The sequence below is a fragment of the Actinoallomurus sp. NBC_01490 genome (assembly GCF_036227085.1).
GTDB classification, from domain to species: Bacteria; Actinomycetota; Actinomycetes; order Streptosporangiales; family Streptosporangiaceae; genus Actinoallomurus; species Actinoallomurus oryzae.
On the sequence record NZ_CP109433.1, the window covers coordinates 3,326,500 to 3,384,170 of the forward strand.

A 57,671-nucleotide genomic window follows, 5' to 3' on the forward strand; every position below is an offset into this window, starting at 1 on the left:
CGGCGACGTCCTCCGGGCGGCCGGGACGGCCGTTCGCCGTCTGGTCGATCAGCCAGGACCGGCGTTCGTCCCCCGGGCCGCCGGAGCCGAAGAACTCGGTGTCCTCGATGTAGCCCGGGGCGATGGCGTTCACCGTGACGCCGTGGCCGCCGAGCTCGAAGGCCAGGTCGCCGGTCCAGGCGTGGAGCGCGGCCTTGGCCGCCCCGTACGAGCCGCCGGCGCCGCTGCCGCGCGAGCCCGCGATCGAGCCGATGGAGATGACGCGGCCGCCGCGGGCCAGCCGCGGTGTCAGCGCGCTCGTCACCAGCACCGCGCTGATCAGGTTGGCCTCCAGCTGCGCCTCCCACAGGTCGCGCAGCCCGGCCAGGTCGCCGTCGTCGGGCGCGGGCCGGTGCCGGGCGACGTTGCCGCCCGCGTTGTTGACCAGGACGTCCACCTGGCCGGGCAGGGCGGGCAGGGCGGCCTCGACCGCCGCGACGTCGGAGGCGTCGAAGGCGACCGCGCGGACGCCCAGCTCCTCGGCGGTCTCCTCGAGGACCTGCTTGCGCCGCCCGGTGATCACGACGTCCAGGCCGTCGGCGGCGAGCCGCCGCGCGACCGCGCGGCCGATGCCCGTACCGCCGCCGGTGACGATTGCCGTGCGTGGCATTGCCCCTCCTTGTTTAGGCCTAAACAACGTGCCCTACGCTAGGCGGGCATGACGCCACCACGCAAACCGGACGGAGCGGAGCGGATCCAGCTCGCCTGGACGCGCGAGCGCCCCGGCACGCCGGTCGAGTCGATCGGCGTGATCACCCGCATCTGGCACGCCGGCAAGCTGCTGGCCGACGATCGGCGTCGTACCCTCGCGCGGCTCGGCATCGACGCCGCCACGCTGGACCTGCTGTCCACGCTGCGCCGCCACGGCGCGCCGTACCGGATGACGCCGGCCGAGCTCAGGGAGGCCTGCCTGGTCAGCGCGGGAGCGATCAGCCAGCGCGTCACCCGCGCCGAGGCCGCCGGCCTCGTACGGGCCCACCGCAGCAGCGGAGGACGGACCGGCGCGGTCGAACTGACCGCCGAGGGCCACGCGCTGATCGAGGGGAGCGTCGACGAACTGCTCCGCCACGAGCAGAGCCTGGTCGAACACCTGACGCCCGCCCAGCGTGAGCAACTCGCCGAACTGCTCCGCGCCCTCCTCGACGGACTGGTCGCCCGGCTCGCCGAGCCGGGAACGGCGGAGCGTCCGCCGTCCCCGGAATCCGGCTGACGAGACGTGAGCGGCGTCTGCCGCGGCCGAAGACCGCTACCCGTCGGTGTGGGCGAGGTTGGCGCGGTCGATCTCGGCCATGTGCTCCTCGGCCCAGGCCCTGACGGTGGCGAGCGCGCCCTCCAGCGACAGACCCAGGTCGGTGAGCCGGTAGTGCACCCGTGGCGGCACGGTCGGCTCCACCCGGCGGGAGACCAGACCGTCGCGGGTCAGGCTCTGCAACGTCGCGGACAGCATCTTCTGCGAGACGCCGGGCATCCGCCGCCGGAGCTCGGCGAAGCGCACCTCGTGCGGGGCGGCCTCGGCGAGGACCTTGACGGCCATGGACGTCCACTTCGTGCCGATGCGATCCAGCAGCCGGCGGGTCGGGCACGCGGGGTCGAAAAGGTCGCCCCGCGCCCCCTTCGCCGTACGGGGCCGGGAGGAGGTCACCTGCGGCTCACCACCTGTCGTGAAAGTGCGGTCTTGGCCACGCGCTAGAGGTTACCTAACCTTTCCTGGTCACCATCGGTTACCAGCACAAGGAGACCTCATGCCCGGTACGGCTCCTCCGCCCACCTCCGACCACGCCGAGGCCGGGACATCCCTGCACCGGGTGGCGGCCAACGGCATCGAGAACAACGTCGCGGTCGCCGGGAAGGGACCTGCCGTCCTGCTGCTCCACGGCTTCCCGCACACCTGGCGGCTGTGGGCGAAGGTCATCCCCGGCCTCGCCCGGCATCACCGCGTCATCGCCCCGGACCTGCGCGGACTCGGCGCGACCACGAGAGCCGCGGACGGCTACGACGCCGCGACCCTCGCCACCGACGCCGAGGAACTCCTCACCGCGCTCGGCGAACCGTCGGCGGCAGTGGTCGGCATCGACGCCGGCGCCCCGCCCGCGTTCCTGCTCGCCCTGCGGCGCCCCGGACGCGTACGACGGTTGGTGCTCATGGAGTCGTCGCTGGGCCCGTTGCCCGGCGCCGAGGACTTTTTCGCCGGCGGGCCGCCGTGGTGGTTCGGCTTCCACGCCGTGCCCGGCCTCGCCGAGACGGTGCTGACCGGGCACGAGGCGGAGTATGTCGGCTGGTTCCTCGCCGCCGGCACCCGCGGCCACGGGGTGCCGCGCGAGATCCGGGACGCCTTCGCCGGCGCGTACACCGGAACCGAGGCCCTGCGCTGCGCCTTCTCCTACTATCGGGCCGCTCCCGCGAACGCACGCCAGATCCAGGACGCCACCGGCTCCCACCGGCTCACCATGCCCACGATGGCGATCGGAGCCCACCCCGTCGGCGCCGCCCTCGAACGGCAGCTGCGGCCCGTCACCGACGACCTCACCGGCCATCTCATCGAGGACTGCGGCCACATCATCCCGCTGGACCGCCCCGACGCCCTGCTACCACTGCTGACGTCCTTCCTGGGCACGGACCGGCAGTGACCGTCCGTCCCTGGACGGCGCGGGTGACCCCCGTCAGTGCCGGGTGAGCACCGTCATGACGCCGTCCGCCGGCCCGGTCACGGTCAGGCGTATCCGGGTCCGGCCGGTCAGTCCGTCGCTGATCCGGGGGAACCTGGCCTCCATCTCGGCGGTGGGCGCGGCCTGCTCGGCGTGGGTCGTCGGATGGTCGAGACCGTGCACCGCGTCCAGTACGGCGTCCACGACCTGGTGGACCCCGGCGGCCCGGCAGGTGAACGCCAGCGGCCGCGCGTCTCGTACGTGGGCCAGGTGGAGCTCGATCGCCTCTTCCCGGTACGCGCCCGTGAGGAACTCCTGTACGTCGCCGTGTGCGAGGGTCAGCGGGGTCTCGAAGATCAGCTCGTGCTCGGGCAGCTCCAGCACCGCTCGCACCATCGCGTACCGGCCGAGGCGGTGGCCCTGGAGGAACAGATCGGCGCCCTTGCGCCGGATCAGGTCGTCGAGGCCGTCGAGGTCGGCGCGCATCCGGCCGGACAGGCACAGCAGGATCGCGGGCCGGCCGCTCACCCCCACGTAGAGCGGTGCGTCGTACCGGTCCCGCAGCAGCTCGATGTAGGAGAAGACCTGCGTGTGCGACCAGTGCTCGTCCGCCGGGCGATCGAGGCGCCCACTCTCGGCGTACTGCTCCGTCTTACTGGGCTCGGTGACCGGCGGCATCCGTGCCCCGAGATCGGAACCGGCGGCGCTCGCGGACCTCTTCCTGCCGAACCATGCCATGGGCGGCAGACTACGCCGAAGGCTCGGGACCCCTCCCGGATCCGGCCGCCGGGGCTATTCGTCCTCGCCCAGGCCGGACAGAGCCTCGTACGCGGGGCGGAGCACGTCGGTGAGCTCCCTGCGGCGCACCTTGACCTTCGGCGGGTCGAGGAGCTTCAGCAGCAGGCCCGGCGGCATCGGGGGAGCGGGCGGGCGGTCGCGGACCGCGGCCGGGGTCCAGAAGTCGTCCAGGCGCTCGGCGATCGGCGTCTCATCGACCTCCAGCGGGTCGGCCTCGGCCGCCGCGTCGGCCGAGTCGAGACGGCGCAGGCTCGTCAGCAGGTGTTCTTTGGTGCGGCCGTTCCACGCGAGGATCAGGAAGGGATCGTCGTCGAACGCCTCGGCCAGGAGGTAGAGGACGGCGGCGGCGTGTTTGCAGGGCTCGCCCCAGTCGGGGCAGCTGCACATGATGTGCATGTCACCCGAGGCTCCGGGGAACAGCGGGATGCCGAACGCACCGAAGACGTCCTCGATCTCCGGCGGCATCTCGCCCGCCAGCAGCCGCGCGCGGAAGACCGCCTGCGAGGCCAGCGCCTCCTCGATCGCCGCCCACGTCGGCTCGTCGATCGCGTCGATGCCGATCGCCACGTCGTACGGATCGGCCTCCGAGCCCTGCACCCGGGCGGTGACCTCGTACGCGTCCACCTTCAGGTCGACCACCTGGCCCTTGCGGGCGTACGCGCGTCCCCGGCTCAGGCGGCCCTTGTCGGCGAAGGACTCCAGTACGTCGATGAAGCGGCGCGACCACCACTCCTCGCCGATCGTGCCGCGCTCGCTGCGGGCGCGCAGCCCGCCCTCGACCGGCCGCGGGGAACCGTACATCGGCATCAGGCGCTCACCGCCTCGGACCCGAGGCGTACGACGTCACGCAGCTCGGCGACGGACAGCTCGGTGAGCCAGCCCTCGCCGGTGCCGACGATGCGCTCGGCCAGGGCCTTCTTGCGCTCGATCATCTCGTCGACGCGCTCCTCCATGGTGCCCACGCAGATGAACTTGCGGACCTGGACGTTCTTGGTCTGGCCGATGCGGAACGCCCGGTCGGTGGCCTGGTCCTCGACCGCGGGGTTCCACCAGCGGTCGACGTGGATCACGTGGTTGGCGGCGGTGAGGTTCAGCCCGGTGCCGGCGGCCTTCAGCGACAGCAGGAAGACCGACGGCTCGGCGTCCTGCTGGAACCGGCGGATCAGCTCGTCACGGCGTTTCTTGGTGGTGCCGCCGTGCAGCCACAGCACCGGCCGGTCGAGCCGCGCCTCCAGGTGGGGCTGGAGCATCGCGCCGAACTCCGAGTACTGGGTGAAGACGAGGGCCTTCTCGCCCTGCTCCACGACCTCGGCGCAGATCTCCTCCAGGCGCTCCAGCTTTCCCGAGCGGCCGGGCAGCCGTGAGCCGTCTTTCAGCAGGTGGGCGGGGTGGTTGCAGACCTGCTTGAGCTTGGCCATGGTCGCCAGGACGAGGCCGCGCCGCTCCATGCCCTCGCTGTTCGCGATGCGGTCGAGCATGTCCTCGACCGTCGCCTGGTAGAGCGAGGCCTGCTCGGGCGTGAGGTTGCACCAGACCTTGATCTCCTGCTTCTCCGGCAGGTCGGTGATGATCGACTTGTCGGTCTTCAGGCGCCGCAGGATGAACGGCCCGGTGGCCCGGGCGAGCGCCGCCGCGGCCTCCTGGTCGCCGTGCGCCTCGATCGGCGCGGCGAACCGCTCGCGGAACGCCTGCCGCGGCCCGAGCAGACCCGGGTTGGCGAACTCCATGATCGACCACAGCTCGGTCAGGTGGTTCTCGACGGGCGTGCCGGTGAGCGCGAGCCGGCCGCGCGCGGGAATGCTCCGCACCGCCTGCGCCTGCCGGGTGCCGCTGTTCTTCAGCGCCTGCGCCTCGTCGCAGACCACGCGGTCCCACTCGATCGCCGCCAGCGCCTCACGGTCGCGAGCGGCCGTGCCGTAGGTGGTGAGGACGAGGTCGGCGTCGCGCACGGCCCGCTCCAGATCCTCCCCACGATGCCGCCCACCGCCGTGGTGGACGTACACACGCAGCTTGGGCGTGAACCGCGCCGCCTCCCGCTGCCAGTTGCCGATGAGCGACATCGGCCCGATGAGCAGCGTCGGTCCTCCGGCGGCCGACGTGCGACCGCGCTCCAGCAACGCCAGCGTCTGGGCGGTGTTGTGGCAGAACATCCCCGCCGCGACGTAGTTGTGGTGCTCGGGAACCTCGAAGTCGTAGACCCAGCCCTCGTAGTCGACGTCCGCCACTGACACGACGGTCGTGTAGAACGCCTGCCGGTCCACTCGGTCGTTCAACGTCTCGCGGATGGCGATCAACTTGTCGCGGTCGAGGCGCGCGTACGCGGCGAGTGTCGCGGCGGTCCACTTGCTCTTGGGGCGGGCGGAGTACTCGGCCAGAGCCCGGCCGTCGAGGACGCGGTCCATCGCCGCGACAACAGCCTTCGCCGAGTTCTTGGAGAGTTCCTGGCCGCCGTCGAAGTACACGGGCTTCACGCCGAAATGCCGCATCGGTAGCCCGGTGAGAGTGCGTGCCGCCGACAGCAGATCACTGCCGGGTATGCCCTCGACATTGGTGTTCGCAGGGAGTTCGCAGACCCTGTCGAGCTTTTCCTGTTTTTCTGGGTCGGCGATGCCGATGTGCTCGCGGAAGAGCCGAGCGCTCGACCCGCCGATCAGCCCTACGGTGTACGGCCGTTTGATCCGGGTTCCATTAGCGGCATGCTTCATTTTCGTGGAAAGCCGAAGCCAGATGCCGAACCGTCGAAGCATCGTGGAGAGCTGCTGCATCAAGAACGATGACGCAGAAGAGATCTCGATCGTGCGCATCCTGGCATTCACCGAGGCTTCGGCGGCGAAGTAGTGGCGAAGGAAGAGGCGCACGGTGCGGTCGTCCGCCGTGACGATGAAGTCTGGGATCTTCTTGTGAGCGGATACGCGACCCCAGCGATATCCGCGTTCCTCGAGGAAGCGCGCGTATGCCTCGCTGCAGAGCCGCAGTGTCGAGCAGGAGCGGGGTGGAGTCGGCGCGAGTATGGCCGGCTTGTTGAGCCTGAGAGCGAATCGCTTCCCTATCCCCAGCAGGCGCCGGTGAAGATCTTCAAGGACATCGACCTTCTTCTGTGTGATCCTGAGGCGCCAGTTCTCGTCTTCGTGTCCTTCGCTGATCTGCCAGGCGAGGAGGATCGTCAGGTCGGGATCGACCGGCCGGCCGGTCTGAAGCAGCCGTGCGGGTACGCAGAGCCGGTCGCCGGGGCTGATGTCGTTCGTCCACCCGTTGAGGCCGAGGAACCGATGACGGCGGGTCACCGTGATCGAACTGCCATCGGAAAGAGTGAAGTGGCGTAGCGGCTCGCGGATGTACTGTCGATACAGGCGCGATATCTCGGTCGTGACGACGCGGCCGCTCTGGTCCAGTGAGTTGGTCATCAGGGGCTCGGTGGGACGTGCCCATTCGCCTTCGCCGTCGAATTCCGCGGGGCCGGCGAAGCGGGCCCACACGTCCTTGGCTTTGATCAGCGCACCATCGACCAAAATGGGAGTATCGGGTGAAATGCATTTCCCCAATCCCATATCGTCTGCAAGTACTGCACCTAGCCCCAAACTGTCCAAAAAGGACAGCCAGGCCAGGCCGCGTTCCTGGTACGGGCGCAGGGTGCCCTCGAAGCCGTCCGGGGTCGGGATGGGCTCCAGGCGGCGGTCGGCCTCGCCGGACAGCAGGTCGCCCAAAGCGCCGTCGGCGTCGATCTGGAGCAGCGGCAGTGTGTCGTCGCCCGCGTGGATGGCGGCGCGGACCGCCTGGGCCGCGCTCATCTCTCCCGCGCGGCCCCGGCTGAGGAAGTCCAGCGCCGCCTTGAGCTGTGCGTCGTCCAGCTCCACCCAGCGGCCGCGCAGCCGGACCAGCGGCGCCTTCAGCCGGGCCAGCTCGGCCAGCTCCTCCTCGGTGATGTCCTCGCCCTCGATCGCCAGGTCCCAGCGGAAGTCGACGAGGTCGCCGAGGCCGAACCCGGAGGAGGCGGTGGCGCCGGAGGACTCGGTCTTGGTGCGCGTCGTCAGCTTCGTGCCGAGCCGCGCCCGTCCGGCCCACTGGGGCAGCTGTACGCCGAACCCGGCCGCCGACAGCAGCGGCGCGACCTCGCGCAGGAACGCGAACGCGCCCGCGGCGTCCGTGGTGACGCTCGTCGGCGTGGCCACCCGCAGGGCCTCGGCGATCGACGGATAGAGCCGCAGCGCCCGGCCCAGGCCGGCGAGGAGCGTCTCCTCGGCGTCGGCGACCGAGGTGACCTCGCCGGTCCAGATCGCGGCGGCCGGGACGTAGAGGCTCGGGTCGTCGGTGCCCTGCAGCGCGAACTGCACCGACCACGGCCCGCCGGGATCGTCCTCGGGCGGCTCGGCGAGCCGGAAGCAGACGCGCAGCGGGCCCGACGGACGGCTCGCGGCCGCCGCCCAGTCGTCGAGGGCGTCGGCGAGGGCGGCCGGGTCGTCGCCCGGCTCGCGCGCCACGGCCGGATCCGGGCCGGTCAGCGCCGCCGCCCAGCGTTCGGCGAGCGGCAGCCGGTCGGGCACCCGGCCGGTGCGCTCGGGCAGCAGCGGGTGGGGGACGATGCCGCGCACCGCCGCGTCGGTCAGGCCGGTCAGCGTCTCCAGCAGCAGCTCCGCCGCGGGACGCCCGCCGTCGGCGGCGCGACAGGCGGGTGGCATCGCGCGGGCCAGCTCGCGGAACCGCTCGGCGTCCGCGCCGGTGATCACCGGCCGCCAGCGGGCGGTCAGGTCGCCGTCCTCGCGTACGAGCGCGGGCAGCACCCGGCCGCGCCCGGCGAGGTGCATCGCCTCGTCGGCGACGAGTGCGAAGAACCGCAGGTCGGCGCCGCGTACGACGTCGTCGGCGGTGTCGCCGGAGGACGAGAGCAGGGCCATCGCGGCGAACGGGTCGAGGGCCAGCGCCGGCACGCGCCACAGATGGGCGGCGGGACGCTTGGCGGACGGCTCGCGGGCCAGCTCCGGTGAGGGCAGCGGGCCGCCGGCCGAGCCCGGCAGGAGCAGCGGCAACGTGACCCGCATGGCCCCGGCGGTGAGCCCGGCGTAGGAGGTGCCGGCGAAGTCGGCCGCGGCGAACGGGTGCGGCCGGGGAGTGGCGCGGACACGCGTGGTCGCCGGCAGCGCGGGGTCCTCCGCCCACAGGCACAGCGCACCGCCGTGCCAGGCGGCGTGCGCGACCAGCATCCCCCGTGCCTCCCAACGTGACGGACCCCGGCGAAGCTACCAGCCGCCTCCGACTCTCGCGGCCCGTGACGGCGTACCGGTCAGGTTCCGGACGAGCGGTAGCACTTCTCGTCGCCCGGCACCGGCCGGGACTGGTCGTACGGGTCCCGTACCGATCCGGTCCTGGGCGACCGCTCCGGCGCCGAGTCGTGGTAGCTCGGATGGATGAACCCGTCGCGTACGTCGCACCGGGCCGGGTCGGAGAAGACCTCCCAACGGGAGGTGTGGCTGTGCAGGGTGCCGCCGCGTGAGTAGAAGACGAGTTCGCCGCTGAGCCGCACCACGAGCCGCTCCAGCGTGGCGGGCGCGCCGGGCCGTTGGATCGGATAGACGAACAGGTAGTCGAACCGCACACCCGCGCCGCGCACGCCGGAGACGGCCGACGGGTGCGCCGACATGGTGCCGTGCACCTTGATGACCGGGCCGGAGAGGGCGGCGGTGTTCGGCGCGAACGTCACGGCCCACGAGCGGGTGCGCTTGTCGAGGTCGGGATTGTTGAGGTTGTTGACGAAGTAGGACCGCTCGTCCGGGCCCACCGCGCGGGCGAGGGCGTCGGGGCTGCCGCCGAGCAGTGTCTGCCGGTCCAGCCCCGCCGCGACGAGGCGCTTCCTGGTCCTCGCGTACGCCGCCTCGACGTCGCGCGCGGACAGGCCGCCCGTCGCGATCGCGGGCGGCGGCGCGATGCCGGCGGCGCCGGCGGCGTACGACGCGGCGGGCGAGCTCTCGAACGGGTCGGTCGCGCTCAGCGTCGGAACCGCGCCCCTCCGGACCGGCGTCGTCTCCGGGGACAGCCCCCGGCCACCGCGGACCTTCCAGCCGAGCGCGCCGACCGCGACGCACGCGAGGAGGACCACGAGCACCGTGACGGTCGTTCTCGCCCGCGAGCCGGTGCCGGGCCGCTGCCACCGCGCCGCCCGGCGCCGCCGTCGTTCCGCGCGGGCGAGCCGCCGGCGCTTCCGCCATCCGGGGCGCCTGCCGCGCTCCCGCGCCGAGGGTTCGGTGAACGCTGCGCTGTTGACGAAGTCCTCGTCGAAGGAAAGGTGGTCGGGCTCGCCCGGCATGGCGGTGTTCCATTCAATGATCAAAGATGAGCCGCTGAACAGTAGCGATCCCGGGCGTCTTGACGGAAGAGGTGACTGCGCCGAGTTGACCTGCCGTTACGCCGGAGGGCGTCGCGCGTTAGGCTCGCGGACGCAGCGCAGTCGATCGTTTGGGAGGGGCAGTGGGGGAGTTCGTGCGTCTCGAGGTCTCCGACGCGGTGGCCACGATCCGGCTGGACCGGCCCAAGATGAACGCCATCAACGCGCGGTTGCGCGACGAGCTGGCCGAGGCGGCGCGTGCCGCCGACGCCGACCCGGCCGTGCGCGCGGTGGTCCTCTACGGCGGCGAGCGCGTCTTCGCGGCCGGCGCGGACATCAAGGAGATGGCCGAGCTGTCCTACGTCGAGGCGGCCGAGCACTGCCGTGCCCTCCAGCGGGGGCTGGACGCCGTCGCCGCGATCGGCGCGCCGGTCGTGGCCGCGATCACCGGGTACGCGCTCGGCGGCGGCCTGGAACTCGCGCTGTGCGCCGACTTCCGCGTCGCCGGCGAGTCGGCGAAGGTGGGGCAGCCGGAGATCCTGCTCGGCGTCATCCCCGGCGCCGGCGGCACGCAGCGGCTGCCGCGGCTGATCGGCCCGTCCCGCGCCAAGGACCTGATCTTCACGGGCCGTCACGTCCCGGCGGACGAGGCCCTCGCCCTCGGGCTCGTCGACAAGGTCGTGCCGGACGCCGAGGTGTACGAGGCGGCCAAGGAGATGGCCGCGCGGTACGCCGGCGGCCCCGCCGCGGCGCTGCGCGCCGCCAAGCAGGCCGTCGACGCGGGCCTGGAGGCCGACCTCGCCACCGGTCTGGAGATCGAGCGGCTGCACTTCTCCGGCCTGTTCGCCACCGATGACCAGAAGATCGGGATGCGCGGCTTCGTCGAGGAGGGACCGGGAAAGGCGAAGTTCACCGGCCGCTGAGCGGAACCCGCCTCCCGTCCCGTACGTCACAGCTCGTGGACCCGTACCGAAGACCATGGAGGTGAGCGTGGCCCAGCCGCAGTTGCCGCCGGTCGCCATGGCCCGGCTCGGCCAGGCACGGCAGGCCGGCACGTGGACCTCCAGTCTGAGCGTCGGTGAGTTCGCCGGCCTGCGCTCCATCGGGTTCGAACCGGTCGGCCAGGTGATGGGCAGCACGGTCCACAACCTCGGCTGGTGGTACCGCGCGCGGGCCGACTGCGGCTACCGCGGCGGGCTCTTCGGATCGGGCACCGCCGTGACCATCACGTCGGGCATGCAGGGGGCCTGGAGCGGGTACGGCGCGTACGTCGACACGCTCTACCGCGCCCGGCACGCCGCGATGAGCCGCATGGCCGCGGAGTGCGCGGCGCTCGGCGGCGACGGCGTCGTCGCGGTGGAGCTCACGATCGCGCCGTTCCAGGGGGCCTCACACCACCTGGAGTTCCAGGCGGTCGGCACGGCCGTGCGCGCGGCCGGTCCCGTACGGCCCGGCCGGGTCTTCATGTCGCACCTGAGCGGCCAGGACTTCGCCAAGCTCATCCAGACCGGCTGGGTGCCGGTCGACCTGGTGATGGGCGCCTCGGTGGGCGTACGCCACGACGACTGGCGCACCGGCTGGTCGACCGGGACGTTCGCCCCCGCCCAGGAGGTGATGGGCTGGACCGAGCTGGTCTCGGTCACCCGGCACGAGGCACGCGCGCACTTCATGTCCGACACCGCGCGGACCGGCGCCGACGGCGTCGTGGTGTCCGGCATCGACCTGCGCGTGAGCGGGCGCGAATGCTCCTCCAACGACAAGCAGCACGACCACGTCGTCGAGACGACGGTCATCGGCACCGCCGTCGCCGAGTTCCGCACGTCCCACCACCCGCCCTCCTCGCTGACGATCATGAGGTTGTAGCCCATGACCGAGCGAAGCGAGGGAATCGGCAAGCACAGCACCGTTGGTCATGAGGCCGACGAAGGAGGTCTTATGACCGATCCGGTTTCCCAGGGAGTTCCCGCCGACGCGATGGCACGCCTCGCCGAGCTACGGCCGGGCGCCCCCGGGGCACTGTTCACCAGCGACCTGTCCGTCAACGAGTTCCTGCTGGTCCGCGAGGCGGGCTTCCGGCCGCTCGGCCTGGTGCTGGGCAGCTCGATCTACCACGTCGGCATCCAGGTCGGCCGGTGGAGCAAGAACATGGAGCTCGACCAGCTGTCCGGCGCGATGTACCACGCGCGTGAGCTGGCGATGACCCGTATGGAGGCCGAGGCCGACCAGCTCGGCGCGGACGGCATCGTCGGGGTCCGCCTGCGCGTGGAGTTCCGCGACTTCGGCAGCGACATCGCCGAGTTCATCGCCATCGGCACCGCGGTCAAGGCCGACGACACCTCCCAGAACTGGCGCAACAACAAGAACCAGCCGTTCACCTCCGACCTGAACGGCCAGGACTTCTGGACGCTCATCCAGGCGGGCTACGCCCCGCTGGGCATGGTGATGGGCACGTGCGTGTACCACGTCGCCCACCGGCGGCTCGGGTCGGTGCTCGGCAGCATGGGGCAGAACGTCGAGATCCCGGAGTTCACCCAGGCCCTGTACGACGCGCGGGAGCTGGCGATGAGCCGCATGCAGGCCGAGGGCCAGGCGCTGCACGCCGAGGGCATCGTCGGGGTGTACCTGGACCAGTTCCACCACCAGTGGGGCGGCCACACGATGGAGTTCTTCGCCATCGGCACCGCCGTACGCCCGCTGCGTGCCGATCACGTGATCGCCAAGCCGCAGATGGTACTCGGCCTCGACCGCTGATTCACTTGTCCTCATGGAATTCGACATGGTGGCCGCCGCGCTGCGGCAGGACGCGGCGGACGTCGCCACCTACGCGCGTGTGCTCACGGTGACCCTGGCCGACGCCCTGCCGCCGGGCAGCGTGACGGTCGAGTACGAGCGGAGCCTCGGCGACCGTCTCAAGGGCCGCCAGGGTCACCCCAGCCGGATCGTGGTCCGGCTGGGCGAGCGCACCCTCTCGCTGACGGGCGGTCACCGGCCGGTCGCCGAAATCCATCACGAGGTACGCGGCGTGGTGCTGTCCCGCGACCAGGTGAGCCTGGACGTGTGGGTCCAGACGCTGGCCCGCGAGCTGGTCGCCCAGGCCGAGGCGGACGCCCGCGCCGCCGAGGCCCTGCGCCGCCTGGTCACCGGCGCCTGACCCGCCCGTCTCACGGCCGTCGCGCGTCCACCTCGATCTCGATCCTCATGCGGGGGTCGGCGAGACCGCACACGAGCATCGTGGCGGCCGGCCGTACCTCGCCGAAGCAGCGGCGCAGCACCGGCCAACAGGGCTCGAAGTCGGCCCGGTCGGGCAGCAGATAGCGCACCCGCACTACGTCGGCGAAGGTGCACTTCGCCTCGGCCAGCGCGGCCTCGATGTTGCGCAGGCACTGCTCGGCCTGCTCCACGACGTCGTCGGAGATCGTCATGGTGGTGTAGTCGAACCCGGTCGTCCCGGACACATGGACCCGATCGCCGTCGACCACGGCGCGGGCGTAGCCGATCTGCTCCTCGAAGGTCGAGCCGCTGAGGATCGCGCGTCGCTCTGTCATGCGCCGAACGCTAAGGGGACCAGCACGGACACGTCTAATACGGCCTGGGAACGTCACGCTCACACCGGAGCCGGGCCGACAAGGGGGCTGACCACGGGCGGTCATCAGTCAGTAGGAAACTTGCCGATCAACGGTCGCCTCCCGTAAATGATCTCCTGCTGTGGTTTGTGTGCCATATCGCGGCTTTGAGAACTTCATGGGAGGCGCCGTGCTCGCGGCGAACCGTCTCGGCAGGATCACCCTGGCCGCCGTACTCTCGGCGGCTCTGACGGCCCTCGGGCCACCCGGGCAGGCTCACGCGGCGACGGACGCCGCCGGCTGGCTGCCGAAGACCCCGGACTTCTGGCCGGTCGTGGTCGACCAGAGCCACACCTCGCGAGTGCCGGTCACCCACGGGGTCGACGCCTACTCCGAGACCTACGACGCGGTCGGCGGGCGCCAGCACTCGCAGGTGCTCGACGTCGACCTGGGCGACCCCAACGTACGCGTCGGCGCGGTGGAGGCGGGGAACCAGATCACCTACCCCGCCGACGAGACCGTCACCTCGATGGGCGACCGTACGGGCGCCGTCGCCGGGATCAACGGCGACTACTTCGACATCAACGCCACCGGACGCCCGACCGGCGGCGTCATCGTCGGCGGGCGGCTGCTCAAGAGCCCTCAGCCCGGCTTCAACGCCCAGCTCGGCGTACGGCCGGACGGCAGCATGGTCATCGGCCCGCAGTCCTACACGGGCACCGTCGCCGACGGCGCGGCCACGCACGCCATCACCTCGGTGAACACCGTCACCGACATCGGCAAGGGCGGCGTCGGCAAGGTCACCCCGGACCTGGGCGGGCCCACCGCCGTGGCGGCGTCGACGTTCGTGCTCGGCCACGCGGACGGCGGCACCCTCACCGTCGACAGCGTCACGCCCGGGGTCACGTCGATCCCGCGGCTCACGGCCGGGCAGGAGGGGCTGGCCGGCGCCGGCGCGGGCGGCCAGTGGCTGTCCGCGAACGTGCACCCCGGCGACACGTTGCAGATCAGCGAGAAGACGCCGGACCTGAAAGAGATGATCAGCGGCGCGACCGTGCTGGTCAAGGACGGCAAGGCGTACAAGGACCCGGCCGGAACGCCGCCCGGGGGCGCCAACCCCAGCCGCAACCCCGAGACCGCCATCGGCCTGAGCAAGGACGGCCGGCACGCGACGTTCGTGGTGCTCGACGGGCGCGCCGGGGAGTCGGTCGCCTCGGGCGTCACTCCCGACGAGGCGACCGGATACCTGCTCGCCCACGGTGCCGACAGCGCGATCCTGTTCGACGGGGGAGGCTCCAGCGAACTCGTCGCCCGCAAGCCGGGCGACACGAAGCCGTCCGTGATGAACGCGCCCTCGGACGGCCACGAGCGGCCCGTCGCCAACGGCCTGTTCGTCTACTCGACCGCCAAGGCCGCGGGCCCGGCCCGCAAGGTGGTCATCAACGACGGCACGCCGGTCACGACCGTGCCGGGTGCGACGGCGGACGTCCCCGTCTACGCCACCGACGCCGCGTGGAACCCGGCGACCGGCACGCCCGAGGTACGGGTCGAGCCGTCCTCCCTGGCCACCTGGCAGAACGGCACGCTGACCGCCCGGCGCGCCGGCGACGGCATCATCATCGCCCGCGACGGCCACGTGACGACCACCGAGCCGCTGCACGTGCTGTCGAAGCTGGACTCCCTCGCGATCGGCCCGGACGAGCCCGACGCCGTCAACGGCGCCACCCAGCAGTTCACCCTGACCGGCAACGGCTCGGTCCCGATCCCGGCCGAGACGGCGCGCTGGACGGTCACCCCGGCGAACCTGGGCACGGTCGACGCGCACGGGCTGTTCACCGCGGCGGCCGGCGGGTCCGGCCTCGCCACCGTGACCGCGACGGCGGGCGGCGCCTCGGCGAGCACCACGGTCGCGGTCGGCAGCGTGTCGGCACTCATCGACGAGATGAGCGACCCCGCCGGCTGGAACCTGCGCAACACCACCGGGCAGCCCGCCGACCTGAGCCTCGCGAGCGGCGTCGTACCGCCCGGGTCCACGGCGTCCGGCTCGCTGCGACTCACCTACACGGTGCCCGGCGGCTCCGGCGTCAAGCAGCTCGTCCTCTCGTCGAAGACGACGCTCCAGGCCGAGACCGACTCCGAGGGCAGGAATCCGACCGGCATCGGCCTGTGGGTCAAGGGCGACGGCAGCGGCATCAACCTGGCCGAGTCCTACATCGGCGCCGACGGCCTCACCACCACCCTCTACCCGACGACCGTGACCTGGAAGGACTGGCGGCTCGTCGTCGCCCAGCTCCCGCCCGGCCTGAAGTTCCCGCTGAAGATCAGCTTCATCGACTTCCTCGGCATCAACGCGCCGACGACCATGAGCGGCACCCTCGACGTCAGCGGCCTGCAGGCGCTCTACTCGCCGCGCCCGGTGACCGCGCCGCCGTACACACCGATCCCGAAGAACCCCTCCTGGCTGTCGTACGAGGAGAGCGCGAAGGACTTCGGGCGGGGCGGCACCACGCTGCTGACCGGCGACGACGCCCACATGGTCGCCTCGGACCCCGGCTCGGCCGCCGGTCACGTCATGGACGCGATCGCCGAGCGCGTGCCGGGGCTGAACGTGGACCGCGCGCAGTTCCTCGGTGACATGTCCGACGACGGGCAACCCGCCGACCTGGCGTACGCCGACCAGAAGATGAAGGCTCTCGGTGTGCCGTACCGCGACGTGGTCGGCAACCACGAGATCAGCCAGGGCGTCCTGCCGGAGAACGCGAACTTCGCGCAGGTCTTCGGCGACACGCACTACGCCTACACCGCGGGCGCCGCGAACGTCATCGTCACCGACAACGCCCACGGCGGCCTGCTGTCCTCCGACGCGTACCAGCGGCCGGCCGAGGCGCAGTACCCGTGGCTCGTGAAGCAGCTCACCGCGAACCGGTCGAAGGCGCTCATGGTCATCACGCACGAGCCGGCGTACGACCCGCACCCGGAGGCCAACAGCCAGTTCGGCGACCGCTGGGAGGCCCGGATGTACCTGCGGCTCATCCAGCGGTACCAGCAGACGCACCGCGGCACCCACGTGATCATGCTGTACGGGCACGCGCGTGGCTTCGCCGAGCAGGTGCTGGACCCGCTCGGGCAGCCGTCGGCCGACGGTGTGCCGCAGCTCACCTTCGCCGACCTCGGCATGCCCGCGTACGCCTCGGCGGACAAGGGCGGCTTCTACCATTTCGGCCTGATCCACGTCACGCCGTCGGGCACGTTCCGCTTCACCGTCGAACCGGTGCTCGCCTCGATCGCGGTGACCGGGCCGTCGTCGCTCGCGGCGGGTGCGAAGGCGACGCTCACCGCGACCGGCACGGCCGTCGGCGGTGACAACCTGCCCTCGCTCACCCTGCCGATCGCCGACCCCGCGTCGCACGTGTGGAGTTCCAGCGACCGACGTGTGGTCTCGGTCGACCGGTCCACCGGCGCGCTGACCGCACACCGGCCGGGCACGGCGACGGTTTCGGTCACCAGCGGAGGCGTGACCGGAAAGCGCACCCTGACCGTGACCGGGTGAACCACGCACCCCCTCGCGGTACGGTCGTGTTGCCGTATCGCGAGGGGGTTCTCCACATGAGGGTTTTCGTATCGGTCGACATGGAGGGCGTCTCCGGGCTCACCGATCCGGACGAGATGCGCGCCGGGGGCCGCGGGTACGAACGCGGCTGCGAGCTGATGACCGCGGACGCGAACGCCGCGGTCGCCGGGGCGTACGAGGCCGGGGCGGGTGACGTCGTCGTCACCGACGCGCACGGCAGCACCAAGAACATCCGCGCCGACCTCATCGACGAGCGGTGCACGCTGATCCGCGGGCCGTACCGCCCGCTGCGGATGGGGCAGGGCATCGGCCCGTCGCACGAGGCGGCCATGTTCGTCGGCTACCACGCCCGCGCCGGCGTGCCGCACGGCGTGCTCAACCACACGTGGATGGGCTATGAGATCCAGAACCTCTACCTCAACGGCGAGGTCTGCGGCGAGATCGGGCTGATCGCCGGCCTGGCCGGCTCGATGGGCGTGCCCGTGGTGCTGGTCACCGGCGACGAGGCGGCCTGCGCCGAGGCTCGTGTGCTGCTCGGCGACGTGGAGACGGTCGAGGTGAAGAAGGGCATCGACCGCTACTCCGCCGAGGTGCTGCCGCCCGCGCGGGCCCAGTCGCTGATCCGCGCCGCGGCCGCCCGCGCGCTGCGCGACCTCGACCGGTTCCGCCCCTACGTGGTCGAGGCGCCGTACACCCTCGGCATCGACTGGGCGTCGACGTCGATGGCCGAGTCGTGCGAGATGATCCCCGGCGTCAAGCGCGCGGGCACCCGCTCGGTGGAGTTCACCAGCGACGACTACGGTCAGATCATGTCGGTGCTCGGCATCCTGGCGACCATCGGCGGCAGCGTCGGCTGCACCGGCCAGCACTACGGCTGACGCCCCCCGGCCGCGCCGGGTGCGCGGCCGGCTCCATCGCCATCCTGTGAGAGGGTTCGACACATGTGGGGACTGACACTCGAGCCCGCCCTCGACCGCACCGACCTGCTCGCCGCGCCCGTCGCCGAGGCGCTGCGCGGCTGGAAGGGCGAGGGCTCCTTCCAGGTCGCCGAGATCGATCCCGAGCTCGCCGACACGGCCGCGTTCTGCGAGCGGTACGGCGTGCCGCTCGAAGCATCCGCCAACTGCGTGATCGTCGCGGGCAAACGGGGCGGCGACGTGCGCCTCGCCGGCTGCGTGGTGCTGGCGACGACCCGCGCCGACGTCAACGGCGTGGTCCGCCGGCACCTCGACGCGCGCAAGGCGTCGTTCGCGCCCCAGGACCAGGCGGTGTCGGAGACCGCGATGGAGTACGGCGGGATCACCCCGTTCGGGCTCCCGGCGGCCTGGCCGGTGCTCGTGGACGCGGCGGTCGTCGAGCAGCCGTACGTCGTGGTCGGCAGCGGCGTGCGCCGCTCCAAGCTCGTGGTGCCCGGCGCGTCACTGGCCGAGATCGCGACCGGTGAGGTCCTGCCGGACCTCGCCCGCCCCGTGACCTCCTGACCGCCTCTCACCGGCAGGCCGTGCCGGAGCACTTCTCCAGGCGGTGCAGCATCGACCTCAGCCGGGCCAGACGCTCCGCCGGCACCCGGCTCACGGTGTTGTCCAGCTCGTCCGGGTCCTTGGCGAGGTCGTAGTACTCCCGCTCGCCGTCGGCGTACTCCACATAGACCTCATGGGCCGTGCGGACCGCCTCGTAGCTCGGCGGGTTGCCGCTCGCCCTGGTCGGCCGGTCGGGGTCGTTCACCGCGTTGTCGGGACCGTGGTGCTCGACCAGGACCGCGTCGCGTGTGTCCTTCACCGTGTCGCCCGTGAAGAACGGCGTGAGCGAGCGGCCGTCCACCGCGTCCGGCACCTTGACGCCGCCGAGAGTCTCGAAGGTCGGGCACAGGTCGGTGTTCTGGGCGAGCGCGGAGGTCTGGTGGCCGGCCGCGACGCCGGGCCCGGTCACCACGAGCGGCACGTTGACGTCGGTGTCGAAGGCGGTCATCTTGCCCTGCGTGAGCCGGTGCTCGCCCATGTGGAAGCCGTTGTCGGAGCCGAACACGAGGTAGGTGTCGCGGTCGACGCCGTTCGCCTTCAGGGCCGCCTGGAGGTCGCCGAGCATCTTGTCGACCGCCTGCACGGCCTGGGCCCGCTTGCGGAACGAGGTGTCGATCTTGTTGATCTGCTTCGCGGTGAGCTTCGGATGGTCCTTGATCCACGCAGGCTTGTCGGACATGTCGGCCTCGTTGAACGCGGGTCCGCGCGGAGCCCTGAGCCCGGGGAACCTGGCCGCGTCACGCGGCGCGGGCGTGAACGGGCCGTGTGGGGCGAAGGTCGCCAGCTCCATCATGAACGGCTGCCCGGCCCTGGCCGACCGGGCGATGAAGTCCTGGCCCTTGCGGTTCAGCACGTCGGTCAGGTAGTCGCTCGGCCGATGGCCGTACCTGACGACGCGGCCGTTCTCGTTGAGCGCGTAGTCGAACTCCGGGTAGCCGTCGCCCGCGACGTCCCACTCGCTCCAGCCCGGCGGCACCGGGTCGGCCGGCTGGTAGCCGTTGAGGTACTTGCCCATCATGGCGGTGCGGTAGCCGGCCGACCGCAGCGCGGTCGCGAACGTGTTGCGCTGGTTCCCGTGGGCGTTGAACGCCCGGTAGCCGCCGTCCGCGCCGCTGTTGGTGAAGACGCCGGTGTCGTGCGGGAACTTGCCGGTGAACGTCGTCGACCGCGAGGGACAGCACAGCGAGTCGGTCACGAAGTAGTGCGTGAAGGTCGTTCCCTCCCGCTGCATGCGCTGCAGCTGCGGCATGTAGGGGACGAGGTTGCTCGCGAGGTCGTCGGTCAGCACGAAGACGATGTTGGGCCGCTCCGCCGCGTGCGCCGTCTGTCGCGAGGTCCGCTCGGCGGCGCCCGCCCGGCAGGAGGCGAGCGCCAGGCAGGCTGCGAGGGTCAGTGCCACGAGCCGTTTCATCTCGGGCCTTCCGTCGGTGACATGACAGTCCGTCAGCGTGACCGAGGAGTCTTGGAGAACCGTGGGATCGCCCTTGTCCACGGATGGGAAGCCCGAGGGATCGGTCAGGGAGCCGTAAGGGCGCCGGAGTACGCTCGCGGGTCATGCTCCCGCCCGACTTCGGCCCCGAGGACTCCGAGCACGGCCGCGCGCCGATCCGCCGTGTCCGTACGATCGGCCGGCGCGGCCGGCCTCTCTCCCTGGTCGCCGCCGTGGCCCTCTTCACGGCCTTCTGGCTGTGCTCGGTGGGGATGGCGACCTGGGGCATCGCCCGCGCCCACGAAGGCGGCCACGCGAGCGACATCGCCTACATCGTGTTCTGGACGCTGGCGTTCGCCCTCCTGGCCTGGCGTGCGTGGCGCGGCGGGCGCGTCGCGATCGCCTTCATGTCACGGGCCGGCACGCTGATCGGTGCGCTGTTCCTGGCCGCGATGGTGCCCTTCACCGTGCTGTTCGTCGTCGAGCCCGCGGGCGGGTCGGTGCTGGACTTCGTGCCCTACATGCTGCCGATGCTGTTCTCGGGCGCCGCACTGCTGACGGCGGGCCTGCTCCTGCGCCGCGGCGAGGTCTCCCGCTGGAGCGGCTTTTGAAGAGCGGCACCGCCGGCAGCACCGACGGCGACTCAGCCGACCTTCAGCGCACTGTCGAGAAGGCCCAGCGGCGGTGAGCCGAGCTCGAACAGCGCGCGGTGGAAACGCTGCGGGGAGTACCCGTCGCCCCACTCGCGCCGGGCGCGTTCGCGCAGGCGCAGGATCTCCAGCTTGCCGTGCGTGTACCGGCCGTACGTCGGGTCGAACACGGCACGCGCCGCCTCGGCGTGGGCCGCGGACCCGGCGAGGTGGGTGTCGGCGGCGAAGCGCCGCGCCCCGTCCTCGACCGTCATGGCGCCCGTGTGCACGCCGATCGCGCAGGCGAGCCGGGTGACGCGGACCAGCGCCTCCAGCCACACGCCGATCTCGAACCGCGGGTCGTCGGCCAGGAAGCCCTCCTCGACGCACAGCTCCTCGGCGTAGTGGGCCCAGCCCTCGACGAAGGCCAGGGAGAACAGCGTCCGGCGCACGACGGTCGGCGCGTGGCGCAGCGCGCGGCCGTGCGAGAAGTGACCGGGGGCGACCTCGTGCACCGTCACGCCCGGCAGGGTCGTGGCGCTGAACACCTGGAGCCAGTCCTCGATGTCCTCCTCCGGCCAGGACGGCTCCGGCGGCGTGATGTGGTACCAGGACGGCGCGTCCGGTTCGCCCGGCGCCGCCCACGACATCATCGCCATGCCCCAGCGGCGCGACTCCGGCGCCAGGCCGACCCGGCACTCGCCGTCGTGGTGGGGCACCAGGTCGCGTTCGCGGGTGAACGTCAGCGCCTGCCGGGTCCAGTCGCGTGACGCGTCGATGACGCCGTCGATGTCCGGATGGTCCCGTACGAGCTCGCGGCACAGCTCCAGCGCCGGCCGCGCCGGGTCCAGGCGCGCACAGGCCTCGGTGAGCCGCGCCATCAGCCGGTCGCGTTCGCGGTCGGCGTCGGCGGCCAGGGCCGCGAGGTCGAGGTCGAGCGCCTCCGAGGCGCCCATCAGCCGGGCCAGCGCGGGGCCGCCGAGCGCGGCGTCCGGGTCGCCGTGCTCGGCCAGGTGCTCCAGGTGCGCGACGAGCCGCGCGTGCGCCGTACGGGCCTTGTCGCCGGCCTCGCCGGAGTCGGCCGGGATCCCGGCGGCGAGGCCGCGCACCGGGCCCAGCAGCGCCCGGGCGACCGGCGCCGGCACGCGGTCGAGCGTGCGGACGGCGACGTCGGCCGCCTCCGGCCAGCCCGCCAGGTGTCGCGACCGGGCCGCCTCGCGCTCGGCGGCCGGGGCGTACTCCCGGTCGTAACAGGCCAGGTCGAGGGCGTCGAGATGGTCGAGCGGGTTACGGCGGTGCATCTCCAGCTCGCCGTAGGAGATCCGCAGGAACTCCTCGAACGCTCGCAGGTGCGCCTCGTCGTGCGGATCGTCGAGGGGCTCGCCGGCGCCCACCCGGCTCAGGGCGTCCGCGACGCCGGCGACCGAGTAGTCGGGCAGCCGGCCGTCGTATTCGTGCCGGCCGGCCGCTTCGCGTACCCCGGGCATGAGAAGGTCGCAGACCGCGCGCAGCCGCGGAGGCAGATCGTCCATGTCCCGACATTACTCGGAACCCGCGGGCGTGATCTCACGTCGAACCGGTCATGAACGTCATAGGGGTTCGGCATCTGGGCTCCTACGACCTGCTGGAGCCGGTCGGGGAGGGCGCCACGTCCGTCGTGCACCGCGCGATGGACCCTTATCGACGCGTGGTCGCGGTCAAGGAACCACGGGGGGACCTGGCCGGTGACCCGGCGATCCGCCGCCGGCTGGCCCGGGAGGCGCAGACGATGGCGCGGGTGCGCAGCCCGTACGTCGCGGAGGTGTTCGACGCCTGCCTGGAGGGGGAGAGGCCGTTCATCGTGACCGAGTTCGTCGCGGGTGTGCCGCTGCGCGACCTGGTGGCCAGGTTCGGCCCGATGCGGGGTGAGATGCTGACCGGCTTCGCCGGGCGGCTCGCGACGGGCCTCGCGGCGATCCACGGCGCCGGGGTGCTGCACCGCGACCTCAAGCCGGGCAACGTCATGGTGGCGGCGGGCGCGCCGAAGATCATCGACTTCGGCATCGCGCAGGACGCGAGCGCGGTGCGGCAGACGCAGGCGGGGGTGCTGACCGGCACGCCCGGCTACGTCGGGCCGGAACTCATCGACGGCGGGCGGTCCAGCGAGGCCTCCGACGTCTTCTCGTGGGCGGCCACGGTCGCCTTCGCGGCGACGGGCCGGCCGCCCTTCGGCGCCGGGTCGCTGCACGGCGTGTGCTTCCGCGTGCTGCGCGGCGCGGCCGACCTCGACGGGGTGTCCGAGCCGGTCGTGTCGCTGCTGCGGCTCGCCCTGCGGCGTGACCCGGCCGCGCGGCCTTCGGCTGCGTGGCTGGCCGGCCGCCTTACGGTAGGGGAACCGGGCCTCGTGTTCGCCGCGATGTCCTGATTGGCGCCCGCTTGACCGCACTTGCACGGGTATCGTGGCGGAACTATGGAGGGGGTAGACACGTCCGGGCAGATGATCGGCCGGTACCGCTTGCTCGACAAGATCGGGGAAGGCGGGATGGGCGTCGTGCACCTGGCGACCGACCCCCAGGGGCGGCGGGTCGCCGTCAAGGTGCTGCGTCCGGGGGTCGCCTCCGACCAGACGGCGCTGCGCCGGCTGGCCCGCGAGGTCGACTCGATGCGCCGCGTGCGCAGCCCGCACGTCGCCGAGATCGTCGACGCCGACGTGACGGCCGAGCCGCCTTACGTCGTCACCCAGTACGTCCCCGGGCAGACGCTGGAGCAGGCCGTACGCGACCGCGGCCCGCTGGGGATGCGCGAGCTGCGGCGGCTGGCCACCGGCCTGGCCGAGGCGCTCGCCGCGATCCACGGCGCCGGGATCATCCACCGCGACCTCAAGCCCGGCAACGTCATGTTCGCCGAGAACGGCGAGCCGGTCGTCATCGACTTCGGCATCGCGCAGGGCGTCGACGCGACGCGGCTCACCGCGACCGGCCTGGTCATCGGCACCCCCGGCTACCTCGCGCCCGAGATCATCGAGGGCGAGGACGCCGCGGCGCCGGCCGACATCCACTCCTGGGCCAGCACCATCGCGTTCGCCGCCACCGGCCGCGCGCCCTTCGGCGCCGGCACCTTCGAGTCGATCTTCTACAAGATCATGGAGGGCCGGCCCGACCTCGACGGCGTGCCCGCCGCGCTCCTGCCGCTCATCCGCGCCGCGATGTCCCGCAACCCGGCCGAGCGCCCCACCGCGCAGGCGCTCGTCGGCCTGACATCCCGGCTCGACGTCGAGCGCACGGCGTTCGACGCGCCGGTGCCGCCGCACACCAAGCCGCTGACGGCCGTGGCCGCGCCGCCGCTCGCCAACCCACGCGACTTCCGGGGGCAGCTGCCCCCGGCACCGCCGCCGCAGCCACAGCCGTCGATGTACGGGCGGCAGCCGTACCCCCCGCCCGCGCCGACGCGTGAGCGCCCGCCGGAGCGGCCGCCGCGACCCGACGGGCCCAAGCCGTACGGCCTCTACCGGCTGCTGAGCTTCATGCTCCTCGCCGGCGCGGTCGGCCTCGCGATGATGGTCCCGTCGATCGCGCTGATCGTCGTACTGATCGCCATGCTCCTGCTGCGCACCGCGGACCACGCGTCGCAGACCCTCGCCTCCAAACGCACCCGCCGGGGGCCGCGGCCCGCCGACGTCGCCGGGGTGATCGTCAGATCGCCGTTCTCGGTGGTCCGCTCCGGGCTGGTCATGGCGCTGATCAGCCCGCTCGCCATCCTGGCCGGCGTCGTCGTGCTGTTCATCGCGATGCTGGCCAAGTCGGAGATGACGATCGCGCGCGCCCTGTCGCTCAGCGTCGCCGCCTTCATCCTCGTCACGTGCCTCGGTCCGGGCAGCGAGCCCGCACGCCGCCAGCTCGTGCGGATCTGGGGAGCCGTCGCGCCTCAGCGCGAACGCGCCTGGATCGTCGTGGGCGTCGTCGGCCTGCTCGTCTTCTTCCTCGTGTCCTTCTCGCTGAGCCAGACGCCCGAGCTGCGGCCCTTCAACTTCCCGCAGTTCAACCAGGACCTGAAGGACCTGCGGCACTATCTGCGCGACCTGCGCGGCGGCTGAGCCTCCGCGTAGCGGCGCGGTGCCTCTGCGAAGTCCCTGCCCGCCCGGGCGGGCAGCCCGTTCGCGCCTCACCCCCGAAGGGCCGCCGCGCCGGTAGTGTTGCCTCGCGATGACGTCGGACGAGACACACCCGGTCCCCGCACACCGGCTCGCGGCCGAAGACGCCGCCGACGCCGTGATCGAGGGATGGTCACGCCTCTTCACCTACCTCGTGGTCGCCATCGAGGTCGCCTTCACGGTCGTGCTGCCCTTCTTCGGGCTCCTGCTCGCCCTGGCCGGCGCCTCGTACCTGCGAGCGGCCGACGGGCACTCGCGCCGTCACGGAGGCGGCCTGCTGCGCGCGCTGGCGGGGCCGCTGACGGCACCGCTCGACCTGGTCCGTGGCGTGGCGGGCACGCTCGTCACCGTGCCGTACGCCGGGGCGTTCGCCGTCCTGGTGCCGCTGGCGGTGATGCTGGGCGCGGCGGTCGACGTGGAGGTCTCCCCGCTCGTCGGGGCGGCCTGGGGTGCGGGAGCGGCGGCGTACGTCCTGCTGGCGGCGCCCGGCATCCGTACGCCGCGCCGCCACCTCATGCGCGTGTTCACGGCGTTCGCCGACGACCCGCGGCGCATCGCGGTCGCCGGGGTGCTGCTGTGCGCGCTGGCCCTCGGCGCGGTCGCGGGCGCGATCGTGCTGCAGCCGAGCTTCGGCCCCGTGTACGAGCTGGAGAACTCCATCGTGCAGGAGCTGTCCCACTTCCAGCACTCGGTGCACCGCTACGCCCTGTGAGAGTGGCCGCGGGCCGGGGTTTTGCGCCTACGCTACTCATGGGTAACATCAGGGCGGTACCCCTGCTGTGCCCCCGAAGCCGAATGTCCTTCGGGAGTTTGGCAGGCTTATGGTGCGAAAGCATGACCACCCCGTGCCGGCCCGACCGGGCGGCGCCCGCTCGACGCGGGCGAGGCGGGAGGGAGAGAGGCGCGTCATGGAGTGTGCAGGGAGGGCGTACACGGAATGAACATCGTCGTCTGCGTTAAGCAGGTGCCCGACACGGCGACCGAACGGAAGTTGAAGGCCGACGACAGCACGCTCGATCGTGAGGCCGCCGACGGTGTCATCAACGAGCTCGACGAGTACGCCGTTGAAGAGGCTCTGTCGATCAAGGAGTCCCAGGGCGGTGAGGTGACCGTCCTGACCATGGGTCCGGACAAGGCCGCCGACTCGATCCGCAAGGCCCTCGCGATGGGCGCCGACAAGGCGGTCCACCTGTCGGACGACGCGCTCGTGGGCTCGGACGGCCTGTCGACGTCGTACGCCCTCGCCCAGGTGCTGAAGAAGATCGGGTTCGACCTGGTCATCCTGGGCTCGGAGTCGACCGACGCGCGCACGGGGGTGCTCGCCGCGATGCTGTCCGAGCGCCTCGGCGTCCCCCAGGTGACGCTCGCCAACAAGGTCGAGGTCGACGGCACCTCACTCAAGGCCCAGCGGCTGACCGACTACGGCTTCGACCGGGTCGAGGCCACGCTGCCCGCGGTCGTGAGCGTCGTCGAGAAGATCAACGAGCCGCGTTACCCCTCGTTCAAGGGGATCATGGCGGCCAAGAAGAAGCCCGTCGAGAAGCTCGCCGTCGCCGACGCCGAGATCGACGCCGCCCTGGTCGGGCTCGCCGGAGCCTCCACCGAGGTCGTCGACTTCGCCGACGCGCCACCGCGTGAGAAGGGTCAGATCATCAAGGACGAGGGCGACGGTGGCGTGAAGGCCGCCGACTTCCTCGCGTCGAAGAAGTTCGTCTGAGGGGCGGGGAGATGGCGGAGATTCTCGTCCTCGTCGACCATGTCGACGGGGAGGTCAAGAAGGTCACGTTCGAGCTGCTGACGCTCGCCCGTGCGTACGGCGACGCCGCCGCGGTCTGGGTCGGGCCCGGCTATGAGGGCGCCAAGGACAAGCTGGCCGAGTACGGCGTGAGCAAGGTCTACGTCGCCGCCGACGAGGAGCTGACCTCCTACGTCGTGGCGCCCAAGGTCGAGCTCCTGGCCCAGCTGGTGGCCGACAGGTCGCCCGCCGCGGTGTTCGTCGCCGCGACCGGCGAGGGCAAGGAGATCGCGGGCCGGCTCGCGGTCCGCACCGAGTCGGGCGTCCTCACCGACGTCGTCGGTCTCGCCGACGGCTTCGTGGGCGAGCACTCGATCTTCGGCGGCGCGATCGTGACGCACGCGAAGGTGACCAAGGGCACGCCGATCATCGCCGTACGCCCCAACTCCACGGCGCCCGAGGCGTCCCCCTCCACTCCGGAGGAGGAGCAGGTGTCGGTGACGCTGTCCGACGCCGCCAAGGGCGCTCGGGTGGTCGAGAAGGTCGTCCAGGAGAAGGGCGAGCGGCCGGAGCTGACCGAGGCCGCGATCGTGGTCTCCGGCGGCCGTGGCGTCGGCGGCGCGGACAACTTCAAGCTCATCGAGGAGCTGGCCGACTCGCTCGGCGCGGCGGTGGGCGCCTCGCGCGCCGCCACCGACGCCGGCTGGTACCCCCACACCTTCCAGGTCGGCCAGACCGGCAAGACGGTGTCGCCGCAGCTCTACATCGCGGTCGGCATCTCCGGCGCCATCCAGCACCGGGCCGGCATGCAGACCTCCAAGACGATCGTCGCCATCAACAAGGACTCCGAGGCGCCGATCTTCGAGCTGGTCGACTTCGGCGTGGTGGGCGACCTGTTCCAGGTCGCGCCGCAGCTCACCGAAGAGATCAACAAGCGCAAGTAGCCGTGGTGCGGAACGCCCCGGCGGACTCCTCCAGGAGCCGCCGGGGCGTTCCGCCGTTCGCCGGGCCGTACGGGTGAGGCGGGTCAGGCCGCGAGGGTCACGGTGTCCCGCTCGACCTCGCGTTCGCCGCGGAACGCCACCAGGCGCCGCATCGGCACGTACCGCGCGCCCGCCGCGATCAGCAGGCCCAGGACGGCCGCCACGCCGAGCCCGACGCGCAGCGACGACACGTCGGACAGGAAGCCGATCACGACCGGGCCGAGGACCAGGCCGCCATACCCCATCGCCCCGACCTGCGCGACCGCTCCGGCCGACCGGCCGGGCGCGACGGTGCCGGCCACCGAGATCGTCGTCGGGGTGACCGTGCAGATCGCCAGCCCGGCGAGGAAGAACCCGAGCAGCGCGACCTTCGGCACCGGCGCCAGGACGACGACCATGACCGTCGCGGCCGTGCCCAGCCCGGCGTAGGTCAGCAGCCGGCGGGTGCCGAGACGCCCCCGCAGCCGGTCGCCGACGAGCCGCCCGGTCAGCATGGCGGCCTCGAACAGCGGGTACCCCAGGGCGCCGACCGCCTCGCCGGCCCCGAGCTCGCGGCTCAGGTACAGCCCGCTCCAGTCGGCGATCGAGCCCTCCATCATGAACGCGGCGAACGCCAGCGCGCCGACCAGGTAGACCACGAGCGGCATCCGTACGCGCCGGGACCGTCGTGCGGTCGCCGTGGGGGAGTCCTCGTTCTCCTCCTCGGACGTGTGCTCCGGGATGTACGTGCGGCCGATCGCCAGCGCCGCCGGCAGGGCGAGGAGCCCGCCGCCGCACAGCGTCTGGCCGAACGACATCCCGGCCGAGGCGCTGAAGGCGCCGAGCAGGCCGCCGGAGATGGCGCCCGCGCACCATCCGGCGTGCATGGCGTTCATGACGGGCCGGCCGTAGGAACGTTCCACGGCGCTGCCCTGGGCGTTCATGCCGACGTCGGTCAGCCCGAAGGTCATGCCGAACATCGCGACGCCGGCCAGCAGCAGCGGCCAGGACGGGGCGAGCGCGACGAACACCATGCTCAGGGCGGTCAGCGGCGCCGCGACACGCAGGACGGCGGCGCTGCCGGCGCGGGCCATGACGCCTCGCAGGCCCTGCATCGCGATGATCGCGCCGATACCCCAGACGAGGATCGCGACACCGACGGAGCCGTCGCTCAGCCCGAACCTGTCGGCGAGCGCCGGTGTGCGTGACACCCAGACTCCGCAGAGCATGCCGGCCAGGGCGAACGTGAGAACGGTGCCCAGGCGGGCCCGGCTGAGGACGCGAGACGTCATGATTTCACCTCTTTCGTTGTGCGCACGAAACGACCGGCACCCGTCGGGTGCCGGCTCGTCACTTCGTCATTCGGCCGTTAGAGCAGGTCCAGCAGCCGGGTGCGCAGCTCTTCGAGCTGCGCCTCGTCGTAGAGGCCGGGGTCGTGCATGGCGACCTCCCAGAGCCCCTCGGCGGCGAGCCGCGCCATTCGCGCGGCGACGGGATCGGGATCGTCGGCCGGATCGCGATCGTGCCAGCGATGCATCGCCTCGCGGATCTCGGCGAGCAGCCCCGGGTCGGCGGCCGCCGCGCTCACGGTCGCCCATCGTCGCAGCAGCCGTGACTGGTCGCGGTCCATGACCACGGCCAGGTTGGCCTCGACGAAGGCCCGCGTGTACGCGCCGGGGCCGCCGGTGTCGTAGGACGCGATGAGCGCGTCGAACTCCTCGATCAGCCGTTCGACGAGACCTCTGATCAGCGCTTCCTTGGTGTGGAAGTGGTACAGCAGCCCGCCCTTGCTGACCCCGGCGCGGTCGGCCACCGCGGCGAGGGTGAGCGCCTGCGTGCCCTGCTCGCAGAGCAGGACCTCGGCGGCGTCGAGGAGGGCGTCTCGTTTCATGGCGTTCCTTACTATACCGTCCGGACGGTACAAACGGCCAAACCGGAAGAACGGCTGTTTTCTTCCCGGAAGGGGAAGATCCGGGTGACCTTGTACGGCCAGACCGCGCCGTCGCCCCATCGGAGGCACGCCGATAGGCTGATCTCGCCATGGTGTACCTGGATCACGCGGCGACCACGCCGATGCTGCCCGAGGCGATCGAGGCGATGACCGCGGAGTTCGCGCGGGTCGGGAACCCATCGTCACTGCACGCTTCGGGCCGCCGGGCCCGCCGTATCGTCGAGGAGTCGCGCGAGATCATCGCCGAGGCGATGGGCGCGCGCCCCAGTGAGGTCGTCTTCACCAGCGGCGGCACCGAGGCCGACAACCTGGCCCTCAAAGGCATCTTCTGGGCACGCCGCAGCGCCGACGCGGCCCGCAACCGGGTGCTCATCAGTGCGATCGAGCACCACGCCGTCCTCGACTCCGCCGGCTGGCTGGCCGACCGCGAGGGCGCGACCGTCGAGACCCTCCCGGTCGACGAGCACGGCCGGGTGCTGCCCGAGACGCTGCGCGCCACCATCGAGCGCGACCCGGGCTCGGTCGCCGTCGTCAGCGTGATGTGGGTCAACAACGAGGTCGGCACCGTCCAGCCGATCGACGAGTTGGCCGCGATCGCCCGCGAGCACGGCATCCCGTTCCACACCGACGCGGTCCAGGCCACCGCGCAGCTGCCGGTCCGGTTCACCACGGACGCCATGACGATCACCGGGCACAAGATCGGCGGTCCGGTCGGTGTCGGCGCGCTGCTGCTGGCCAAGGGCCTGGACCCGGTTCCCGTCCTGCACGGCGGCGGTCAGGAGCGCGACGTGCGCTCCGGCACGCTCGACGCCCCGGCGATCGCCGGCTTCGCCGCCGCCGTCAGCGCCGCGGTGTCCCGCCGCGACGCCGAGGCGGTCCGCCTGGCCGCCCTGCGCGACGAACTGATCTCCCGCGTCCGCGCGGAGGTGCCGGACGCGATCCTCAACGGCGACCCGGTCGACCGCCTGCCCGGCAACGCGCACTTCTCCTTCCCGGGCTGCGAGGGCGACGCGCTACTGATGTTGCTGGACGCCCGCGGCATCGAGTGCTCCACGGGCTCGGCCTGCTCGGCCGGCGTCGCCGAACCCAGCCACGTGCTCCTGGCCATGGGCGCCGACCTGGCCCGCGCACGCGGGTCGCTGAGGTTCTCCTTCGGCCACACCTCGACCGAGGCCGACGTGGAGGCCACCGCCAAGGAGATCGCCCCGGTCGTCGAACGCGCCCGCCGCGCCGGCGCCGTCTGACCGCCCGCCGACGCCCGGTTCGGCACCGCCCTGCGCGCCGGCCGCCCGGTGGACACGCCCTGACCTCAGTCGATGATGAACCAGTTGCCGTGCCGGTAGGACAGCGTCATATCGCTCAGGTCGTGTGCGGTGAACCTCACGTCGGCGATCACGGCGCGCGCCGGGATGTCCACGTTCCCGTTGGCCCGTCTCGTCACCTTCGACTTGTCGACGGTGGCGGTCCGCAGCGCCTTCAATTGCGTGGCGGAGAACATGCTCCGCGTGATGGCGAAGGTGGTCCGGCATTTCCCGAATCCCTCGTCCTCGGCCTTCTTGGCCGCCGGCCCGGCAATGACGCACAGGGTCTTCAAGTCGCCTCGGCTCAGCGCGCGCATAGCGGTCAGGTAACGCGCGATCGCGGCGTCGGTGGTTCTGGGCACCACGGTCGAGGAAGGTGACGGAGACGGCGTGCTGGGCGCCGACGGCGTGGAACTCGCCGCCGGCCTGCTGGCCTCCGGGCTGGACTTGGCGTCGTCGGTCTTCGCGTCCTCCGCGCACCCGGACGTGGCGAAGACGGCGGTCAGTGCCAGCACGCTGGCGCCGAGACGTACGGCGTGGTTATTCACGACGATCCTTAGCAGCCGGTATTCGGGCGGACTAAAGATAGCCGGAGATTAAAAGCCCGGTATGTGCCTTCGCTCGATATGACCCGTGATCTCGCCCGAGGAGAAATAGAGGCGTCGTTCTGGTCGAAGACGCGTGAGGCCGGCGGTCAGGGGCGGTACGGGGCGAGGGCGGACCAGGCCGGGTCGGACTGTGACGTGACCTTGGCGCGGCCCTCGGACCAGGCCGCGGCGAGCTGGTCCAGCTCCGCGACCGCGCCGGAGTCCGGGTCGGCGTACAGGTGCAGCACCCGGCGGCCGTCGCCGGTCTCGTGGGCCGCCAGGACCGCCCGCGGGCCCATCGCCTCCACCGCCTCCTCGAAGCGCCGCAGGGCCGTCGCCGACGGCTCGACCGGCAGCCGGTCGGGGTTGGTGTTGGCGTACGGCAGGGTCACCGCGACGTACAGGTCGCACAGCGGATAGTCCTGCCGGTGCAGCGGGAAGCGCACGGCGACGCGCGCCGCGTGTCCCAGCGGCGTGCGGCCTTCGCCGACCAGCCACGCCGGCTCTCTGAACGGCGCGGCGATCTGCTCCACCACCGGCGGCAGCATGCTCGCCGGCAGCGCGTCCATCGGCTCCTCCTCGGCCGTCGTCACCTCGCCGATCCAGCGCGCGACGTCGTCCTCGCCCAGCGCCCAGTCGAGCACCCGGTGGGTGAGCGCGAGCCGGGTCTCCTCCGGCACGAACAGGAAGTCGGGATGGTAGGCGGCCACGTCGACGCGTGCCCGGGAGGAGTCGGCGCGCAGGCCCATGCGTACGTAGTCCAGGTCGAACTCGTGGTCTTCGAGCTGGAGCTTGCCGGTGAGCATCGCCGGGTCGGCGGGCCGTGCGGCGCGATATTTCCAGTTGTCGTCGTCCGGTGCGCCGAGCCGCCAGCGTTCGGCGAGGCCGCGCAGCTCGTCCACGCCGCCACCGCTCACGGTCAGGCTCGGGCCGGGGCCGATCTCCCATTCGAGGTCGGCGTGCATCGCCTCGACGTGCGCGGACATCTCCTCGGCGATGTCCGCCGGCACTCCTTCGTCCAGGCGCCGGCGAGCCTGCGGCCACCATTCCCAGAAGCGCGCGATGGCCTCGACGTACGGCGCGGGCGCGTCGGATGAGCGACGGAAGATTCCCATAGTGCCGCCAATCGTATTCGCGTGAGCCCGCCCCCGCGCGCGGGCGGGCGCGTTTCCCCTCGGCGGCCCCGGGTGCGTACCCTCGATGACGTCATGACTCTTCGCGTACTCGCCGCCATGTCGGGCGGGGTCGACTCCGCCGTGGCCGCCGCACGTGCCGCCGAGGCCGGCCACGAGGTGACCGGCGTCCACCTCGCCCTGTCGGCCAACCCCAAGTCCTACCGTACGGGCGCACGCGGCTGCTGCACCCTCGAGGACGCCCGCGACGCGCGGCGTGCCGCCGACGTGATCGGCATCCCGTTCTACGTCTGGGACATGGCCGAACGCTTCGACCGCGACGTCGTACAGGACTTCGTCAGCGAGTACGCCGCGGGCCGCACGCCCAACCCCTGCCTGCGCTGCAACGAGAAGATCAAGTTCTCCGCGCTGCTGGACCGCGCGCTCGCGCTCGGGTTCGACGCGGTCTGCACCGGGCACCACGCTCGGCTGGAGGACGGCGTGCTGCGGCGCAGCGTCGACCTGGCCAAGGACCAGTCCTACGTCCTGGCGGTCTGCACGAGGGAGCAGCTCGCGCACGCGATGTTCCCGCTGGGCGACACGACCAAGGACGAGGTGCGCCGCGAGGCCGACCGGCGCGGCCTGGCCGTCGCCGACAAGCCCGACAGCCACGACATCTGCTTCATCGCCGACGGCGACACCCGGGGTTTCCTGGCCGAGCGCCTCGGCGCGGAGAAGGGCCCGATCGTCGACACGTCCGGCGAGGTCCTGGGCGAGCACGAGGGCGCGTACGCGTACACGATCGGCCAGCGGCACGGCCTGCGGCTCGGCCGGCCCGCGCCGGACGGGCGGCCACGCTACGTCCTGGACATCTCGCCGGTCACCAACACCGTGACGGTCGGCCCGCGTGAGGCGCTCGACGTCCATGAGATCGTCGCCGAGCGTCCGGTGTGGCTCGCGCCGCCGCCGGAGGAGCCGCTCGCCTGCCGGGTCCAGCTGCGGGCGCACGGCGAGGTGCACGACTGCACCGCCCGGCTCGACGGCGACGCGCTCCGCGTGACCCTCGACCGGCCGGCGCGCGGAGTCGCCGCGGGCCAGGCCGCGGTCCTGTACGCCGAGGACCGGGTGCTGGGCTCGGCCACGATCGCCGTCGCCGAGCACTCTCTGGCGTGATCTGCCCGCCGTGGTGGGTAAGGGCCAGTCGTCCACCACGTTGGGAGCACCATGAGATTCGGCGTGTCGACGTTCGTGACCGATGAGGGCATCGCGCCGTCCGCGCTCGGTCCCGCCCTGGAGGAGCGCGGTTTCGCCTCGCTCTACCTGGCCGAGCACACCCACGTCCCGGTCGCCCGTACGACCGCGTACCCCGGCGGCGGAGACCTGCCGCGCCAGTACTACCGGACGCTGGACCCGTTCGTCGCCCTGACCGCGGCCGGGGTCGTCACCGAGCGCCTGGAGCTGGGTACGGGCATCGCCCTGGTCAACCAGCGCGACCCGATCCTGCTCGCCAAGGAGACCGCCTCCCTCGACCTGGTCACCGGCGGACGCGCCGTCCTGGGCGTCGGTGCGGGCTGGAACCGCGAGGAGATGCTCCACCACGGCGTCGACCCGAAGACCCGGATGGCGCGCATGCGGGAGTACGTCCTCGCGGTGAAGGAGATCTGGGACAACGACGAGGCCGAGTTCCACGGCGAGTTCGTGGACTTCGACCCGATCTTCTCCTGGCCCAAGCCCGTACGCCGGCCGCCCGTCCTCGTCGGCGGCTGGGGCCCGAAGACGCTCGACCGGGTGGTGGAGTACGGGGACGGCTGGATGCCCGTGGTCGGCCGCGATCGCGACGGCGCCCTCGCCAAGGCCATCGCCGACCTGCGCGCCCGCGCCGGACGGCACGTGCCGGTCGTCGCCTACGCCGCCCGCGCCGAACCGGACGCGGTGGAGCAGCTCACCCTGGCGGGCGTGGACGAGATCCTCTTCTTCCTGCCGACCGAGCCGGCCGACGAGACGCTCCGCCGCCTCGACCGGATGGCCGAGCTCACCTGAGAGACCGCACCCACGCCGTGCCGCAGGCCGCTCGCGACGGGTGGTCTCCGCGGCCGCACTAGGCTCATGCTGTGAACTTTCCCTGGGCCCCCGGCGCCGCCACAGGCGTCGGTTCCTACCCTGGCGAGGACCCCGCGGAGACGCTGCGGGTCGTCCTCGGCGAGCTGCCGGACCTGCCACACCTGCCCGAGCTGCCGGCGCGCGGGCCCGGCGCGGACATGATCGGCCGTACCGCCGGGCTGCTCGTGGATCTCGCCGTCGCGGTGCAGCCGTCCGGCTGGCGGTTCACCGACCACCCCGGCCGCGACGCCTCGCGTACGCACGGCCTCCTCGCCCAGGACCTGGACACGCTCGAAGAGCAGGCCGGCGAGTTCGAGGGCCCGGTCAAGATCCAGGTGGCCGGGCCGTGGACGCTGGCCGCGTCGATCGAGGTCAGGAGCGGCGAGCGCGCGCTCGCCGACCCGGGCGCCGTACGCGACCTGGCGGCGTCCCTGGCCGAGGGCGTGGCCGCGCACGTGCGCGACGTACGCCGGCGCCTGCCGCGCGCCGACCTGCTCGTCCAGTTCGACGAGCCGTCGCTGCCGGGCGTCCTGGCGGGCACGGTGCCGACCGCGAGCGGCTTCTCCCGCATCCGCCCGGTCGAGGCGCCGATCGCCGAGGACACGTTGCGCCGCGTCATCGAGCCGGCGGGAGCCTTCCCGATCGTCCACTGCTGCGCCCCCAACGTGCCGTACGGCCTGCTGCGCGCGGCCGGAGCGAAGGCCGTGTCGGTGGACGCGTCCCTGCTCCGCGACGAGGAGGCCATCGGCGAGGCCGTGGAGGCGGGCACCGGCTTCCTGCTGGGCGTGATCCCGGCGACCGACACGAGGCTGCCGAAGCCCGAGCGCTCGGTGGCGCGGGTACGCGAGCTGTGGCGCCGCCTGGGCTTCTCCCCGAAGTCTCTGGCCGAGGCCGCGGTGATCACCCCGTCCTGCGGCCTGGCCGGCGCGACCCCGTCGTACGCCCGCACGGCCCTGAGACACTGCCGTGAGGCCGCCCGCGTCCTCCTGGAGACCTCCGAGGACGGGTAACGCCCCCGTCGCAGGCGTCGATTTCGGAGTGTCGTCGCGAATCGGCGCTCGGGGGCGAAGATGACGGGACTCGAAGTGGCCGCTGCCGCCGCCGGCCGGACGGTCGCCCGACGCGCCGGCCGCGAGTGGCCGGCCGCCCGCGCCGCCACCTCGGACCGCGGCAAGGATCTGACCGAGCTGATCAGGGTGTCGTTTCCGGACCGCTTCGCCGCCGGAAGGTCGAACACCTCGCCCGCACCCTGGACGAGATCGAGCTGTTCGGCCTCCGCGTGGAGCACTACCGCCCCCGTGCCACCCTGAGCGTCGCCTACATCAGCCTCACCGCGACCGCCGAGGACCGCGTACGCGACGACGGCGGTCCGCTGAAGATGGCGGCGCTCACCGGGGACCGCGCGGAGCGGGAGCCGTCGACCACGCCGGCCGAGTCGATGCTCGCCCGCTCGTCCCGTACGCTCCTGCGCGGCCAGGCGGGGTCGGGTAAGAGCACGTCACTGGGCTGGATCGCGGTGACCGCGGCCCGCGGCGCGTTCACCGGGGACCTCAGGGACTGGAACGGGCGCGTCCCGTTTCTGATCAAGCTCCGCAGCTGGAGTGAGGGCCCTCCGCCCCGGCCGGAGGACCTCGTCGCCGGGCCGCTGGCCGGGCTGGCGCCCGCAGGATGGGCGCATCGCGTCCTGGACGCCGGCCGGGGGATCCTGCTGATCGACGGCGTGGACGAGGTGCCGTACGGGCGCCGGGAGACGCTCCGGCGCTGGCTGCGCGAGCTCCTCGACGTCTACCCGAGCGTACGGACGATCATCACGTCCCGTCCGGCGGCGGACAGCCGCTGGCTGACCGCGGAGGGCTTCCGGCCGGTGATGCTGGAGCCGATGACCCCGGACAACCTGGGCGAACTCGTCCGGCAGTGGCACGAGGCGGTCCGCCACGCGGGGAACCTGCCGTGCGCCCCGGAGGACCTGCCCGCGTACGAGGGGAACCTCCTCGCCCGGCTGGAGGGCGGCCCCCACCTGCGCGCGCTGGCGACGACGCCGCTGCTCGCCGCGATGCTGTGGGCCCTCAACCTCGACCGCGTGACCCATCTTCCGCGCGACCGCATGGGCCTGTACCGCGCGGTCCTGGACATGCTGCTGGAGCGCCGCGACGTCGAGCGCGGCATCCGCAGCCATCACGGCATCCTGCTCGAGCGCGAGCAGAAGGAACGGCTGCTCCAGGAGCTGGCCTGGCGGCTCACCGTCCTCGGCCGTGCCGAGCTGTCCCGGACCACGGCCCTGCGAGCTCGACCGCGCCGAGGCGGAACCGAGGTACGGCCACCGAAGCCACTTCGACGGCTGGGAATCTTGTACCTGGGAAGTGCTCGCCTCGGAAACCGGTACTGGCACGATGCCGTTGACCTGCGGATCTCGCTCATGGAAGGGCAGCGGGTCCGGGGAATCGAGAGCCTGCACCGAACAGTGAAGATCGTTCGGCTCTAATCATCGGCCGGACGCGTCGAAGGAGGCCTGGGCGGCGAGGATGTCCCGCGCGTGATCGCGGATCCAGCCGGACAGGGCCTCCAGGGGGTCGGTGATGCCCTTGCCCAGCGTCGTCAGGCCGTAGGTCACCTTCGGCGGCGTGCAGGGCTCGACCGTGCGGGACACCAGGCCGTCCCGCAGCAGCATGCGCAGGGTCTGGGACAGCATCTTCTCGCTGATGCCCTCGATCTTCTGGCGCAGCTCGGAGAAGCGCAGGTCGCCTTCGCGCAGGGCGGTGAGGATCAGCACGCCCCACCGGCTGGTGACGTGGTCGAGCACCATGCGCGCCGGGCAGTCCCTGTGAAACATGTCACTCACGCCCTGCCACCACCCGCTCCATCCTGCGAGCCGTCCCTGACGTGTGGAGCTTACCTCAGGGTATGTACTTACCAAGAGTTAGCGTCTCTCCCTACCGTGAATCCCGCCAGGAACCACACGAGGAGGAGAAGTGTCGAAAGTCGCCCTCATCACCGGCGCCGGCCGGGGGATCGGTGCCGCCACGGCCAGGGAGCTGGGCCGCCGCGGCTTCCACGTCGTCGTCAACTACCGCGGCGACACGGTGAGCGCGGAGAAGGTCGTGGAGGACATCAGGCGAGAGGGCGGAACGGCGGAGCCCGCCCGGGCCGACGTCCGCGACCCGGAGCAGGTCGCCGCCCTCGTCCGGAGCCGCGACACCGTCGACGTGCTCGTCTGCAACGCCAACATCGCCCCGCCGTTCGCGCCGCTCGACGCGATGGCCTGGGAGGACTTCATCGGCAAGGTGGAGGGTGAGATGGCCGCCGTCTTTCACCTGACCAAGCGGGTCCTGGAGGCGATGCGGGGGCAGGGGAGCGGCCGGATCGTCTACGTCTCCAGCCTCAGCGCCGAGCTCACGCGCCCCGGTGCGATCGCGCACGCCACCGCCAAGGCGGCGCTCGACACCTTCGCCCGGCACGTCGCCGCGGAGGCCGGGCCGTACGGGATCGGGGTGAACGTCGTCGCGCCCGGCGCGGTGCGTACCGAAGCCTCGGCGCACCTGACGACGCCGGAGATGGAGAAGGCGCGGGCCGAGCGTTCGGTGCTGCGGCGCATGCTCGAACCCGAGGACGTCGCGAAGGTGATCGCCGCGGTCGTGGGCGGAGACTTCGAGGCGACGACCGGCGTTCGTGTCCCCGTCGACGGCGGTTTCCGCGTGCTCTCGGCGCCCTGAGCCGCATCCGCCGGCGAACGGGCCGGAAGACGGGCGAGCCGCAGGTCAAACTGTCAGTCCGACGCGAGAGACTATCTCTCAGCGGCACCCGCACGGCAGGGAGACAGACGTGGCGACATCCGTACCCGACGAGGCCCGGCAGCGGCACGGCGAGCTGACCCAGGAGCTCGACGAGGCCAACTACCGTTACTACGTCCTCGACTCGCCGACCATCAGCGACGCCGACTACGACCGCCTGATGCGGGAGATCCGCGCGCTGGAGGACGAGCATCCCGACCTGGTCACGCCCGACTCGCCGACCCAGAAGGTCGGGGCGCCGATCACCACCGACTTCGAGACCGTCGAGCATCTCGAGCGGATGCAGAGCCTCGACAACGCCTTCAACACCGACGACCTGAGCGCCTGGGTGACGCGGGCGGAAAAGGAGGTCGGCACGGTCGCCTCCTTCCTGTGCGAGCTCAAGATCGACGGGCTGGCGGTCAACCTGACGTACGAGAACGGCCGGCTGGTGCGGGGTGCCACGCGGGGCGACGGCCGCACCGGCGAGGACATCACCAACAACATCCGCACCATCGACAGCGTGCCGACCCAGCTGAGCGGCGACGACGTGCCCGAGCTGCTCGAGGTGCGCGGCGAGGTCTACCTGCCGGTCGAGGCGTTCGAAAAGCTCAACGAGGGCCTGGTCGAGGCGGGCAAGGCCCCGTTCGCCAACCCGCGCAACGCCGCGGCCGGCTCGCTGCGGCAGAAGGACCCGCGCGTCACCGCGCGGCGTCCGCTCGACATGATCGTGCACGGCTTCGGCACGTGGACCGGCGGAAAGCAGCCGCGGAGCCAGTCCGAGTCGTACGAGCTGATGCGCGGGTTCGGGCTGCCGGTGGGCGACCGCTACACGGTGGTCGACGGGCTCGACCAGGTGCGCGAGTACATCGAGCACTACGGCGAGCACCGGCACGAGCCCGCGTACGAGATCGACGGCGTGGTGGTCAAGGTCGACCAGCTCGCCCTCCAGCGGCGGCTCGGGTCCACGAGCCGGTGGCCGCGCTGGGCGATCGCCTTCAAGTACCCCCCGCAGGAGGTCAACACCCGGCTGCTCGACATCCGGGTCGGCGTCGGCCGCACCGGGCGGGTGACGCCGTACGGCGTGATGGAGCCGATCAAGGTGGCCGGCTCGACCGTCGCGTACGCGACGCTGCACAACGCCGACGAGGTGCGGCGCAAGGGCGTCAAGATCGGCGACATGGTCGTGCTGCGCAAGGCCGGCGACGTCATCCCCGAGATCGTCGGGCCCGTGGTCGACCTGCGCGACGGCACCGAGCGCGAGTTCTCGATGCCGACGCACTGTCCCGAGTGCGGCACCGAGCTGCGGGCGCAGAAGGAGGGCGACGTCGACATCCGCTGCCCGAACGCCCGCACCTGCCCCGCGCAGCTGCGCGAGCGTCTCTACTTCGTCGCCGGGCGCGGTGCCTTCGACATCGAGGCGCTGGGCTACGTGGCCGCGACCGCCCTCACCCAGCCGCTGGAGCCCGACGATCCCCCGGTCAAGAACGAGGGCGACCTGTTCCACCTGACGGTCGAGCAGCTCCTGCCGATCAAGTCCGTCGTACGCGAGCAGCGCACCGGCCTGCCCAAGATCGATCCGAAGACGGGGGAGGAGAAGGTCGTCACCTTCTTCGCCACCAAGGCCGGCGAGCCGAAGAAGACGGTGGAAAAACTCTTCGAGGAGCTGGAGAAGGCCAAGGAGCAGCCGCTGTGGCGGGTCCTGGTCGCGCTGTCGATCCGCCACGTCGGGCCGACGGCGGCGCAGGCCCTGGCGCGGGAGTTCCGGTCGATGGACCGCATCATCGAGGCCTCCGAGGAGGAGCTGACGGCGGTCGAGGACGTCGGCCCGACGATCGCGGCCTCGGTCAAGGACTGGTTCGAGGAGGAGTGGCACCGCGAGATCCTGGACAAGTGGCGCCGGGCCGGGGTCCGCATGGAGGACGAGGGCAGCGCCGGACCACGGCCGCTCGAGGGCGTCAGCGTGGTGATCACCGGCTCGCTCGAGGGCTACAGCCGCGACTCCGCCACCGCCGCCGTGCAGAACCTCGGCGGCAAGGTGTCGAGCTCGGTGTCGAAGAAGACCGGGTTCGTGGTGTTCGGCGACAGTCCAGGGTCCAAATACGACAAAGCGGTCAAACTGGGTGTGCCACTCCTGGATGAGACGGGCTTCGGCGTTCTGCTCGAGAAGGGTCCGGATGCGGCCAGCGAGGCGGCGGTCGTGGCCGAGGAGTGACGGCGGCGGGTTCCCCGCTTTCTGACCTGCAACAACATACCGTACGGTATCGTTCGATTACTGTCGTATCGTTGACCCCTAGATTTCGGACGTAACAGAACGTGCCCAACCGGTTTCGCGAAGTTGCCCGAACGTCGTAGTCTCCCCTCAGCACAACCTGTGTCCGTCCAAACACCACCGCGGATGTGAAAGCGGAGCGTGTGTAACCCCTCGAGGACGTGATGAAGGACCCGAACAACACGCGAGACACGGTCCCACGGCGCGGGTCGCCGTTGTGGATCTACGTCGTCAGTGTCACTTCGGCCGGCATCGTGGCGCTCGTCGCCTCGATCGCCTTCCTTCGCGCCGTCGATCTCCAGGAGCTGGTCCGTAACCCGCTTTTCTGGATCCTCGCCTGCCTGATCGTCCTCGGCGAGCTGAAGCCGATCGTCACGCCGGGCTCCACCGAGACGACCGGCGCCACCATCTCGACCACGTTCACGTTCGCGACCATGCTGTACGCGGGCCTGCCCACGGCCCTGGTGTTCCAGGCGCTCGCGGCCGCGGCCACCGGCGCCCTGCGCCGCCGTGCGCTGCACCGCACCGTCTTCAACGTCGGCCAGTACACCCTGAGCTTCACCGCGGCCGGCCTGACCCTGCTGGCCTTCGGGATCACGGCCTCGCCGAGCCACGTGTGGGTCCCCGACGGCGCCGACCTGCTGCCGATGGCCCTCGCCGGCACGGCGTACTTCCTCGTCAACTCCGGGCTGGTCAACGCGGCGATCGCGTTCCACGAGCGGGGTTCGATGCTGAAGGCGATGCGCTGGAACTTCGGGCTCCAGCTGCTGGTCCACGCCGCGCTGCTCGGGCTGGCGCCCCTGGTGACGGTGGCGATGAGCCGGTCGGCGGCGTTCGTGCCGCTGTTCGTGCTGCCGTTCATCGCGGTCTACCTCAACGCCTCGGTGTCGCTCAGCCGCGAATACCAGGCCATGCACGACGCCCTGACCGGCCTGCCCAACCGCAAGCTGCTGATCGTCCGTACCGAGCAGGCGCTCGCCGAGGCGCGCCACCGGGCCGAGCGGCGGGCCGCCCAGGGCCGGGGGGCCGACGAGGAGCCGCAGCAGCGGGTCGGCCTGTTCCTGCTGGACCTCGACCGGTTCAAAGAGGTCAACGACACGCTCGGGCACCCCACCGGCGACCGTCTCCTGCAGCTGGTCGCGCACCGGCTGACCCACAGCGTCCGGCCCGGCGACCTGGTCGCGCGGCTCGGCGGTGACGAGTTCGCGGTGCTGCTGCCGTCCGTACGCGACGCGCGCGCGGCCCGCGAGGTGGCGGCCCGGCTGCGGGCCGCGCTGGGCGAGCCGGTGCGTCTCGACGGCAACTCCTTCGACCTCGACGGCAGCGTCGGCATCGCCCTGCATCCCGACCATGCGCCCGACTTCGAGCTCCTGATGCAGCGCGCCGACGTGGCGATGTACGTGGCGAAGGAGAATCGCACCGGGGTGGAGATCTATTCACCCGACCGCGACCGCAACTCGCCCGAGCGCCTGGGCCGCCAGGGCGAGCTGCGCCGCGCCATCGACCGCGGCGAGCTCGAGCTCCACTACCAGCCCAAGATCTTCCTCGACGACGACCGCCCGGCCGGCATGGAGGCGCTGCTGCGGTGGCGGCACCCGGCCAAGGGCCTGCTGACACCCGACCAGTTCCTGCCGATCGCCGAGCAGACCTACCTCATGCGCGGTATCACCGGCTTCGTGGTCGAGGCCGCCCTCGCACAGGTGGCCGAGTGGTGGCAGGCCGGGCTGCCGGTCCAGGTCGCCATCAACGCCTCAGGGCGCGACCTGCTCGACTCCACGCTCACCGAGACGATCGCCTCGGGGCTGATGCGTCACGCCGTGCCGCCGCACGCGCTCCAGCTGGAGATCACCGAGCGGATCCTCATGACCGAGCCCGCCTACGCCGCCGACACGGTCGCCGCGCTCGCCGAGCTCGGCATCCCGCTGAGCCTGGACGACTTCGGCACCGGCTACTCCTCCCTCGTACGCCTGAGGAGCCTGCCGGTGGAAGAGATCAAAATCGACTCCTCGTTCGTGGGGCGCCTGTGCGACACCGGTGACGACGCGGTGATCGTGCAGTCCATCGTGGACCTCGTCCGCACCCTCGGGCTCCGCTCGGTCGCCGAGGGCGTCGAGGACGCCGCGATCGCGGACCTCCTGCGCAAGATGGGCTGCGACGCGGCCCAGGGCTACCATTTCCGGCCGCCGATGACGGCCGACGACGCCACCGCCTGGCTGCGCGAGCGCTCACACGAGCTGGCCGCCCCCGAAGAGGCCGCCTGCTAGCAGCCTGCGTGTGCCCGCTGATGATCAGTGCTGGGTAAACCGGTCGGTGCCAAGGGGCGCCGCCCTCTAGGATTGAAACGAATCCATCGATCGCAGAAACGGTTTCCCTATGCCTGATGAGCACGCCGCCACGGGCTCCGCCGAGGAGGCAGCTTCCGGCGGTGCCATCACCCGTGACGATGTCGCGCACCTCGCGCGGCTGTCCCGGCTGGCGCTCCGCGAAGACGAACTCGAACATCTCGCCACCCAGCTCGGCGACATCATCTCCGCGGTCGCGCGGGTCCAGGAGGTCGCGGCGGAGGACATTCCGCCGACCTCGCACGCGCTGCCGCTGACCAACGTCTTCCGCGCCGACGAGGTACGGCCGGGCCTCACGCCCGAGCAGGCGCTCGCCGGTGCCCCGGCCTCCGAGCAGCAGCGCTTCAAGGTCCCGCGGATTCTCGACGAGGAGGCGTGATGAGCGCGGAGCGAGCCCGACGCAGCGAGTGCGGCGGACGGGTGAGGTACGAGCCCATCCGCGGAGCGAGTGAGGAGCCGGTGAGCGACCAATGAGCGCGGAGCGAGCCCGACGCAGCGAGTGCGGCGGACGGGTGAGGTACGAGCCCATCCGCGGAGCGAGTGAGGAACCGGTGAGCGACCAGTGAGCGCGGAGCGAGCCCGACGCAGCGAGTGCGGCGGACGGGTGAGGTACGAGCCCATCCGCGGAGCGAGTGAGGAGCCGGTGAGCGACCAGTGAGCACTGTCAAGAAGACCGCGGCCGAGGTCGCGGGGCTCTTCGCCTCAGGCGAGGCTTCGGCGGAGGAGATCGCGCGAGAGTACCTCGGCCGGATCAAGGCGGTCGACGGCGACGTCAAGGCGTTCCTGCACGTCGACGAGGACAACGTCCTCGCGCAGGCGCGGGCGGTCGACGCTCGCCGGGCGGCCGGTGAGCGGCTCGGCCCGCTCGCGGGCGTGCCCATCGCGCACAAGGACGTCTTCACCACCAAGGACATGCCGACCACCTGCTCGTCCAAGATCCTCGAGGGCTGGCAGCCGCCGTACGACGCGACCGTCACGGCGCGGCTGCGCGAGGCGGGCATGGTCATCCTCGGCAAGACCAACATGGACGAGTTCGCGATGGGCTCCTCCACGGAGAACAGCGCGTTCGGCCCGACCCACAACCCGTGGGACCTGACGAAGATCCCGGGCGGCTCGTCCGGCGGCTCGTCGGCGGCCGTCGCCGCGTACGAGGCGCCGCTCGCCACCGGCACCGACACGGGCGGCTCGATCCGCCAGCCCGCCGCGGTGACCGGCCTGGTCGGCATGAAGCCGACCTACGGCGGCTCCTCCCGGTACGGCGTGATCGCGTTCGCCTCCTCCCTCGACACCCCGGGGCCCCTGGCCCGTACGGTGCTGGACGCGGCGCTGCTGCACGAGGCGTTCTCCGGGCACGACCCGATGGACTCCACCTCGATCGACCGCCCGGTGCCGCCGGTGGTCGAGGCCGCGCGCCGCGCCGACGTCGAGGGCCTGCGGATCGGGGTCGTCAAGGAGTTCGGCGGCGAGGGCTACCAGCCGGGTGTCCTGGCGCGCTTCCGCGAGGCGGTGGAGCTGCTGGAGTCGCTCGGCGCGAAGGTCGTCGAGGTGTCCTGCCCGCACTTCACCTACGCGCTGCCCGCCTACTACCTGATCGCACCGTCGGAGTGCTCGTCCAACCTGGCCCGGTTCGACGCGATGCGCTACGGCCTGCGGGTCGGCGACGACGGCACCCGCTCGGCCGAGGAGGTCATGGCGCTGACCCGCGCCGAGGGCTTCGGGCCGGAGGTCAAGCGCCGGGTCATGCTCGGCACCTACGCCCTGTCCAGCGGCTACTACGACGCCTACTACGGCAAGGCCCAGCAGGTCCGCACCCTCATCGCCCGCGACTTCGACGCCGCGTTCGAGCAGGTGGACGTGCTGGTGTCGCCGACCACGCCGACGACCGCGTTCCCGATCGGCGAGCGGGCCGACGACCCGATGGCGATGTACCTCGCCGACCTGTGCACGATCCCGTCGAACCTCGCCGGCAACGCCGCGATCTCGGTGCCCTGCGGCCTGGCCGACGAGGACCGTCTGCCGGTCGGCCTGCAGGTGATGGCCCCCGTGCTGGCCGACGACCGCACCTACCGCGTCGCCGCCGCCGTGGAGAAGGCCCTGCAGGATCGCTGGGGCGGCCCGCTGCTGGCGCAGGCCCCTGACCTCACGGAGGCTGTGAAGTGACCACCACGCTGGTGCCGTACGACGAGGCGCTGACCCGGTACGAACCCGTGCTGGGCATCGAGACCCACATCGAGCTGGGCACCAAGAGCAAGATGTTCTGCGGCTGCCCCACCGAGTTCGGCGCCCCGCCGAACACCCAGGTCTGCCCGGTCTGCCTGGGGCTGCCGGGGGCCCTGCCGGTGACGAACCAGGCCGCCATCGAGGGCATCATCAAGATCGGTCTGGCGCTGAACTGCTCGATCGTGGAGTGGTGCCGGTTCGCCCGGAAGAACTACTTCTATCCGGACATGCCGAAAAACTTCCAAATCTCGCAGTACGACGAGCCGCTGTGCGTCGACGGCCACCTCGACGTCGAGGTCGACGGCGAGACGTACCGCATCGAGATCGAGCGCGTCCACATGGAGGAGGACACCGGCAAGTCGCTGCACGTCGGTGGCGCCACCGGCCGCATCCAGGGCGCCGACTACTCCCTGGTCGACTACAACCGCGCCGGCATCCCGCTGGTGGAGATCGTCACCAAGCCGATCGTCGCGACCGGGGACAAGGCGCCGCTCGTCGCGCGGGCGTACGCCACCGAGCTGCGCGAGCTGGTCCGCGCGCTGGGCGTGTCCGACGTGCGCATGGAGCAGGGGTCGATGCGCTGCGACGTCAACGTGTCGCTCATGCCGAGGGGCGCCTCGGAGTGGGGCACCCGCTCGGAGACCAAGAACGTCAACTCCCTGCGCTCGGTGGAGCGCTCCGTCCGCCACGAGATCGAGCGGCAGGCGGGCGTGCTCGACGCGGGGGAGCGGGTGGTCCAGGAGACGCGCCACTTCCACGAGGACACCGGCACGACGACGAGCGGCCGCAGCAAGGAAGAGGCGCAGGACTACCGCTACTTCCCCGAGCCGGACCTGGTGCCGATGGCCCCGCCGCGCGCGTGGGTGGACGAGCTGCTGAGCGGCCGGCCCGAGTTGCCCGCCGCCCGCCGCGCGCGGGTGCGCGAGGAGTGGTCGCTCAGCGAGAAGGAGCTGCAGGACATCGTCAACGCGGGCGCGCTCGACCTCATCGAGGAGACCGTACGCGCGGGCGCGGAGGCCGCCGCGGCCCGCAAGTGGTGGATGAACGAGCTGTCCCGCCGCGCCACCGAGCAGGGCGTCGAGCTCACCGAGCTGCCGGTCACCCCGGCCGACGTCGTCCGCGTGAGCGCGCTGGTCGCCGAGGGTGCGCTGAACGACAAACTGGCACGCCAGGTGTTCGACGGCGTCCTCGCGGGCGAGGGCACCCCGGACGAGGTCGTGGAGAAGCGCGGGCTGAAGATCGTCAGCGACGAAGGCGAGCTGGCCGCCGTCGTCGACGAGGTCATCGCGGGCAACCCCGACATCGCGGACAAGATCCGCGGCGGCAAGGTGGCCGCGGCCGGTGCCCTGGTCGGCGCCGTGATGAAGGCCACCCGAGGCCAGGCCGACGCGGGCCGTGCCCGCGAGCTGATCATCCAGAAACTGACCGGCTGACAACACCCCGACGCGATGCGGTCCGCGGAGATGCGGACCGCATCGCGTCGCGGGGTCCGTCACCCCGCGGGCTCCGCCACCGGGGTGGTGTCCGAAGCGTCGGGTTCCGGCGGTTCGTCGCGGAAGGCGGCGCGGTGGGCCAGGAGGCGTTCGATCTCGACGTTGATCTCGGCGCCCAGCAGGATGATGTAGCACGACATGTACAGCCACGTCGCGATGGCCGCCGCTCCCGCCAGGGTCCCGTACGTCGAGCTTCTCCCGCCCGTGTCGGCGGTGTAGATCGCCAGGGCGGCCGACATCACGGCCCAGGCGGTGATCGCGATGCCCGCGCCCCAGCGGACCGCGTGCCAGTCGGCGTTCGCGCGGTCCGTGCCCCACCGGTACAGCAGGATCAGGCCGATCACCGCCAGGACCGCCAGCAGCAGGCAGCGGATGGCGAAGCCCATGATCACGTCGGCGTCCCGCAGTCCGAGCCGTGGCACCGAGGCGACCAGCCACAGCGCTCCCAGCACGGTCGCCAGCGCCCCGGCCGTCATCCCGAACGCCGTCGCGCGCTTGCGGATCACGTTCCGCGTGTCCTCCGCGTCGATCACGACGTGCAGCCCGTTGATGAGCGCGCCGAAGCCGCGGGAGCAGGTCCACAGCACGCCGAGCAGGCCGATGATCAGACCCACCGTCCGGCCCTGGCCGCTCATCGCCGCGACCGCGTCGGACAGCTGGTCGGTCAGGGAGCGCGCGACGGGACGGGGCAGGATCCCGGCGAGCGGATCGAGCTGCCCGCGCACCCAGGCCGGCCCGGCGACCAGCGATGCCACCGCCATCACCCCGATGAGCAGCGGCACGATCGACAGGATCGCCCAGAAGGCGACGCCGGCCGCGATCAGCCCGACGTTGTCCTCCTTGGCCTCCTTGCGCACGCGCTGGAGGACGACGACCCAGTCGCGGGCGGTGAAGCCCTCACCGGGGCCGGCGACCGCCCGGCGCATGGCGTCCGTGCTCAGGATCCGCCGCAAGAACAGCGCTATCCGCACATGCCGCTGATCTTCTGACATTGGACTGACGATAGGGGCAGAAGAGACACGGCGCCATCCCGTTCGGTGACCGGGCGGTCACGCGGAAAGGTCAGACGGCGGACGGACGCCGCAGGTCCAGCAGGTCGGTGCCGGCCGACTCCCACAGCTCGAACAGCTCGCCGGTCTCGTGATCCCCCAGGTACGCGCCCTCCGGCCCGGTGATCGGCACCAGCGTGACGAACTGCAGGCTCAGCGTCCCGTCCGCGTCGCGGACCAGGTTGAACATCTCGTCCGCGTACGGGTGCGGCGCCGCGAGCAGGCCGCGGATCTCCGTGTCCGGCACCAGCGGCTCCTCGACGAGCAACCCGTCGTCGTACTCCAGTTCGACGTCGCCGAGCACCGACAGCCGGGCGAACCGCTCCACGAGCCGCTCGGCATGCTCCTCCTGCCCCGGCCGTACGGAGCAGACGAGTTCGAGCGGCAACGGTGACTGCAGCATCCGGGAGCGCAGCCCGATGGTGACCACGCTCACCATCGACGGCGACTCGAAGAAGAACACGCCGAGACCGAGGTCGCGGCCGGAGTCGTTCTCCAGGGGATGCGCGCGGAGGAAGGGACCCAGATGGCGTTCGGCGTGCTCGGTCACCTCACGGTCGTCCATCTGCGACAGCCTAGAACCCGCTCAGGACACCGGAATCACCAGGATCCTGTCATCGCGGTTGATCTCATCGAAGCGGTCCTGGCCGAACTCAGTGGCGAACATGTCCGGTGGTGTGAGAGGCGGGTCGGGACACCCGACCCGCCTACTCGATTCAGCGATCTCTACTGTCAGGGAACCCGGACGACGAAGGTCGTCGAGGCGGATCCCCCGTTGGAGTGGACGGTGGCGGTCACGGTCGCCACGCCGGATCCGACGGTGCGGATGACGCGGTCGCCCACGATCCTGACGACCTTCGGGTTGTCACTGCGGTAGGACACATGCACCCCTGCGGGCAGCGGCGTGCTCTGGCCCTTGGTGACGTAGCCGTAGCTGCTCTCGTCCTTCATCGACACCGTGAGCTGCGGGTCGATCGTGGTGCCCTTGTCGAAGGTCACCCGCTGGACGATGCCCTGGGCGGCGTCCCCGGCCTGGGCCGGCTTGGCGGTGACGACCGCCGGCGACGGCTTCAGCGTGCCGTCGACCCGGACGTCGGCCTTTGCCGCGACGTCCCCGCTGCTGCTGCCGACCCGGAGCTCGTACGTGCCCGGATCGACCACGTAGCGGTTCGACGACTCGTCGAAGAACGCGAGCTTGGACGCCGGGAAGGTCAAGCGGACCGTCTTGCTCCGGTGCGGATCCACGGTGACCTTGTCGAACGCCTCCAGCCGCTGGGCCGGGCGCTCCTTGCTCACCGGCTCGAACGGCGTGCTCACGTACAGCTGCGGCACCGTGGTGCCCCGCGCGTCACCATTGTTGGTGACCTTCACGGTCGCCTGGACCGTGCCGTTCGCGTCCACCTTCTTCTCGACGTTCAGGGCCGAGTAGGAGAACGGCGTGTAGCTCAGGCCGTACCCGAACGGGTACGCGACGTCCCCGTTGAAGTACATGTAGGTGCGGCCGTGGGTAGTGGAGGTGGGCCGGACGTTGTAGTCGCCGATCGCGGGGATCTGGTTCTGGTCGGCGTACCAGGTGAACGGCAGCCGCCCGCTCGGGTCGGTCTTGCCGAGCAGCACGTCGGCGAGCGCGGCGCCCTGCTCCTGCCCGTTGTAGGAGCTCCACAGCATCGCGGGCACCTGCGACTGGAAGCCGTTCGTGTCGACCTGACCGACGGTCTCCATGTACGCGACGGTGTGCGGGTTGCGGGCCGCGACCTGGCTGATCAGCGACGCCTGCGCGCCGGGCAGCGCCAGCGTGGTGCGGTCGACGTCCTCACGGGAGTTGCTGGAGTTGGTACCCGCGACGACGATGACCACGTCGTACTGGTCGGCCGCCGCGACGGACGCGGAGTCGACGGTGTTGAGCGTGCTGCCGGTGACGCCGGGGTAGTAGTCGACCGTGGCCTTCGGGTTGATCTTCTGGATCGCGGCCTTGATGCCCTGGTAGGGGTTGACCTGCTTGGCGGCCCCGGAGGGGCCCTCGTAGGTGGCGTAGCCGCCGAGGAAGAGCGGGGACTGGTTGGCGTAGGCGCCCATGACCGCGACCTTGTAGGAGCCCTGGGCGGGCACCTTCAGCGGCAGCAGGTCGTCTTTGGCGCCGGCGGCCGGGGCGTTCTTCAGCAGCACGAGGCTCTGCTCGGCGGCCTGCTGCGCGAGCGCGATCCGCTCCGGGGTCTGGGTGACGGCCTTGTTGTCGTCGGAGTTGACCCAGGCGGTCCCGCCCAGGCGGGCGCGGGCGTCGCGCACCCACGGCACCTGGTCCTCCTGGTCGAACTCGCCGGTCTGGATCCGTGCGGTGAAGAGCCGGACGAGGGCGACGTCGACGTCGTTCTCGTTGAAGACACCGGTCTGGGTGGTGATGTGCTTGGCGACCGCGTCGGGGACGGTGTTCCCGTAGTTGGACGCGTCATGGTAGCCGCCGTTGCAGTCCAGGTCCTCACCGGCGGTGATGGCGTACGCCGTCCGGCCGTACTGGTCGAGCGGAGCGGAGGCGCCCGGCGGCTGCCAGTGGTGGCCGCCCTGGATCTCGTACACCGCGTCGCAGTCGGAGGTGAAGTACCCGCCGAAGCCCCACGTCTGCCGGGCCAGCGTGTCCATCAGCTGGACGCTCGCGGCGGCGGGGACGCCGTTGACCCGGTTGTACGAGCTCATGATCGAGCCAGGGTGGGAGCTCTCGATGATGTCGCGGAACTGCGCCGTGTAGTACTCCCGCAGCGTCCGCTGGTCCATGTCGGAGGTGCCGGTGCGGCGGTTGTACTCGCTGTTGTTGGCGGCGAAGTGCTTGAGCGTGGCCACCGCCTTGAGGTAGCCGTTCGCCGACGGGGGCAGCTTTCCGTTCTCGTCCTGGCCCTGCAGGCCGTTGACGTACTGACCGGCGAGTGCGGCGGTCAGCGTCGGGTCCTCGCTCCAGGTCTCGTCGTTACGGCCCCAGCGCGGGTCGCGGCCGAGGTTGACGGTGGGGGAGTAGAAGTCGAGGTTCTCCGTGTTGTTCGGCATCACCTCGCGGGCCTCGTCGCCGATGGCGCTCGCGACCTTGTGAACCAGGTCGGGGTTCCAGGTGCTGCCCATCGCCAGGTCGACCGGGTAGGACGTCGTGTTCGTGGCGGGCGGCGGGTTCGACGTGCTGGTAGTGATCGCGGCGACGCCGTGCGACGCCTCGTTCCACCAGCCCCACTGCGCGACACCGAGCCGGGGGATCGCCGGCGCGATGTTGCTGTTCATCTGCTGGGCCTTCTCGGTGAGCGTGAGGCGGCCGACGAGGTCCGCAGCGCGCTCGGCCGACGAGTAGGCCGGGTTGAGGTAAATCGCGTTTGTCGGCGCCGTCTCCTGCGCCGACGCGCTGGGCATGCCGGTCGCTGCGGCGCAGCACAGTGCTGCTCCCGCCGCGATCAGCGCGAACGGTTTTCTGTACAACGAATCTCCCAGGACGCACCTAGTCGCCGTGGCCGGTGCCCCGCTCCGGCCGCTGACACTGGCGGACTTTAGAGAAGCCGGTTTATAAGCATCAAGGAGTAACAAAGGCCAAAAATGGCCATAATTAATACGAATCTCGGACGAACCGTTACTATCCGTCTCGTGTCGGATGCTCCTGGGTCGCTCGCGTCGTTGCGGTCGCGGAACCGCCTCCTGGTGCTGGAGACCGTGCAACGGCGCGGCCGGATCAGCAGGGTCGGCATCGCCCGCGCCACGGGCCTGTCGCGGACCACGGTCTCGAGTCTCGTCGCCGAACTCCTCGCCGAGGGGGTGCTGACCGAGTCCCCCGGCGACGCCGGACGCCGCACCTCGACCAGCGGTGGCCGCCCTGCCACCCCGCTCACCCTGAACCCGGACGGCGGCGGAGTGCTCGGCGTCCATCTCCGCCACGCCGGCATCCGTGTGCTCTTCACCGACCTGTCCGGAGGCGTGCTCGGCGAGCGGTACCGGGCGCTCGACGTCGACCACCTCCCGGACGACGCGCTGGCCTACGTCGCCGACACCGCGCTCGACCTGGTCGCGGCGGCGGCCCACGACGCCGGCCGGGTCTTTGGCATGGGCGTCGCGGTGTCGGCCCCGATGCAGTCGCGGTCCCACACGCTGCGGACCCCGTCGGTGCTGGCCGACTGGAGCGGTGTCGACATCGCCACACGCCTGCGCGAGCGCATCGGGGTGCCGGTCCACGTCGGCAACGATGCGAACCTCGGCGCGCTGGCCGAATGGACCTTCGGCGCGGCCCGGGGCGCCGACGATCTCATCTACGTGATGCTGTCGGACGGCGTCGGCGCCGGACTGATCCTGAACGGCCGCCCGTACGAGGGGGCCACCGGGTCGGCCGGTGAGCTGGGGCACATCTCCGTGATCGACGGCGGGTACGTCTGCCGATGCGGGAACCGGGGCTGCCTCGAGACGGTCATCGGAGCCCGCGGGCTGACCTCGGCCTTCGCGCACACCCGTGGGCCGGAGACGACCATCGCCGACGTGGTGGCGCTGCTCGCGGCCGACGACCCCGGGGCGCGGCGGGTCGTCGCCGACGCCGGCCACATGCTCGGCCGCGCGCTGGCCGGCATCTGCGCCATGCTCGAACCCCGGCTGGTGGTCATCGGCGGCGAGGTCGCGGCGGTCGGCCGGACCCTGCTGGACGGCGTCCGCGACGTGCTGGCCCAGCGGCTGCCTCCGGCGATCAGCCAGGGCGTCACCGTCACCACCGGACGCCTCGGCGATCGGGCCGAGGCGCTCGGCGCCATCGCGCTCGCCACCCACAGCACGTCCGCGCACCTGCTGACGCCGTGACCCCAGGCCCGGTCCGCCCTCGCCGGAGTCGGGGACGGCCGGTGCCGTCCCATGTACCTACGACAAAACGCGCCAGCGCATGACCACCCCTGCCACAGGGCGAACGTTGCTTGATGCTGCACTAGGACCCGATCAGGACACTGGAACCACCAGGATCCGGTCATCGCCCTTGGCCGGGGTGCCGCGCCCGTCGCGGTTGCTCGTGCTGACCCACAGCGAGCCGTCGGGGGCGGTGACGACCGCCCGCAGGCGGCCGTAACGGCCCTCGAAGTGCGGCACCGGCCTGCCGACCGTCCCGTTCGCGTTGACCGGCACCTGCCACAGCCGCCGTCCGGCCAGCGCGCCCGCCCACAGCGACCCGTGGTCGTAGGCCAGCCCCGACGGAGACGCCTCGGAGGTCCGCCACGTCAGCAGCGGCGGTGTGTACCGCTTCCGGTCGCCGCCGAATCCCTCGACCACGGGCCAGCCGTAGTTGTGCCCGGGCAGAATGCGGTTGATCTCATCGAAGCGGTCCTGGCCGAACTCCGTGGCGAACATCCGGCCCCGCGAGTCCCACGCGAGGCCCTGCACGTTCCGGTGCCCGTAGGAGTAGACGAGCGTGCCGTACGGGTTGCCGGGCGCGGGCCTGCCGTCGAGCGTCATCCGCAGGATCTTGCCGCCGAGCGAGGACCGGTCCTGCGCCAGCCCGCCGCGCCCGGTCTCGCCGGTCGAGGCGTAGAGGAAGTGGTCGGGGCCGAACGCGAGGCGGCCGCCGTTGTGGATCTGGCCGCGCGGAATGCCCTTCACGAGCGTCTGCACGCCGCCGATGCCCTGGCCGCCGCGGTACTGGAAGCGGGCGATCCGGTTGTCGGACGAGGCGCTGTAGTAGACGAACACCCAGTGGTCCTTGGCGTACGACGGGGAGACCGCCACGCCGAGCAGGCCGCCCTCGCCGGCCGGTGACACGCCCGGGACGGTTCCGACCGTACTGAGCCTTCCCGCGGGGGTGACGCGCAGGAGGCGGGCGGTGTCCCGCTCGGTCACCAGGGCGTCGCCGCCGGGCAGGAACGCGATCGCCCACGGGACCGACAGCCCCGTCACCAGGTCGCGCGGCGTCCCGAGCCGCGCCACGGAGGCCGCGGGCGAGGCCGCCGGCGAGCCGGCGGGCGGTGGCGTGGTGCCGCCCGCACGCGGCGATCCACCGGACGAGCAGCCGGCGAGCACCAGCGCACCCGCGATGACGAATGTGTTAAGCCGCACTTTGGTCAAGTTCCCATCTCAATCCGGAACGAACTCGTCCGGCCCGTGCTGACTCTCCGTGGTCGCCCTCCGCGGCGGCGAGAACGGGCGTTCCGTACCCCTCCATGCCCCATCGTCACACCTCGGCGTCACGGCCCGGAAGCACTGGTCGTACGATCTTTTCCACCGGAGGGGAGGGGCAGTGAGAATCTGGGTGCCGGACCGGGAGCTCGCCGACGCCGTCGAAGGCGTCACGGGCATCGAGGGTGTCGAGGACGTGAGCGTGCGGATCTACGACGGCCGCAGTGACGATCGCCCCGGCGACCCGGCCGAGGTCGACCTCTACGTCCCGCCGTTCGTCGCGACCCCGCGCAGCCGCGAGATCGTCGCCGAGATGTCGAACCTGCAGGTCATCCAGTTGCAGGTGGCGGGAGTCGATACGTTCCTGCCGCTCGTGCCCGAGGGCGTCGTCCTGTGCAACGCGCGCGGCGTGCACGACGCGAGCACGGCCGAGTGGGTGGTCGGCGGCATCATCGCGGCCCAGCGGGAGTTCCCCGGCTTCCGCGACGCCCAGCGCGAGGGGCGCTGGGACTGGCACATGACAGACGCCTTGACAGACCGCACCGTGATGATCGTCGGGTACGGCTCGGTGGGCGCGGCGATCGAGCGGCGCCTCACCCCGTTCGAAGCTCACGTCATCCGGGTCGCCCGAACCGCCCGCGATGGCGTACACCCTGTGAGCGCGCTGCCCGGACTCCTGCCCGAGGCCGACGTCGTCGTTCTCATCGTGCCCTCGACCACCGAGACCACCGGGCTGGTCGACAAGGCGTTCCTGGCCTGCATGAAGGACAATGCGCTGCTGGTCAACGCCGCGCGCGGCATCGTCGTGGACACCGAGGCGCTGCTGACCGAGGTGACCGCGGGCCGGCTCCGCGCCGTACTCGACGTGACCGACCCCGAGCCGCTGCCGGCCGGCCATCCGCTCTGGACCGCGCCCGGCGTGTTCATCACACCGCACGTCGGTGGTTCCACCCCGGCGTCGCGCCGGCGGATCGTCGCTCTCGTTCGTGACCAGGTCAGGCGGTTCGTCACGGGCGAGCCTCTGATCAATGTCATTAAGGGCGACTACTGATCGGGTAAACACTGCCCGGCGGTCCTTTGCCCGCCGGGGGTCGATTACAGGCCGCTACTTTCCCCGCTCGGCGGCTATTCCCGACAAAACGCCCAAAAGGTCAGGGTTGCGATTACTCACCGTGGTTACCTGTCGCCTGCTGGACGCCCGGCCTCAATCGCTCCGTGACATACGGCCCGTAGATTGAGCCGCGAAGCTGACCAGCCCGACCACCGCGCGGACCATGCCGGAAGACCCCGGCCTTGATTCGCGGGGTTCGCAACTCAAAACCCGGTGTCCCGCGTGGGCGGGACACCGCCTCGCAAGGATGACAAGGCACTTGACAGACCGGCGGCGAGACCGCCGGGGAGCCGCCCGGGTTCGGTGGAGAATCCGGGAGTCATGTGCGCCCTGCGAGGCGTTTCCAGAGCGGGACGGCTCATGATCAGTCGCGGGGAGCAAGTTAGATGACCGGGGAGGGAACGGAGCGGCGGCGCTGGCACGTACCGGCGCCGGTGCGGCCGTTCGGAGTGCTCGCGGCGCTCGCCTTGATCTACGCCCTCGCGCTCGGGCTGGGCTGGGGCGGCGGGCTGTCCGGAGCATGGCTCTCCGCCTGGGCCGCGGCCATCGCGTCGTCGTCGCTCATGTACGCCGCCGTGCGCGCGCCCCAGACGGCCGTCGGCAAGATCGACCGGGACATGTGGCGGTGGTTCGGCGTGGCCGCGCTGGCCTGGTGCGCCGGCGCCACCGTGAACGCCGTCTCCCGCCTCGTGATCAGCCGCGCCGTGGTGACGGTCTCGCCGGCCGACCTGTTCCTGCTGGTCGCGCCGATCGCCATCACCGCGGGCTTCCTCGCGCCGGTACGCCTGCCGCGCAGCCCGCGTCCCTGGCTGCGCTACCTGGCCGACACCTACGTCTGCGCCTGCGCCCTGTTCGTGGTCGGCTGGGTCGCGATCTTCGACCGGCTCTACCACGACTCCGGAGAGGGCTGGGGCCAGTACCTCATCGAGCTGCGCTACCCGGTGCTGGACGCCGCCCTGGTCTGCGCGCTGTTCCCGATGGCCCTCGTCGCCGTGCGCGCGAACCACCGGCCCGCCGCGCTCGCCTACGGCGCGTTGCTCGTGGTGTCCGCGGCCGACGTGGTGTACGCCGTGCTCCGGCTGGGCGACGACGCCACCCACGGCATCCCGGCCGACGTGGTCCGTACGGCCGGACTCCTGCTCCTGGCCGCCGTGCCCTGGATCGGGCGCGGCGGGCGGCCGGCCGAGGACACGCGCCGGCCGCTGGTCGGCCCGGGCCTCGCGCCCGCCGCCACCGCCGCCGCGGCGGCGATCTTCGTGGCCGGCCACACGCTCACGGGCGCCCGCGGGCTGCGGCCGATCGTGCCGATCGTCGCGGGCACGGCGGTGCTGGTCCTGCTCGCCCGGCTCGCCGAGCTCGTCCGCGAGAACGACCGCCTGGGCCACGCCGCCGCGAGCGGCGAGAAGCACTTCCGCGCACTCGCCGAGAGCATCAACGACGTCGTGCTCATCTGCGGGCTCGACGGTGTCGTGCAGTACGTCAGCGCCGGCCCCCGCCGCTCGTACCACTACGCCGCCGAGGACCTCCTCGGCCGCCCCGTGTACGACGTCGTCCACCCCGAGGACCTGCCGCGCGTCGTGGACGCGGTGACGGCCTTCCTCGACGCCGACTGCGACCGCGACGTCGCGCGCATCGCCTGCCGCGTACGGGCCACCGACGGCACATGGCTGCCCACCGAGTCGACCATCTCCCGGTACGGCCGCTCCGGCGACGGCACCGACCAGCTCCTGGTCACCACCCGTGACTTCAGCGAACAGGCGGCGCTGGAGCGCCAGGTCGCCCACCTGACCTTCCACGACGGGCTGACCGGCCTGCCGAACCGCGCCTACCTCGAAGAACGCGCCCGCGAGAAGGTCGGGCGCAGCCAGGGGCCGGTCGCGGTCGTCTTCGTCGACCTCGACGGGTTCACCGCCGTCAACGACTCCATCGGCCACGCCGGGGGCGACCAGCTCCTCGCCCAGGCGGCGCGCCGGCTCCGCGCGGGCGTGCTGGCCGACGACACGGTCGCGCGCTGGGGCGGTGACGAGTTCGCCGTGCTCATGGAGAGCGCGACCGAGGTGCAGACCGTGGTCGACCTCGGCGAGCGTCTCCTGCGGGCCCTGGCCGGCGAGCCGTACCGCGTCGCCGACCGCGCCATCGTGCTCACCGCCAGCGTCGGCATCGCCTTCACCGAGGACGGCATCGAGGGCGCCGAGCTGATCCGCAACGCCGACATCGCGCTGTCGCGGGCGAAGGACCTCGGCGGCGGCCGGGTCGAGGTCTTCGCCGCGAAGATGCACGCCGACGTCATGCGCCGGCTCGAACTCGGCAGCGACCTGCAGCGCGCGCTCACCGAGCAGCAGTTCGCCGTGGAGTTCCAGCCCGTGGTCGAGCTGGCCACCTCGCGGGTCACCGGGGTCGAGGCCCTGGTCCGCTGGTGGCGCGACGGCGTCTCCGTGCCTCCCGAGGAGTTCATCGGCACCGCCGAGGAGTCCGGTCTCATGGTGCCGCTCGGCAACTGGGTGCTGCGCGAGGCGTGCGCCCAGGTGGCCCGGTGGCGCGAGAACGGCTGGGAGATCGGCCTGTCGATCAACCTGCGGCCGCGCGAGATCGCGGCGGCGCACTTCGTCGACTCGGTCGCGGCCGCGCTCGCCGACAGCGGCCTGCCGCCCGGGGCGCTGACCCTGGAGGTCAAGGAGGAGGTGCTGGTCGACGGCTCCGACGAGCTCATCGAACGGCTCTCGGCACTGCGCGACCTCGGCGTGCGGCTGGCCATCGACGACTTCGGCACCGGCTACGCCTCCCTCGCCTTCCTGCGGCAGCTCCCGGTCGACGTCATCAAGATCGACCCGTCGTTCGTCTCCGGGCTCGGCCGCGACGAGACGCTCACGCTGCTGACCCGCACCATCGCCCGGGTCGGCCGGGACCTCGGCCTGACGGTCGTGG

At 71.7% G+C, this 57,671-nt stretch carries 47 protein-coding genes and 1 pseudogene (2 of these 48 only partly in view); 29 read left to right on the forward strand and 19 right to left on the reverse strand.

From position 1 onward, the window contains the following. A protein-coding gene (locus OG417_RS15985; protein WP_329256162.1) for an SDR family NAD(P)-dependent oxidoreductase crosses the window boundary here: on the reverse strand, positions 1 to 649 show its 5' portion. 89 nt of this gene lie to the left of the window's left edge; the window shows 649 of its 738 coding nt (coding positions 1–649); the start codon lies at positions 647 to 649; its stop codon lies off the left edge, out of view. 48 nt (positions 650 to 697) lie between these two features. Between OG417_RS15985 and OG417_RS15990 the strand changes: the two genes are divergently transcribed. Then, positions 698 to 1,249, forward strand: coding sequence for a MarR family winged helix-turn-helix transcriptional regulator (locus OG417_RS15990; RefSeq protein ID WP_329256163.1), 552 nt, complete (start codon positions 698 to 700; stop codon positions 1,247 to 1,249). Positions 1,250 to 1,285: 36 nt separating this feature from the next. On the opposite strand, the gene OG417_RS15995 is transcribed toward OG417_RS15990, so the two are convergent. Next, positions 1,286 to 1,681, reverse strand: coding sequence for a winged helix-turn-helix transcriptional regulator (locus OG417_RS15995; protein ID WP_329256165.1), 396 nt, complete (start codon positions 1,679 to 1,681; stop codon positions 1,286 to 1,288). 100 nt (positions 1,682 to 1,781) lie between these two features. On the opposite strand from OG417_RS15995, the gene OG417_RS16000 reads away from it, so the two are divergent. After that, on the forward strand, positions 1,782 to 2,666 hold the full coding sequence (locus OG417_RS16000; protein WP_329256167.1) for an alpha/beta fold hydrolase: 885 nt from the start codon (positions 1,782 to 1,784) through the stop codon (positions 2,664 to 2,666). 33 nt (positions 2,667 to 2,699) lie between these two features. On the opposite strand, the gene OG417_RS16005 is transcribed toward OG417_RS16000, so the two are convergent. The 5 genes and pseudogenes from OG417_RS16005 to OG417_RS16025 all read right to left on the reverse strand — a co-directional run bounded on the left by OG417_RS16005 (position 2,700) and on the right by OG417_RS16025 (position 9,780). After that, complete coding sequence (locus OG417_RS16005) at positions 2,700 to 3,422, reverse strand: hypothetical protein (RefSeq protein WP_329256169.1); 723 nt, start codon at positions 3,420 to 3,422, stop codon at positions 2,700 to 2,702. Positions 3,423 to 3,476: 54 nt separating this feature from the next. After that, on the reverse strand, positions 3,477 to 4,289 hold the full coding sequence (locus OG417_RS16010) for an SWIM zinc finger family protein (protein WP_329256170.1): 813 nt from the start codon (positions 4,287 to 4,289) through the stop codon (positions 3,477 to 3,479). Continuing rightward, the gene (locus OG417_RS16015; protein WP_329262323.1) at positions 4,289 to 7,270 is read right to left on the reverse strand and encodes an SNF2-related protein; all 2,982 of its coding nucleotides are present in this window, start codon (positions 7,268 to 7,270) and stop codon (positions 4,289 to 4,291) included. Before OG417_RS16015 ends, OG417_RS16010 begins: the two co-directional genes overlap by 1 nt. Continuing rightward, positions 7,253 to 8,680: pseudogene (locus OG417_RS16020) on the reverse strand (SNF2 helicase-associated domain-containing protein); the annotation flags it as partial. The pseudogene OG417_RS16020 and the gene OG417_RS16015, both read right to left, overlap by 18 nt. An 80-nt stretch (positions 8,681 to 8,760) precedes the next feature. After that, positions 8,761 to 9,780 (reverse strand): SCO2583/SCO2584 N-terminal domain-containing protein, encoded by a 1,020-nt coding sequence (locus OG417_RS16025; protein WP_329256172.1) that lies wholly within the window; start codon positions 9,778 to 9,780, stop codon positions 8,761 to 8,763. Between the two features lie 161 nt (positions 9,781 to 9,941). Here OG417_RS16025 and OG417_RS16030 point away from each other — a divergent pair, with 161 nt between their 5' ends. From OG417_RS16030 to OG417_RS16045, 4 genes are all read left to right on the forward strand, one after another. After that, the gene (locus OG417_RS16030) at positions 9,942 to 10,721 is read left to right on the forward strand and encodes an enoyl-CoA hydratase/isomerase family protein (RefSeq protein ID WP_329256174.1); all 780 of its coding nucleotides are present in this window, start codon (positions 9,942 to 9,944) and stop codon (positions 10,719 to 10,721) included. 67 nt (positions 10,722 to 10,788) lie between these two features. After that, a complete protein-coding gene (locus tag OG417_RS16035) occupies positions 10,789 to 11,661 on the forward strand; it encodes a heavy metal-binding domain-containing protein (protein ID WP_329256176.1) in 873 nt (290 codons plus the stop codon). A gap of 72 nt (positions 11,662 to 11,733) precedes the next feature. Further along, entirely contained in the window at positions 11,734 to 12,549 is an 816-nt protein-coding gene (locus tag OG417_RS16040) for a heavy metal-binding domain-containing protein (protein ID WP_329256178.1), read from the forward strand. A 13-nt stretch (positions 12,550 to 12,562) separates the two neighbouring features. Continuing rightward, positions 12,563 to 12,949, forward strand: a complete 387-nt coding sequence (locus OG417_RS16045; RefSeq protein WP_329256180.1) for a hypothetical protein — start codon at positions 12,563 to 12,565, stop codon at positions 12,947 to 12,949. A 10-nt stretch (positions 12,950 to 12,959) separates the two neighbouring features. On the opposite strand, the gene OG417_RS16050 is transcribed toward OG417_RS16045, so the two are convergent. Continuing rightward, complete coding sequence (locus tag OG417_RS16050) at positions 12,960 to 13,343, reverse strand: RidA family protein (RefSeq protein WP_329256183.1); 384 nt, start codon at positions 13,341 to 13,343, stop codon at positions 12,960 to 12,962. 208 nt (positions 13,344 to 13,551) lie between these two features. Here OG417_RS16050 and OG417_RS16055 point away from each other — a divergent pair, with 208 nt between their 5' ends. From OG417_RS16055 to OG417_RS16065, 3 genes are all read left to right on the forward strand, one after another. Continuing rightward, a complete protein-coding gene (locus tag OG417_RS16055) occupies positions 13,552 to 16,911 on the forward strand; it encodes a phosphodiester glycosidase family protein (RefSeq protein WP_329256185.1) in 3,360 nt (1,119 codons plus the stop codon). A gap of 56 nt (positions 16,912 to 16,967) precedes the next feature. Further along, positions 16,968 to 17,810 carry a M55 family metallopeptidase gene (locus OG417_RS16060; RefSeq protein ID WP_329256187.1) on the forward strand — a complete coding sequence of 281 codons (843 nt, stop codon included), beginning with the start codon at positions 16,968 to 16,970 and terminating at the stop codon, positions 17,808 to 17,810. 63 nt (positions 17,811 to 17,873) lie between these two features. Beyond that, positions 17,874 to 18,413, forward strand: a complete 540-nt coding sequence (locus OG417_RS16065) for a YbaK/EbsC family protein (protein ID WP_329256188.1) — start codon at positions 17,874 to 17,876, stop codon at positions 18,411 to 18,413. Between the two features lie 7 nt (positions 18,414 to 18,420). Here the strand turns inward: OG417_RS16065 and OG417_RS16070 are convergent, their stop codons facing one another. Further along, complete coding sequence (locus OG417_RS16070) at positions 18,421 to 19,863, reverse strand: sulfatase family protein (protein WP_329256191.1); 1,443 nt, start codon at positions 19,861 to 19,863, stop codon at positions 18,421 to 18,423. Between the two features lie 143 nt (positions 19,864 to 20,006). On the opposite strand from OG417_RS16070, the gene OG417_RS16075 reads away from it, so the two are divergent. After that, positions 20,007 to 20,492: a hypothetical protein gene (locus OG417_RS16075; protein ID WP_329256192.1), complete on the forward strand. Its 486-nt coding sequence runs from the start codon at positions 20,007 to 20,009 to the stop codon at positions 20,490 to 20,492. 32 nt (positions 20,493 to 20,524) lie between these two features. Here OG417_RS16075 and OG417_RS16080 read toward each other — a convergent pair whose 3' ends face one another. Continuing rightward, on the reverse strand, positions 20,525 to 22,042 hold the full coding sequence (locus OG417_RS16080; RefSeq protein WP_329256194.1) for a DUF885 family protein: 1,518 nt from the start codon (positions 22,040 to 22,042) through the stop codon (positions 20,525 to 20,527). A gap of 50 nt (positions 22,043 to 22,092) precedes the next feature. On the opposite strand from OG417_RS16080, the gene OG417_RS16085 reads away from it, so the two are divergent. The 5 genes from OG417_RS16085 (at position 22,093) to OG417_RS16105 (ending at position 27,318) form a co-directional block, all read left to right on the forward strand. Then, the gene (locus tag OG417_RS16085) at positions 22,093 to 22,914 is read left to right on the forward strand and encodes a serine/threonine-protein kinase (protein WP_329256196.1); all 822 of its coding nucleotides are present in this window, start codon (positions 22,093 to 22,095) and stop codon (positions 22,912 to 22,914) included. Positions 22,915 to 22,959: 45 nt separating this feature from the next. Then, positions 22,960 to 24,582, forward strand: coding sequence for a serine/threonine-protein kinase (locus tag OG417_RS16090; protein ID WP_329256197.1), 1,623 nt, complete (start codon positions 22,960 to 22,962; stop codon positions 24,580 to 24,582). 109 nt (positions 24,583 to 24,691) lie between these two features. Continuing rightward, entirely contained in the window at positions 24,692 to 25,351 is a 660-nt protein-coding gene (locus OG417_RS16095; protein ID WP_329256199.1) for a hypothetical protein, read from the forward strand. Between the two features lie 225 nt (positions 25,352 to 25,576). After that, positions 25,577 to 26,356: an electron transfer flavoprotein subunit beta/FixA family protein gene (locus tag OG417_RS16100; RefSeq protein WP_329256201.1), complete on the forward strand. Its 780-nt coding sequence runs from the start codon at positions 25,577 to 25,579 to the stop codon at positions 26,354 to 26,356. Positions 26,357 to 26,367: 11 nt separating this feature from the next. After that, positions 26,368 to 27,318, forward strand: coding sequence for an electron transfer flavoprotein subunit alpha/FixB family protein (locus OG417_RS16105; protein ID WP_329256203.1), 951 nt, complete (start codon positions 26,368 to 26,370; stop codon positions 27,316 to 27,318). Between the two features lie 83 nt (positions 27,319 to 27,401). Here the strand turns inward: OG417_RS16105 and OG417_RS16110 are convergent, their stop codons facing one another. Then, positions 27,402 to 28,628: an MFS transporter gene (locus tag OG417_RS16110; protein ID WP_329256205.1), complete on the reverse strand. Its 1,227-nt coding sequence runs from the start codon at positions 28,626 to 28,628 to the stop codon at positions 27,402 to 27,404. Between the two features lie 77 nt (positions 28,629 to 28,705). After that, positions 28,706 to 29,227, reverse strand: coding sequence for a TetR/AcrR family transcriptional regulator (locus tag OG417_RS16115; protein WP_329256207.1), 522 nt, complete (start codon positions 29,225 to 29,227; stop codon positions 28,706 to 28,708). 149 nt (positions 29,228 to 29,376) lie between these two features. Between OG417_RS16115 and OG417_RS16120 the strand changes: the two genes are divergently transcribed. Next, on the forward strand, positions 29,377 to 30,531 hold the full coding sequence (locus OG417_RS16120; protein WP_329256209.1) for a cysteine desulfurase family protein: 1,155 nt from the start codon (positions 29,377 to 29,379) through the stop codon (positions 30,529 to 30,531). A gap of 65 nt (positions 30,532 to 30,596) precedes the next feature. Here OG417_RS16120 and OG417_RS16125 read toward each other — a convergent pair whose 3' ends face one another. Together OG417_RS16125 and OG417_RS16130 are read right to left on the reverse strand one after the other, a co-directional pair. Further along, on the reverse strand, positions 30,597 to 31,136 hold the full coding sequence (locus OG417_RS16125) for a hypothetical protein (protein WP_329256210.1): 540 nt from the start codon (positions 31,134 to 31,136) through the stop codon (positions 30,597 to 30,599). Positions 31,137 to 31,282: 146 nt separating this feature from the next. After that, positions 31,283 to 32,290 (reverse strand): DUF695 domain-containing protein, encoded by a 1,008-nt coding sequence (locus OG417_RS16130; RefSeq protein WP_329256212.1) that lies wholly within the window; start codon positions 32,288 to 32,290, stop codon positions 31,283 to 31,285. Positions 32,291 to 32,383: 93 nt separating this feature from the next. Here OG417_RS16130 and mnmA point away from each other — a divergent pair, with 93 nt between their 5' ends. The 4 genes from mnmA (at position 32,384) to OG417_RS16150 (ending at position 36,869) form a co-directional block, all read left to right on the forward strand. After that, a complete protein-coding gene (mnmA, locus tag OG417_RS16135) occupies positions 32,384 to 33,460 on the forward strand; it encodes a tRNA 2-thiouridine(34) synthase MnmA (protein WP_329256214.1) in 1,077 nt (358 codons plus the stop codon). Positions 33,461 to 33,511: 51 nt separating this feature from the next. Beyond that, positions 33,512 to 34,327: an LLM class F420-dependent oxidoreductase gene (locus tag OG417_RS16140; protein WP_329256217.1), complete on the forward strand. Its 816-nt coding sequence runs from the start codon at positions 33,512 to 33,514 to the stop codon at positions 34,325 to 34,327. Between the two features lie 71 nt (positions 34,328 to 34,398). Beyond that, positions 34,399 to 35,397: a methionine synthase gene (locus OG417_RS16145; protein ID WP_329256218.1), complete on the forward strand. Its 999-nt coding sequence runs from the start codon at positions 34,399 to 34,401 to the stop codon at positions 35,395 to 35,397. Between the two features lie 269 nt (positions 35,398 to 35,666). Further along, positions 35,667 to 36,869 carry an NACHT domain-containing protein gene (locus tag OG417_RS16150; protein WP_329256220.1) on the forward strand — a complete coding sequence of 401 codons (1,203 nt, stop codon included), beginning with the start codon at positions 35,667 to 35,669 and terminating at the stop codon, positions 36,867 to 36,869. Here the strand turns inward: OG417_RS16150 and OG417_RS16155 are convergent, their stop codons facing one another. After that, positions 36,870 to 37,217, reverse strand: coding sequence for a winged helix-turn-helix transcriptional regulator (locus OG417_RS16155; RefSeq protein ID WP_329262326.1), 348 nt, complete (start codon positions 37,215 to 37,217; stop codon positions 36,870 to 36,872). Between the two features lie 139 nt (positions 37,218 to 37,356). Here OG417_RS16155 and OG417_RS16160 point away from each other — a divergent pair, with 139 nt between their 5' ends. From OG417_RS16160 to gatB, 6 genes are all read left to right on the forward strand, one after another. After that, positions 37,357 to 38,097 (forward strand): SDR family oxidoreductase, encoded by a 741-nt coding sequence (locus OG417_RS16160; RefSeq protein ID WP_329256222.1) that lies wholly within the window; start codon positions 37,357 to 37,359, stop codon positions 38,095 to 38,097. Positions 38,098 to 38,206: 109 nt separating this feature from the next. After that, complete coding sequence (ligA, locus tag OG417_RS16165; RefSeq protein WP_329256224.1) at positions 38,207 to 40,369, forward strand: NAD-dependent DNA ligase LigA; 2,163 nt, start codon at positions 38,207 to 38,209, stop codon at positions 40,367 to 40,369. 221 nt (positions 40,370 to 40,590) lie between these two features. Further along, entirely contained in the window at positions 40,591 to 42,690 is a 2,100-nt protein-coding gene (locus tag OG417_RS16170) for a putative bifunctional diguanylate cyclase/phosphodiesterase (RefSeq protein ID WP_329256226.1), read from the forward strand. Positions 42,691 to 42,799: 109 nt separating this feature from the next. Beyond that, positions 42,800 to 43,147, forward strand: coding sequence for an Asp-tRNA(Asn)/Glu-tRNA(Gln) amidotransferase subunit GatC (gatC, locus tag OG417_RS16175; RefSeq protein ID WP_329256228.1), 348 nt, complete (start codon positions 42,800 to 42,802; stop codon positions 43,145 to 43,147). A gap of 275 nt (positions 43,148 to 43,422) precedes the next feature. Beyond that, positions 43,423 to 44,928 carry an Asp-tRNA(Asn)/Glu-tRNA(Gln) amidotransferase subunit GatA gene (gatA, locus tag OG417_RS16180; protein WP_329256230.1) on the forward strand — a complete coding sequence of 502 codons (1,506 nt, stop codon included), beginning with the start codon at positions 43,423 to 43,425 and terminating at the stop codon, positions 44,926 to 44,928. Between the two features lie 11 nt (positions 44,929 to 44,939). Continuing rightward, positions 44,940 to 46,421 carry an Asp-tRNA(Asn)/Glu-tRNA(Gln) amidotransferase subunit GatB gene (gene gatB / locus OG417_RS16185; RefSeq protein WP_329262329.1) on the forward strand — a complete coding sequence of 494 codons (1,482 nt, stop codon included), beginning with the start codon at positions 44,940 to 44,942 and terminating at the stop codon, positions 46,419 to 46,421. Positions 46,422 to 46,480: 59 nt separating this feature from the next. Here gatB and OG417_RS16190 read toward each other — a convergent pair whose 3' ends face one another. From OG417_RS16190 to OG417_RS16200, 3 genes are all read right to left on the reverse strand, one after another. Continuing rightward, entirely contained in the window at positions 46,481 to 47,473 is a 993-nt protein-coding gene (locus tag OG417_RS16190; protein WP_329256233.1) for a YihY/virulence factor BrkB family protein, read from the reverse strand. 70 nt (positions 47,474 to 47,543) lie between these two features. Beyond that, positions 47,544 to 48,095: a suppressor of fused domain protein gene (locus tag OG417_RS16195; RefSeq protein ID WP_329256235.1), complete on the reverse strand. Its 552-nt coding sequence runs from the start codon at positions 48,093 to 48,095 to the stop codon at positions 47,544 to 47,546. Between the two features lie 167 nt (positions 48,096 to 48,262). Further along, entirely contained in the window at positions 48,263 to 50,983 is a 2,721-nt protein-coding gene (locus OG417_RS16200; protein ID WP_329256237.1) for a glycoside hydrolase family 3 C-terminal domain-containing protein, read from the reverse strand. A 162-nt stretch (positions 50,984 to 51,145) separates the two neighbouring features. Between OG417_RS16200 and OG417_RS16205 the strand changes: the two genes are divergently transcribed. Beyond that, positions 51,146 to 52,336, forward strand: a complete 1,191-nt coding sequence (locus tag OG417_RS16205) for an ROK family transcriptional regulator (protein ID WP_329256239.1) — start codon at positions 51,146 to 51,148, stop codon at positions 52,334 to 52,336. 132 nt (positions 52,337 to 52,468) lie between these two features. Here OG417_RS16205 and OG417_RS16210 read toward each other — a convergent pair whose 3' ends face one another. Next, positions 52,469 to 53,575, reverse strand: a complete 1,107-nt coding sequence (locus OG417_RS16210) for a PQQ-dependent sugar dehydrogenase (protein ID WP_329256241.1) — start codon at positions 53,573 to 53,575, stop codon at positions 52,469 to 52,471. Positions 53,576 to 53,756: 181 nt separating this feature from the next. Between OG417_RS16210 and OG417_RS16215 the strand changes: the two genes are divergently transcribed. Beyond that, positions 53,757 to 54,686 carry a 2-hydroxyacid dehydrogenase gene (locus OG417_RS16215; protein WP_329256242.1) on the forward strand — a complete coding sequence of 310 codons (930 nt, stop codon included), beginning with the start codon at positions 53,757 to 53,759 and terminating at the stop codon, positions 54,684 to 54,686. Positions 54,687 to 55,132: 446 nt separating this feature from the next. Then, a protein-coding gene (locus tag OG417_RS16220) for a putative bifunctional diguanylate cyclase/phosphodiesterase (protein WP_329256244.1) crosses the window boundary here: on the forward strand, positions 55,133 to 57,671 show its 5' portion. 179 nt of this gene lie beyond the right edge of the window; 2,539 of the gene's 2,718 nt are visible here — the first part of the coding sequence; the start codon lies at positions 55,133 to 55,135; the stop codon falls past the right edge of the window.

Coding starts and splice junctions, on each gene's coding strand:
- OG417_RS16025 (WP_329256172.1), bottom strand. CDS start 9,780: ATGCCGGGCGAGCCCGACCACCTTTCCTTCGACGAGGACTTCGTCAAC.
- OG417_RS16155 (WP_329262326.1), bottom strand. CDS start 37,217: ATGTTTCACAGGGACTGCCCGGCGCGCATGGTGCTCGACCACGTCACC.
- OG417_RS16080 (WP_329256194.1), bottom strand. CDS start 22,042: ATGGACGATCTGCCTCCGCGGCTGCGCGCGGTCTGCGACCTTCTCATG.
- OG417_RS15990 (WP_329256163.1), top strand. CDS start 698: ATGACGCCACCACGCAAACCGGACGGAGCGGAGCGGATCCAGCTCGCC.
- OG417_RS16040 (WP_329256178.1), top strand. CDS start 11,734: ATGACCGATCCGGTTTCCCAGGGAGTTCCCGCCGACGCGATGGCACGC.
- OG417_RS16050 (WP_329256183.1), bottom strand. CDS start 13,343: ATGACAGAGCGACGCGCGATCCTCAGCGGCTCGACCTTCGAGGAGCAG.
- OG417_RS16000 (WP_329256167.1), top strand. CDS start 1,782: ATGCCCGGTACGGCTCCTCCGCCCACCTCCGACCACGCCGAGGCCGGG.
- OG417_RS16170 (WP_329256226.1), top strand. CDS start 40,591: ATGAAGGACCCGAACAACACGCGAGACACGGTCCCACGGCGCGGGTCG.
- OG417_RS16140 (WP_329256217.1), top strand. CDS start 33,512: ATGAGATTCGGCGTGTCGACGTTCGTGACCGATGAGGGCATCGCGCCG.
- OG417_RS16195 (WP_329256235.1), bottom strand. CDS start 48,095: ATGGACGACCGTGAGGTGACCGAGCACGCCGAACGCCATCTGGGTCCC.
- OG417_RS16075 (WP_329256192.1), top strand. CDS start 20,007: ATGCTCCCGCCCGACTTCGGCCCCGAGGACTCCGAGCACGGCCGCGCG.
- OG417_RS16065 (WP_329256188.1), top strand. CDS start 17,874: ATGTGGGGACTGACACTCGAGCCCGCCCTCGACCGCACCGACCTGCTC.
- OG417_RS16120 (WP_329256209.1), top strand. CDS start 29,377: ATGGTGTACCTGGATCACGCGGCGACCACGCCGATGCTGCCCGAGGCG.
- OG417_RS16190 (WP_329256233.1), bottom strand. CDS start 47,473: ATGTCAGAAGATCAGCGGCATGTGCGGATAGCGCTGTTCTTGCGGCGG.
- OG417_RS16105 (WP_329256203.1), top strand. CDS start 26,368: ATGGCGGAGATTCTCGTCCTCGTCGACCATGTCGACGGGGAGGTCAAG.
- OG417_RS16110 (WP_329256205.1), bottom strand. CDS start 28,628: ATGACGTCTCGCGTCCTCAGCCGGGCCCGCCTGGGCACCGTTCTCACG.
- OG417_RS16090 (WP_329256197.1), top strand. CDS start 22,960: ATGGAGGGGGTAGACACGTCCGGGCAGATGATCGGCCGGTACCGCTTG.
- OG417_RS16095 (WP_329256199.1), top strand. CDS start 24,692: ATGACGTCGGACGAGACACACCCGGTCCCCGCACACCGGCTCGCGGCC.
- OG417_RS16045 (WP_329256180.1), top strand. CDS start 12,563: ATGGAATTCGACATGGTGGCCGCCGCGCTGCGGCAGGACGCGGCGGAC.
- OG417_RS16070 (WP_329256191.1), bottom strand. CDS start 19,863: ATGAAACGGCTCGTGGCACTGACCCTCGCAGCCTGCCTGGCGCTCGCC.
- OG417_RS16005 (WP_329256169.1), bottom strand. CDS start 3,422: ATGGCATGGTTCGGCAGGAAGAGGTCCGCGAGCGCCGCCGGTTCCGAT.
- OG417_RS16060 (WP_329256187.1), top strand. CDS start 16,968: ATGAGGGTTTTCGTATCGGTCGACATGGAGGGCGTCTCCGGGCTCACC.
- OG417_RS16085 (WP_329256196.1), top strand. CDS start 22,093: ATGAACGTCATAGGGGTTCGGCATCTGGGCTCCTACGACCTGCTGGAG.
- mnmA (WP_329256214.1), top strand. CDS start 32,384: ATGACTCTTCGCGTACTCGCCGCCATGTCGGGCGGGGTCGACTCCGCC.
- OG417_RS16015 (WP_329262323.1), bottom strand. CDS start 7,270: ATGAGCGCGGCCCAGGCGGTCCGCGCCGCCATCCACGCGGGCGACGAC.
- OG417_RS16115 (WP_329256207.1), bottom strand. CDS start 29,227: ATGAAACGAGACGCCCTCCTCGACGCCGCCGAGGTCCTGCTCTGCGAG.
- OG417_RS16010 (WP_329256170.1), bottom strand. CDS start 4,289: ATGCCGATGTACGGTTCCCCGCGGCCGGTCGAGGGCGGGCTGCGCGCC.
- OG417_RS16100 (WP_329256201.1), top strand. CDS start 25,577: ATGAACATCGTCGTCTGCGTTAAGCAGGTGCCCGACACGGCGACCGAA.
- gatC (WP_329256228.1), top strand. CDS start 42,800: ATGCCTGATGAGCACGCCGCCACGGGCTCCGCCGAGGAGGCAGCTTCC.
- OG417_RS16130 (WP_329256212.1), bottom strand. CDS start 32,290: ATGGGAATCTTCCGTCGCTCATCCGACGCGCCCGCGCCGTACGTCGAG.